Origin of the sequence: Salinimicrobium maris (assembly GCF_049680855.1) — a bacterium.
In the GTDB taxonomy this organism is placed as follows: Bacteria; Bacteroidota; Bacteroidia; order Flavobacteriales; family Flavobacteriaceae; genus Salinimicrobium.
Genome location: NZ_JBMPGS010000002.1, coordinates 1,033,958 through 1,075,692 on the forward strand (window position 1 = coordinate 1,033,958; position 41,735 = coordinate 1,075,692).

Below are 41,735 nucleotides of genomic sequence, written 5' to 3' on the forward strand. Positions count from 1 at the left end.
GATTTTGGAAACTTTTGTCTTAAACGTGAAGGCGGCGAACGATGGGAAGCAGAGTGTGTTGAAGAATATCCAAAATATCAGGGAGTTGAAGAAATGATGGAATATGCAAAAGCCGTAAGCGCAAAGTCTTATGATTTTAATGAAGCCGGGGACGAAACCACGATTGACTTTAAAAGAATGCTTGAAATCGTAAAAGATGCAGGCTACAGCGGGTACATTGGAATAGAATACGAAGGACCACGTCTTTCACCCGAAGAAGGAATCCTTGCTACAAAAAACCTGTTAGTCAAAGCCGGACAGGAATTATCAAATCAATAGAATAACCAGCCAGCAATGAAATACTCAGTTCGATTTCAACTATCCTCCATGATGTTTTTAGAATTCTTCATCTGGGGTGGATGGTTTGTAACACTTGGAACTTATTTAAGTTATAATCTGGAAGCTACCGGTACCCAAACCGCAATGGCTTTCTCCACACAATCGTGGGGAGCAATTATCGCTCCCTTTATTATAGGGCTCATAGCCGATAGATTTTTTAATGCAGAGCGTATTTTGGGCTTCCTGCACCTGGTAGGTGCAGTGCTCTTATATATGATGTACGCTTCAGAAGATTTTAGTGCATTTTATCCGTATGTACTGGGCTATATGATCATTTATATGCCTACCCTTGCTCTGGTAAACTCTATATCTTTTTACCAGATGAAAGATCCCGAAAAAGAATTCTCCGGAATTAGGGTATTTGGAACCATTGGATGGATTATTTCTGGATTAGTGATAAGCCTGGTATTTGGCTGGGATGCACCCGAAGCACGCCAGGAAGGAATGCTGAAGTACACCTTTTTGATGGTTTCAATCGCTTCGGCATTACTGGGAATTTTGAGTTTTACTTTACCCAAAACACCTCCAAGCAGCAAAGGAGAAAAAGTAACTTTATCTGATATATTAGGACTGGAAGCACTTGCTTTATTAAAAGGAAGAAACTTCCTCATGTTCTTTATCTCTTCTATTCTAATTTGTATTCCGCTGGCGTTTTATTACCAGAATGCAAACCCATTTTTATCGGAAGTAGGTATGGAAGACCCAACGGCCATGATGACCATTGGACAAATTTCAGAAGCACTTTTCCTTCTGTTGCTTCCGTTCTTCTTCAAAAAATTCGGCTTCAAAATGACACTTTTGGCAGGTATGCTGGCGTGGGTGTTACGTTACCTTTTATTCGCCTATGGAAATGCCGGAGAACTGGTTTACATGTTGATCATAGGAATCGCACTCCACGGAATTTGCTACGACTTCTTCTTTGTTTCAGGACAAATCTATACCGATTCTAAAGCAGGACCGAAGATTAAAAGTGCCGCGCAGGGCTTGATTACACTGGCAACCTATGGTGTAGGAATGTTGGTGGGATTCTGGGTTGCCGGACAAATCAGCGATATGTATGTAAATGCCGATGGCGCACATGACTGGGAACAAATTTGGATAGTTCCTGCAGGTTTTGCCTTTGCGGTTATGATCATTTTTTCTATTTTCTTTAAAAATGAGAAGCTTGATAAAAAAGCAATAGACAAGATCTAATCAAATAAAATAAAGCATAATACATGAGTTCAAAAATTAAACTAGGTATTCTGGGTGGCGGTGGAGATTCTTTAATTGGAATCTTACACCGCGTGGCTTCTACAATGTACGATCGCTATGAAGTTGTTGGAGGAGTTTTTAATCCGGAATATGATGAGAGTATAAAATTTGCTGAAGAAATTGGCATTCCCACCAACAGGATCTACAAAGATCTCGATCAACTTATTTCAGAAGAGAACGCCCTCCCGGAAGAAGAGAGAATGCAGGTAATTTCAATTCTTACTCCTAACTTTCTCCATTTTCCAATGGCAAAACAGCTGCTGGAGAATGGTTTTAATGTCATTTGCGAAAAGCCGATGACCACTACCTATGAGGAGGCTAAAATTCTGGAAAAAACACTCGAACAGTCAAAAACCATCTTCGCTGTTACCTACACTTATACAGGTTACCCAATGATTCGGCAGATGAAGGAGATGATCGCTGCAGGAGAAATTGGCAAGGTTCAAAAAGTAGATGTACAATATTATCAGGGATGGATAAATCCTATTATTCACGATTCTGAAAAAAGAGCAAATACCTGGCGACTTGACCCAGAAAAATCTGGAATAAGCTGTTGCGTTGGGGATATTGGAACCCACGCCTATGACATGATCGAATATGTGACGGGACTTGAAGTAAAGGAAATTCTGGCAGACCTAAATTATCTTTACGAAGATAATGTTATGGACATTGACGGCACCGTTTTACTTCGTTTTTCAGAACACGTAAAAGGGGTGTTAAGATCTAGCCAGATCGCTACCGGAGAGGAAAATAATTTTGCTGTAAAGATCTACGGTGAAAAAGCAGGATTAAAATGGGAACAGGAAAATCCTAACTACCTCTACCTCCTGCAGGATGGAGAGCCAATGCGAGTTTTAAAGCCAGGGCATCCCTACAACAGCGCTCTGTCTCTTGACGGCACCAAACTTCCTCCGGGACATCCCGAAGGAATTTTCGATTCCATGGGCAATATTTATAAAGGTGTTGCAAAAGCCATTAATAAAGAAGATTATCATCCTGCTGAGTTTCCGACGATGAGAGACGGAATTCGAGGAATGAACTTTATTGAAAAAGCCGTGGAATCTCATAAAAATGGAAATGTTTGGGTGTCCATCACTGAATAATGTAATGTAACTAACAAAACAAATTTCAATGAAAACTATAAAAGGACCTGCGGTATATTTAGCTCAGTTCATGGACGACAAACCACCGTTCAATTCACTGGACGGGTTATGTAAATGGGCAGCCGATTTAGGTTATAAAGGAATCCAGATCCCAACCTGGGAATCTGCTTTAATTGATCTTAAAAAAGCCGGGGAAAGTAAAACCTACTGCGATGAATTAAAAGGCAAGATCGAATCCTACGGATTAGAAGTTACCGAGCTGTGTACGCATTTACAGGGACAACTTGTAGCCGTACATCCTGCCTATGACATCATGTTCGACAATTTCGCGCCTGATGAATTTAAGAACAATCCTAAGAAAAGAACCGAATGGGCTGTAGAACAGCTAAAAAGTGCGGCCAAAGCCAGCCGGAATTTTGGGTTGGATGTACACGGTACGTTTAGCGGCTCCTTATTATGGCACACGGCCCATCCATGGCCGCAGCGCCCGGAAGGTTTAGTGGAAATGGGCTTTAAAGAACTGGCAGATCGCTGGCTCCCTATTCTGAATGAATTTGACGCCCAGGGAGTAGACGTTTGTTATGAAGTTCATCCGGGAGAAGATTTGCACGACGGTGTCACTTTTGAACGCTTCCTGGAGGCAACCGGAAATCATAAAAGAGTAAATCTACTTTATGATCCAAGCCATTTTGTGCTTCAGCAACTGGATTACATCACCTACATTGATCACTATCACGAGTTCATAAAAATGTTCCACGTCAAAGACGCCGAATTTAACCCTACCGGAAAGAAAGGAACTTTTGGAGGTTATGAAGATTGGATAGACAGGGCTGGGCGTTACAGGCACCCGGGAGACGGGCAGGTAGATTTTAAAACCATCTTTTCGAAACTCACACGTTATGGTTGTGACGTGTGGGCCGTGATGGAATGGGAATGTTGTATAAAATCTCCGGAACAGGGAGCACGCGAAGGCGCAGGTTTTATTCAAAGCCATATCATTGAAGCTACAGAAAAGAAATTTGATGACTTTGCAGGAACCGAAATTGACGAACAAAAACTGAAACGAATATTAGGAACCAACTAAACCACACACCAATGAAAAAAGTAAATGTACTCCTTTTGGCTTTAGCCGTTACTGCTGCCGGATGCCAGGATAACAAGAACCGGAACGAAGAAAGTGAAGTAGTAACAGAGACAGAAACTCAGGAAATGGAAAACTCACAAGACCAGAATGAATGGCAGGTTCTTTTTGATGGAGAAAACCTCGACCATTGGAAAGCCTTCAACAGCGATTCCATTACCCAGTGGCAAATAGAAGATAAAGCCCTTGTTTTTACTCCTTCCCAGGGCGAACGCAATGGTTCAGAAAACATCATTACAAAAAACACCTACACTAATTTCGAACTTTCTCTGGAATGGAAGATTTCAGAAAATGGGAATAGCGGAATCATGTGGGCAGTACAGGAAGGCGAAGAATACAATGAGCCTTACATCACCGGTCCTGAAATCCAGGTTCTGGATAACCAGGGGCATCCAGATGCCAAAAACGGTCCTATTCGCCAGGCAGGAGCTCTTTATGATCTTTCTGAACCTACAGAAGATGTTACAAACCCTGCTGAAGAATGGAATGAAATGACCATCACCATCAATTACGAAGAAAATCGTGGATTGGTGACTTTGAACGGACAGCAAATCAATGAATTTCCTTTAAAGGGAGAAGAATGGGATCAACTTGTTGGAAAGTCCAAGTTTAGTGACTGGGAAGATTTTGGTCAGCACAAAAATGGCCATATTGCTTTACAGGATCACGGAGATAAAGTTTCATACAGGAACATTAAAATTCGGGAACTAGAATAAAAAATGCCCTTTTTGACTAACTTAAAAGCTGCATAAGTATATGCAGCTTTTTTTATTCCGTTTTTGTATTCACTAAATTCAATTAACTTATTTCAGAAAAATAATTGCACATGAATATCTCTAAACATAGGTTTAAGAACAAGGAAGGTGTAGAACTTTCGGCGGTTTTGGAACTACCTTTCAATCAGGAGTCACACAATTTTGTTCTGTTTGCTCATTGCTTCACCTGCAATAAAAATTTTCTTGCAGTAAAAAATATCGCCCGGGCACTTACTGCCAATGGTTTTGGAGTTTTGCGATTTGATTTTACGGGACTGGGAGAAAGCGAAGGGGAATTTGCAGATACCAATTTCTCTGGAAATGTAGATGACCTTCTGGCCGCAGCAGATTTCCTCAAAAAGGAATATAAAGCTCCAAGCCTTTTGGTAGGACATTCCCTGGGTGGTGCAGCGGTTCTTTTTGCAGCACAGCAATCTTCATCGATAAAGGCCGTTGCTACGATTGCAGCGCCATCCTCACCTCAGCATGTAAAACACCTGCTAAAATCAAACCTTGAAGAAATTGAGAAAAACGGCTATTCCAAAGTGAATTTGGGAGGTCGTGATTTTACCATAAAAGCACAATTTCTTCAGGATCTTGACACCAAAAAGCTTAAAGATGTCGTCCGGGAGATGGAAAAATCTATTTTGGTAATGCATTCTCCTCAAGACACAATTGTAGGCATTAAAAATGCCGAAGAAATTTATCTTGCAGCCCGACATCCCAAAAGTTTCATTTCGCTGGACGGGGCAGATCATTTGCTCACCAACAAAAGTGATTCCAAATACGCCGGAGAAGTCATAGCAGCATGGGCTTTACGTTATTTAAATGTTCCGGAGAAAGAAAAATTATCTTCCAAACACCAGGTGATGGCAAACCTGGGGAATGAAGGATTTACTACTCAGATAAAAGCCGGAGATCATTTTTTAACATCAGATGAGCCGGAGAGCATTGGCGGTAGTAATTTTGGCCCAACACCTTATGAATTATTATCTGCCTCCCTGGCGGCATGCACTTCCATGACTATTCAAATGTACGCGCGCAGGAAGAAATGGCCTTTGAAAGATGTAGAGACCCACGTGAACCACGACAAGGAACACGCCGAAGACTGTAATAATTGCGAAAGAAATTCCTCAAAAATTGACATTTTCAAGAGGGAAATAGTACTTGAAGGCGATTTAGATTCCAAACAGCAGGAGAAACTGCTTGAAATTGCGAATAAATGTCCGGTGCATCGCACGTTGCATAATGATATCAAGATCACGACCAGACTTTTAACCTCCTAACTGGTTTATCTTCGTCTTAAATAACATCTAATGCATTTTCTAAAGTGAGAACAGGTTTCAAAATGGATTTAAAAATGACATTTTTGAGAATCTTTTAATCTTTTTCACTTATTAAAAAACTGAATAAACCTCAAACTTTTAATAGATTGTCGGCTATTATATCCCTGTAAATTAGTTAATTACCAACAAACTTCATTCTACCAGTGTTAAGCTCTCCTTAAATAATTTGTCTAACGGGACATTTCTGCATAATTTAGATGCTCAATTAATTAAACCAGATATTATGAAACGTATTAGCTTAGGTCTATTGTTTTCTGCAGCCATCATCTTTACCGGCTGCCGGAATGAAAACCAAACTGCTGAAGATAGAGTAGAAGAGAATGTAGATATGACTCAGGAAAACGAAGAAATGCAAGCCGAGTCAACAGATGGTGAAGAGATTCGGGTGGATATTGAATCTAAAAGTGACAGCAATGTAACCGGAACAGCTGTTTTTATGCAAGAAAATGGGGAAGTTTCCATGACTGTTGAATTAACCGGTCTAACAGAAGGTACTCATGCCATACACCTTCATGAAAAGGCAGATTGTTCTGCTGAAGACGGAAGTTCAGCCGGTGGACACTGGAACCCAACTTTCGAAGACCATGGAGAATGGGGCGACGAGGACGGATACCACAAAGGTGACATTGGAAATTTTGAAGCCGATGCCGACGGAAATGCTACCATTAAATTTTCAACAGACGAATGGTGTATAGGATGTGATGATGATTCCAAAAATATTGTAGGTACCGCAGTTGTGGTTCACGCAGGAGCAGATGATTATGTTTCTCAACCAAGCGGGGACTCCGGAAACAGAATTGCCTGTGGCGAAGTAACGATGGAGTAAAAACTCACTTATTTTTATAAAGTATCAAAAAAGCAGCTTTTAAGCTGCTTTTTTTTATGCCTTTCAATCTGCTCTATTCTAGCCACTCTTTAAAAGCCTTTACTCTTTCCCTGCTCACAATGATTTGCTGCTCTTTAAAATTTCCTAATTTTACTTCAAGTCGCTGATTTGAATAGGTTAGAATATCTAATATATCTTTTATTCTGATAATAAATTTACGATTGACCCTAAAGAAGATATCTGGATCCAGTTCTTCTTCGAGCTTATCCAGACTGCAATCCATAAGATAGCTTCTCCTGGCAGTAGAATGGAGATAAGTACCTTTATTTTCAGAATAAAAACAACAAATATCCTCCACATCAAAGATCCTTAGGTGTTGCCCTACCTGAATGGTAAACCTCTTTTTGTATTCAGAAGAAGAAAGGTTTAAAAGAGATTTCAGGTTTTTTATGTCTAAACTGCTCCTGTCTGAAAATTTTGTGCTGCGGAACTTTTTTAGAGCTGCCTCCAGTTCTTCATCATCTATAGGTTTTAAAAGATAATCCACACTATTCAGCTTAAAAGCTTTCAGTGCGTATTCGTCATAAGCCGTAGTAAAAATAATAGAACTCTTCACTTCCACGTTCTCAAAGATCTCGAATGAAAGTCCGTCGCTCAATTGTATATCTAAAAATATAAGTTCAGGGTGATCATTCTGGAGAAACCATTCGGTAGCTTCATCTACAGCGTGCAAGGTGGTAACCACATTCACATCCAATTTATTTAACATGCGCTGCAGGCGCCGTGCAGAAGGTTTTTCGTCTTCAATTATTAAAGCTTCTATCATAACATTTATAGAAAATTATTCCCAGGTTCTTTTCTTTTCTTTATCCATTAATTCCTTGATCTTACGCTCTTCCCAATCTCTTCCGAATAATTTATTAGGTCCAAATACGGTCACCCAATGAGCAAATAGCCCAATTCCCCAAAAGAAAGCTGTTGAATAGGTCCATATATTGTCTAAACTGTTCCAGTTACCATCTTGATAGGCTGCAACTGCAATGATTGCAGCATTTATGAATAGGTAAACCAGTAGGTGAACGTAAAAACCTTTGATCTCTTTCACCTTCTTTTTTGCAGCCCTGTACTTCAGGTTTTCTTTATAATTCGTTTTCATTATTTCCAGGAATTATTTTGTTGCTGTTCCTTTTCCATGATTTCCTTGATTTTGCGTTCCTCCCAGGCCGCACCGTATCCAAATACCGAAAAACCATGAATTGTTAGACCTAGCCCCCACCCAAACATTGGGAACCAAAACCACTGGAAATCCCAATATGTCCAGTAATTAATAAAGATCAGGAATGGGATCACTACGCAATAGGAAATAAGATTCCCATAAAATTCTTTCATTTCCTTCACTCGCTGTTGAGCTTTGAAATAGGCATCATCTTCTTCTATTCTGTTCGTTTCCATGATTGAAATTTGTTTAGTTAGTATAGGCAGTTTCACTGCAAAAATTTGTTCGTTCTGTTCAATAAATACTTTCCTTTGGGTCACCAGGTTGTAACGGTCTACAATATTCTGAAGCCCTACTCCTTTTCGTTTATGAAGAACTTCTTTTTTCTGAAAATTATTCTCAATAATAAGGTAACCATCAGCTTCATACAGTCTTATTTTTAAAGGCCTGTTTGCACTCACTACATTATGCTTAATCGTATTTTCCAGCAATAGCTGGAGGGATAGAGGCACCACCTTTGCATCTGGCGTGGAAAGTTCCTCTGGCACCTCGTAAAAAATGCTGTTTTCAAAGCGCATTTTTAAGAGTTTCATATAGGTAACGGCGAAAGCCAGTTCTTCTTCCAGGCTCACCAGTTCCTTATCTTTTTGCTCCAGCACATACCTGTATATCTTAGACAATGAGGTAGTAAATTTTTGTGCCTGTTCCGGATTTTCTTCTATTAGCGAGGTAAGCACATTCAGGCTATTAAAAAGAAAATGCGGATCTATCTGATTTTTAAGGCTTTCAAATTTTGCCGAAGCTGTTCCCGCAATGATCTTTTGTTCTGTAACCTTTTTCTCCTGAAGCGCCCTATAAAAATAAACAAGATGAAAAAACAGGGAGACAAGCGCCGTCAACAACAGCGGAAAAAGATAGTAACCCAGTTTTTCATTGTTCAGGAACTCTACGACCGTCCCTCCCTTAAAAATGGTACTATCTACCATTCTGCAGAGAAAATAAGTGATGAGCGTTACTACTATTGACCCAGTAGTAGCAAAGAACACCCTCTTAAGAGAAGCGTTCTCCCAACCTATTTTCCTGGCAAAAAAATCAAAGTACAGCGCATTCACAACTGTGAGTGCAAAAGAATAAAAGAAGAACAAACCCAAATTTGTAGGATCCAACAATTCCTCCATCTCCAAACCCCCAAAAATGAGGTTCAACACTATCACAATGAGACTAATCGATATAGAAATTTTTAATATTTGGGGAAATAATTTCATCTCGTTTTATGTTGATAAAGCTAATTTCTTCTTTTTCATCTTAAAAGAATATTATACTTCAGGTTTTTTTGAAAAATATTAAAAAATGTATTTATTCTTTCTTTTTGTCTCCACAAGTGCGCGCAATCAACATTTCTGCACGGTCTTTTCCCCACGATGGTTCGAATGGTACTGTGGGTTTATCTTCCTCAAACAACCTGAGGCTTCGTTTCAAATCATCGCAATATTTCGCAGGATCTTCTCCAAAAAATTGCGCACTTCCCATGTCCCATTCTGCTTTTGATAATACTACGCGAGGATTATAAGGTGCTTCTTGCAACGCCTGTGTGTAAATATCATTGATCACCGGACTAAGTTTCATTCCATAGAAAGAAGGATCCAGAGTAAGATAAGCAGTGTGCAGCATGGCTTGTAAGATATCAACTTCCACATTTTCTTTACCGGCATATGTCATCGCCTGGTTCAAAAGGTCCTGGGCCCCTTTTAACTGTTGCTCCTTCTTACTTTTATCTGTCATAGAAAAGCTTTCAATAATCTTTATCTGCGCCGCATAATAATAAGGCAGCCACGCTTCTTCCTCTGCATTTGCAATACGTTCAAACAAATTAGCCGCTTCCACTGGTTTCTGCGCTTGCCAAAGCTTAAAAGCCTGTGTCATTCCAGATTCATATTGATCTTGTGCGTGGGTTGTAAATGCGGCCATTAACCCAATTAAACATGTGTATAGAAATTCTTTCATAACTAAAGTTTTAAATAGTTGGTTTTACATCATTATTATTTTCTGAACAGCTTTCTCCCCGTTCTTAAGTTCAAACTTTGCATCCTCCCATTTTGGCGGTCCAAATTTGGCCGGTGCATTGTTGGAAGTGGCATAATCTTCCATGGGATAGAACCCAAGGAACATATCAAGTTTCTGGTCACTGTCTTCATCATGAAATGCTGAAACAGCGTAAGTTCCGTCCGGTACATCTTCAAAAATGACAGTTACCTGTCCATTTTTTATTACAACCGACTTTGATTTCCAGGCGTTCTCTAAGAAACTTTCTTCAGAATTATAAAGTCCCACAAGAGCATTCCCTTTTTCATTCTCAAAATTGGTAATGATCACCTCAACCTGGTTTTGAGCAATTCCACTGCAGACAAAGCCTAAAGCGAACATCGTAGTTAGAATTAAATTTTTCATAATAGCTGGTTTAGAATTAATACTGATTCAAAAATGCCATTTTTGACACCTCTTTGGAATTTTTACTTTCTCAATTGTAGAAAATGAAGGATGAACTGTCATTTCTGAAGATTTACAGGTTGTCCAGTTGATTGCTTTTCTTATCTGCACTTATGGTCCAGAAGAATCCCACGAAAAAGAACCTGTCTGCGGCCTGCGTGATTGCTCTCCTCTCAAAAATGCCACTTGATGAAGGGTTTTCTGCATATTCATATCCAAAAATATTCTTCGCACCGGTAATATTTGAAACAGAAAAGTACAGTATCTTTTGCCGGCTCAGCAAGTAAGCCCAGTTGAAGCTTAAACTATTATAATTGCCGGTTTGCTCGTTCAAAAAGCCTTCAGAATTTGGATTTTCATAAGGTCTTCCCGATGAAAAATTATAAGTGAAACCCACCTGACTTCGCAGCTCATTGATCCAGTATTTAGTAACAAGGCTCGCAGAATGCGTTGCAATAAAGTTGGGCGTTGCCTGCTTCGGAAAATTCCGGAACTTCCTTTCAGAATCAATAAAGCTGTAAGAAGCCCAGTATTCCAGGTTTTTGAAAGTTTTATTATCCCGGAAGAAAAGATCCAGTCCGCCGGCATAACCCAGGCCTTCATTTTGAAATTCTGAAGCATACAATGCTTCTTCAGAATCAAAGGTCACCAGGTCATCATATTTCTTGTAGAAGGCTTCGGCCCTAAAAGTATAACCGGGTTTCGTCCATTGGTAATTGAGAATGTAATGTGTTGCATTTTCCGACTGCAAAGCAGCATCATACTTCAGGTAATTGATTTGCGGCTGCTGAAAAAATTCACCGTAAGCAAAGGAAACCTGGCCGTGCCTGTTCAATTTGTAAGCAAGGGAAAGCCTGGGAGAAATTTGAAGCTCATTGTTCATTTGCAGGAATGATCCCCTAATCCCGACTTTTGCTGCAAATCGTTTTGTGAACACGAGATCGGCTTCAGTAAAGGCAGCAGAAATAACAGGATTTACCTCAAGATGATAATTCTCTCCTGTGGTTTCCCGGTAGCTTTCAGAAAAATTCTGAACGAGATGTTCGGCTCCAAAATTCAGTTTAAAGCGATTGTCAAACCTCTTTCCTACTTTCAATTTAAAATGAGCTGCATTTTCGGTATTTTCTACTTTATCAAGATTGATTTTCACATCATTGCTACTCCCGGAAAGGCTAAGACCGGGATGAATGCTCCAGCCATTCCCTAAACTCCCCGCATAGCTTAAATTTGAATATAAGTTTCGGTTCTTAAGATTAAACCGAACGGGTTGGTCATTATTTATATCTGGTTGTAGCACTTCAAATTCTGTTTGATCGTACGCTGCATAGGCTTTAAAAAGGCCATTTTGGAACTGCTTTCTAAAGACCGATTCACCGCTAAAGGTTTGAAAAGGTTCAGTGAATTCAGCAGTTTCATTATTGGAAACCAGTTCAAGATAGGGCGCGAGGTTGATATAATTAGCGCTAAAGGAAAGGGATGATTTTTCCCATTTTTGAGTATGTCCCAGCCCCGCACCTACCGTCATAATGGAAACATCGGTTTTGCTTTGGTCGGGTTCATTAATGGTGTTGAGAAGAAGGACGCTGGAAAGGGCCTGTCCATATTCCGCGGAATAACCGCCTGTGGAAAAGGTAATGCCATCAAACAGGAAGGGCGAATATCTTCCCCTGGATGGCAGGTTGTTGGGCGAAGCCGTGTAAGGCTGGAAAACTCTAAGACCGTCAATATAGATCTGGGTTTCTTCGGCAGTTCCACCTCGTACGAACAGCCGGCCGTCCTCCCCTACCGTTTGGGTTCCCGGAAGGGTTTGCAGAGCTGCGATAAAATCTCCGGCCACACCCGCGGTGGTGACCACATCAAGCGGCTTTAAAACAGAAACTTTAGAATTATCTCCAGCAGAAAATGTACCTGCACTCAGCACCACCGCATCGAGCGCCTGCACGTCTTCCCGAAGGCTTATTTCTAGATCCTTCATTTGTGAGATCTCCATTTGCCTGCGGAAAGGAACATAAGAAACATAAGAAATTATCAGCGTTTTTTGCCCTTTTTGAGATGTTTCGAAACTAAAAGTTCCATCGGCTGTGCTGGTAGTTCCTTCGTAAGTGCCTTCAATGTAAATATTGGCACCGGCAATAGGCACATTATGCCTGTCTGTGATTTTTCCGTTGATAATTTGCTGTGCAGAAAGGCTTCCGAAGGCAAAAAGGAAAATGTATAGGAATAACTTCATCTTGATTGGTTTTAAGACAAAGTTGTTACTGAAATGCCTTTTTTGAAACTTTTAACTACTGAAGTGTCAAAATTGAACGATGAACCGCAGTCTATAGATATTCAGGAGAGACTAAAAAATGAAGAAAACTTTTTTATACCTTTTTTTGATCTACTTCAAGATTGCGCTTATTGCTTTTAAAAGGCCTAATGATAAGCCTGGAGGCTTTATCAAAGTTAACATAGTTGTACACCCAGTTAAAGAACGTGACAATCCTGTTCCTAAACCCTACCAAAAAATAAAGGTGGATAAACATCCAGATGAACCAGGCGAAGAATCCGCCAAACTGGAATTTCCCAAGATCCACCACTGCTTTATTCCTTCCAACAGTAGCCATGGTTCCTTTATCATTGTAGGAGAAAGGTGCCAATTCTTCCTTTTTAAGTAAACGCTTTATATTTTTCGCCAGGTGCTTTCCCTGCTGAATTGCCGGCTGGGCAACCATTGGGTGACCTTTGGGATATTTTTCATTCCTCATGAGGGCGATATCTCCAATGGCAAAAATATTCTCGTATCCTTCTACCTGGTTAAAGACATTTACCTCATAACGATCTGCCTTTTCCACAATCGCAGAGGCATTTAAACCTGCCACCGGCGCCCCTGAAACTCCGGCCGCCCAAATAAATGTAGAAGTTTTAAAAGTAAGGCCTTCCTGATTGGTAGTCACCTCTTCACCGTTATACTCATTCACCATTGTATTAAGGTGAATTTTCACCCCAAGCTCTTCCAGAAATTTTCGCGCTGCCTTTGAAGCTTTTTCACTCATAGGGGGCAGCACCCTATTGAGCCCTTCCACAAGGTGTATTTTAATCTCGTTGGGGTCAAGATCTCTGAAATCGCGGGGAACAATATGGTTTCGCACTTCGGCAATAGCACCGCATAATTCTACTCCTGTTGGGCCGGCGCCCGCAATAACAAAATTTAAAAGAGCCTTTCTCTTTTCAGCATCTGGAGTGATCACCGCCTGCTCCAGGTTTTCGAGGATAAGGCTTCTAATGTTCAATGCCTGCGGAATGGTTTTCATCCACATCGCGTTTTCCTCAATACTTTTATTTCCGAAGAAATTTGTTCTGGAACCGGTAGCAATTACCAGATAATCGTACACCAGATCTCCTATGTTGGAATGAAGCGTATTTATTTCAGGAGAAATAGATTCCACTTCGGCAAGTCTGAAGTAACCTTCTTTACTGTGCCTTGTAATCTTTCGAAGAGGATATGCAATAGAATCTGGCTCCAGGCCTGAAGTTGAAACCTGGTACAGCAATGGCTGAAAGGTATGATAGTTATGCCTGTCTAACAATACGACCTGGAGATCTTCCTTTAAAAGATTTTTAGCCAAAGACATGCCGGCAAAACCACCACCTATGATTACTACTCTCGGCTTTTCAGAAATAGGAATATTCATACTAAATAGATAATTTCCCTTAAAGTTATTGTTTCCCTTTGAAACAGCGGCAAGAGATCAAATTTTTAGGCATTTTGTAACATTCGGCCGTGAATGCATACATATATATTGATTAAGTATCATCTGTGGATAAAGAACTTGAACATCGTTTTGTAACCAATCTGGAACAGCACCAGAACATTGTACATAAGATTTGTCGCATTTATACCAATGATCAGGAATCCCACAACGACTTATTTCAGGAAATTACTATACAGCTTTGGAAAGCATATCCCAAATTTAGAGGAGATTCCAAGTTTAGTACCTGGATGTATCGTGTGGCACTAAACACAGCCATAACGCTCTATAGAAAGTCCAAACGAGATATTAAAACGCAGGATATAGATACTGTAAGTTTTAGGATAAAAGCCGACGAGTATGATGACCAGACAGAGCAACAGTTAAAATTAATGTACACCGCAGTAAAACAATTAAATGATATAGATAAAGCATTGGTTTTCCTATACCTGGAAGACCAATCTTACAAGGAAATATCTGATACCCTTGGGATCACCGAGGTAAATGCAAGAGTGAAAATGAACCGAGTGAAAACAAAATTAAAGAGCATTTTAAATCCGTAGAAAATAATGGATGAACTGGATATTTTAAAACAAGACTGGAAAAAGCAGGAAGCAGGACTTCCACGGCTTTCCTTTGATGAAATATATAAAATGCTTTGGAAAAGATCTTCTTCTATTGTGAAATGGATCTTTATCATTAGTATCCTTGAATTGTTCCTGTCTACCTTTCTCAGCATTGTTTTTGCCGATAAGGCTTATTGGGATGAAATGGAACGACTTCACCTGGTTAATTTCACCTATGTCTATTACGTCGTTAGCTACTGCATTACATTTTTCTTTATTTACCGGTTTTACCAGAATTACAGGAAAATTTCAACTACAGATGATGCGGCAACACTCATGAAAAATATTCTCAAGACCCGCAAAACAGTCAAAATTTATATTGGATATGTTCTTGCCTCTACAGCATTTTCTGCAATAGTAATCTCATATTTCACCATAAAAAATCACCGTGCCGCAGAAGCCGTGGAGGAAAGCCAAAAATACAGCTTTGAAACTATGGATTGGATCAAATTTATCCTGATTGGGCTCATTGCGCTGGCAATTTGCCTTGCTATCGTATGGCTTTTTTACCGGTTAATTTATGGAATTTTACTGCGTAAGTTGAAAAGGAATTACAAGGAACTTAGTAAGCTCGAAATGTAGCGTTTTATAGCAATTGCAACATCTTCTATACGATACGATGAAAATAACACTTCCTGAAAATACCATTTTTAAAACCGGTGAGAAACCAGCTGAAGCATATAAAAAGTTACAGAAGCTTATTCATTCTTTAAATGAACGCGCACTTCCGGAAGAGGTAATTGTGGCTATAAATACAGAACTCGAGCAGCTTGAAAAAGCCACAGGAACCAAAAAACAACTGCTCGTTCTCCTTCACAATACGCAACAAAGCATTCTTGAGCTGGTACGGAAAAAAACGGGGCTGGTGCCGGAGAATTATTATACTTATTTATGGCTCCCGGTAGGAATGGCTGCCTTTGGCCTGCCCATAGGCTCTATTATTTCTTCCTTGACAGGAAATACGGTCTTTCTCGCCATAGGTTTACCAATTGGTATGAGCCTGGGCCTTTTGTTAGGAAAACATCTTGATGAAAGGGCAAAGAAGGAAAACAAGGTAATTTAAAAATTCATTCAAAAGTGCCATTTTTGAGGTGCTTTCTTCCTAATATTCCCACTGCCGTTTTTTATTAAGCTCTTCTATGGCCTCCAGTTCTTCCCGCGGAATCACTTTTAAAAAGGAAGAGTGCTGTTCTATAGCGTATTCCAGCTTTTCCACGATCTCCTCTATGCTTTCATTTTCATAATCAAACACGAGCGGTTCCTTGATCTGGAAAGATTGAAGAATTCCCCTTTTTTTGATCCTGATGCCTTTTTTATCAAAAGACCTTCTAAATCCGTCGATTACAATAGGAATAACGATGGGTTTGTGTTGTTTTATGATGTGAGCAGTCCCTTTTCTTATTGGTTTGAAGGGTTTTGTAGTTCCCTGGGGGAAAGTGATCACCCACCCGTCCTTTAAAGCGGTTCCGATATTTTCAGTATCATTCAAATTAACTTCCCGCTGCACTTCTTTTCCTTTTTCCCGCCAGGTGCGCTCCACAGTAATTGCGCCTGCATAAGCCATAATTCTGGTTAAAAGCCCTGCATTCATGGTTTCCTTTGCGGCTACGTAGTAAATATTCAGCTTGGGTTGCCACAAGTAGCCTACGTTCTTTATTGAATCTACCCGCCCGCTAAGACTGGCGTTGAACACATGGAACATCGCGGTTACATCGGCAAAATAGGTTTGGTGATTAGAAACGAACAGCACATTATTACCTGGCAGGTTTTTGATAATTTCAGAGCCTTCTATTTTAAGTTCATTAAAACCTCTATACCGCCGGTGAGACAACACCCCAAAAATGCGGATAAGCCATTTCTTAAGGAATAAAATATGTCCAAAAGGATTCTTTTTTAACAATCCCATACGTTCAATTTCTTTTTTAAAGCGGTACAAAGATACTAATTCACAGGTTACAGCACCTGTCTTAACACCTCCTTCATTTCACTTAACATCATTGCTGTTGCACCCCAAACGATGTGTCCGCTAAGCATAAATGCGGGCACCTCAATGTTTTTTGCATAAGAAGTACTCAACTTTTGACGAGTAAGTGCAGAATCGTTCATAAAATCTTCCAACGCGATTTCCAGCACCGATTCTACTTCAGACTCCTGCGGAATCAACACGGGTGTCTTTTCCATGAGTCCCATGAAGGGCTGCACCCAGAAATTGCTTGGTGGAATATAAATTTTTGTCATTTGCTTTAGAACCTTGATTTCCTTCTGCGGAATCCCAACTTCTTCTTCCGTTTCCCTTAATGCAGTTTGTTCAAGATCTTTGTCTCCCTCTTCCATACGACCGCCGGGAAACCCAACCTGATTTGAATGCACGCCGCGGTAAGTTTTCCGAAGAATGAGTACAAAATGTGTTTTTTCAGACTTATCGGGATAAAAAACAGCCAGCACTCCGGCTTTATTGGCATCCCTGATTTCAATTTCCTTTTGCTCCAACTCCTTCAGTCTTAAAAGTGGTGCCAATTTGTAATGCGCTTCCTCGCCGGGAAGCTTAATTTTTTTTAAATTCGGACTTTTACTTTTAAACTCCTGGAAATCCATGTTTCGACACCTTTCAATGTTATTTTGCTTCGTTCTGGTTTTTGCAAGTTGTGAAGATAACAAAACTTCAAAACAAACTGCAGGTTCTACTTCGGAGGAAATACAAACGTCTTCAGAAAATTCTCTAGAGGAAGAACCCGAAGCGGAAGAAAATCCTGAAGAAGAACAGGAAAAGCCGCAAGGCCCATTGATCGTACAGGAGGAGTTTATACCTTTTATGACAGAATATGGAAAAGAAAATCCTGAGGACGAAATAAGGATCAAAACCAGGTTTGGGAACATTGATGTAGAGCTTTTTCATGACACTCCGCTGCACAGGGCAAACTTTATCTTCCTTGTCAAAAATGACTATTTTGAAGATACTTATTTTCACCGCGTGGCTGAAGGTTTTGTGATACAGGGTGGAAATTCAGACAATGCTTCGACTAATAAAAAGAGACATTACATTGGAGATTATCTCATCCCCAGTGAATTTGAAGCCGGGCACCCGCACAGTAGAGGTGCATTTTCGGCAGCAAAATACAGCGAACAGAATGTAGCCAAAGCTTCTTCCCCATTCGAATTTTTTATTGTTCAAAGTGAAGGTGGTGCGCATCACCTGGACAATGATCACACCGTGTTTGGAAGAGTGACCGACGGCATGAAGGTAGTTGACACTATCAACAAAGTGAAAGTTGATAGCGGTGAATGGCCGCTAAACAACATTTATATGGATATTGAGATTCTTGACTAACTACTGCTGCGTAAAGTAATTGTAATCTTTAATAACTGTTTTGAGGAAGTCTGTCGGTTTTTCTTCAGGATCGACTTCTAAAATTTCAGAAACTTTGGCAGAAAGCGAACGAATGACATTATAATTACCGTTCCTGATAGAATCCTGGTAAAGATTCTTAATATTTTGAACATCGACATCGCTTAAAACGGTCACCTGCGGATATTTTGGTGTATAAGATTCGGGAATGTCCACCTGCAGGGTTTGCTGGAAATTTGTCTGCGGTTTTTCAGAAATTACCGTTGTTCCTGCGGCAAGATCTCCCAGACGTTGCCCTTTTCCATTGAATAGTATCGTTACCACTGCTACACTTCCACTGGTTAAGGTGATATCAATTACCCTTAAAAGCCATCTCACCAGAAAATTTGAAAAAGCAGGTTTTGCACCGTCTAACTTTACGACTCTCAATTTTAGAACAGCTTTCCCTGGAGTTTGCCCATTCCACAATGTTTCCCAAACCAAAAAGTACAGAAAGATTGGCAAACCTACGGCGAGTATAAAAACCCATTCCCCCCCTGCAGAAAGTTCTAGACTGCCCAGAAAAAACGCAAGAATAATAGCATACGCCAGCATAATAAGGCCATCTATGAGAAAGGCCAAAATGCGCTCACCAATGCCCGCAACATTTTGAGTAATAGTGATATTTTGCGCAGTTTCAATTTGAAAATTATCCATTTAATACGTTTCTTTGAGACAAATAAAAAAAGTACATGCGCGAGGCTGCTTTTGTGAAGCAAAATAAGGATAAATGGTTAAGATTTGAAAATGCCCTTCAAAATAACACGTTTATTTCTCCCGATGAACTTTCTGCATTATATCTGGAAGTCACAGATCATTTGAGCTATGCCCAGACTTTTTATCCTCGCAGCAATACCTTACAGTACCTCAACACACTGGCCTCAAGGGCTCACCAAAAAATTTACAAAACCAAGAGAGAGTCCCGAAGCCGCTTTTTAAGCTTTTTCCTGGAGGAATTTCCAAGGGAATTTTATTTCTATCAGAAACAACTTCTTTTAGCATTTCTAATATTCGTCCTGTTTACCGCGGTAGGAGCATTTTCAGCAGCGAGTGACGGAGCTTTTGTAAGATCCATCTTAGGAGATGCTTATGTAAACATGACGCTGGAAAATATTGCCAACGAAGATCCTATGGCTGTTTATAAAAAAATGGAGGAGGTAGACATGTTCCTGGGAATCACCATTAATAACATTAGAGTGGCTTTGTATGCCTTTGTCTTCGGAATTTTTCTGGGGCTGGGAACCGTCTTTCTTGTAATGCAGAATGCAGTAATGCTGGGCTCTTTTCAATATTTCTTCTATGAGCAGGGACTTTTATGGGAATCGGTCCGAACGATCTGGATCCATGGCGCAATTGAAATTTCTGTTATTATTGTGGCTGCCTGCGCCGGGCTTGTAGTAGGAAAAGGTATACTTTTTCCAGGTACTTATACCCGGTTAACATCTTTTGTAAGAAGTGTAAAGGCCGGTTTAAAGATAGTGGTTAGTACCATTCCATTCTTTATTATTGCAGGATTCCTGGAAGGATTTGTGACGCGACATACGGAAATGCCCGACTGGCTGGCCATTTTGGTCATTGCCACTTCATTTATTCTTATCCTATTTTATTACGTATTTTATCCAATTCTACTCAACAAACAACCTCAACATGACAGAAAATTACATTCGGTTTAAAAAGCAAAGAGATCTTGGAGATATCATTACCGATACCTTCAAATTCCTTCGAGAAAATTTTAAGCCCCTCTTTAAACTGATCTTCCAAATTGCAGGTCCGGCATTTTTGGTGCTTTTGGTGGCTTTGTCATACAGTTCTTATCTTAGCATGGACACTTTTGGGAATTCCATTTTTGACTTGGCCGATGGCCTGGATGTAGGAACATTTATCATATCTGGAGTGGTAATGGCTTTATCCTTAATGGCCTTTTATGTCTTGCTGTATGGAACGGTTTTACATTATATTTATTCTTACATAAGACATGATGGAGCCGTAGTAGAAGAAGAGGTAAAAGCCGGAGCAAAAAGTGATTTTGGTGGGCTGCTAGGACTTATCTTACTTACCGGGATAATGATGATCTTTGGTATTGCCTTGTGTGTATTACCAGGTATTTACCTTTGGGTACCACTTTCAGTGGCACCGGCGATTTTAATTTTTGGAAGAACCTCAGTTTCAGATGCTATTTCTGAATCTTTCAATCTTATAAAAGATAACTGGTGGATGACATTTTTCACCCTCCTGGTGATGACCATTCTAATGTACATCATCAGTTTAATTTTCCAGATCCCAATGTTCCTTTATTACTTCGTTAAAACCTTTACCATGGTTCAGGAAGGTTCCGCAGCAGATCCTTCCTCGCTCTTTGACTGGGTTTATGTGGTAGTAAATGTCATTTCTTCCCTGTTTCAATACTTGCTTACGGTAATAATGATCGTCACAGCGGCTTTCATATACTACGATCTTAATGAGAAGAAGAATTTCACCGGTACTTATGAAACGATTTCACAACTAGGTACTTCAGAAAACCAATAAATGCGAATCCTGTTCATTCTTCTGTGTTTAAGTATTACCTGCTATGGTTATAGCGGTAATATGCTCCAAACTTCGGAAAATGGGCAACAGGAAATCATTTCTGAAACAGAGGCAGCACCTGCTCCGCTGGAATTTGATCGTGAAGAGATCAACGCCCTGAAGCAAGACCCAGAGTTCGACTATACCGATGAAAAAGTACAGGAAAACTGGTGGACGAGATTTAAACGTTATTTGCGTTTACAATGGCAAAAGTTTTTAAACTGGCTGAGCGGAGATCATAACATCAATGAATTTGTGTTGTTCCTGTTCGAGTCACTTCCTTACCTGCTCATAGCGGCAATCCTGCTTTTTGCAGTCTGGCTTTTCACTAAATTAAATCCGGCGGGTTCTTACCTTAAAGATCCAAAAGCGGCAAGTGTATTTATTAATGAAGAGGAAGAGATCGTGCAATCCAGGAATATCCAAAAGTTAATAGAAGAAGCCGTGGCCGCGGGTAATTACCGGCTGGCAGTAAGGTTTCATTATCTTCTGGTCCTTCAGAAACTTAGCGAAAAAGGATTCATTGATTACCAATATTCCAAGACTGATGAGGATTATTTAATAGAAATACAAAAAGAAGAACTCGGCCGGCAATTTTCACAAATAACCAGGATCTACGATTTTATCTGGTATGGAAATTTTACGGTAAGTGCCGGGAATTATCCCCGGGCAAAGAAGGAATTTGAAATAATGCAGGAACAAATAAATAAAGGAAATGAGCAAAACCTATAAAATAGCTTTAGCACTTTTCCTGCTGCTTGTGTTGCTCCTCACCTACTTAGAAGTCAGTGAGCCACAGCCGGTAAACTGGAACGAGAGCTTTTCGGGAGCTGATAAAATTCCCCTTGGCTCATATGTCCTTTATGAAAATCTACAGGATTCATTTGTAGACTTTGAAAACATCAGCATTCCTCCATATGAATTCCTAAACAGCAACTCGCCCACTGGCACCTATTTCTTCCTGAACGATGGACTCTATTTCGATGATGACGAACTTGATAACCTCTTAGAATGGGTTTCTAAGGGAAACACACTTTTTCTCTCTGCTGAGAATTTTAGTTCCAATATTCTGGACACACTTAAAGTTTCGACCGAGGCAGTCATCCCGGAAGACGATCTTTCTTTTAAACCTTTAGTTGAACTAGCTCATCCAAAATTTATAGAGAAAGAAGCTTATCTTTTTGATCATGAATCTTACCTGCCCATCTTCAAAATCTCTGATTCAGCCACGTATAAAATTCTCGGAAATGCCAATTTTTACCAGAATTCTCTAAAGATAAAAGCTCCAAAACCAAATTACCTTCATTTCAACTTCGGAAAAGGAAAAATCCTTCTGCATTCCACACCCAAAGCTTTTAGTAATTTTTTCCTGCTGACCAAAGATAATGTGGAATATGCTGAAAAGGCCCTGGCTTACCTTCCGGAAGGGAAAAAGATTTACTGGGACCAATATTATAAAACAGGAAAGTCATTTCATACTTCTCCGCTTTACATTCTTCTGAATAACAAACCGCTCAAATGGGCCTACTATTTTGCCCTTTTTGGATGTTTGTTATTTATACTGTTTGAAGGAAAACGAAAACAACGCAGCATCCCGGTTGTAAAACCACTGGAGAACCAGACGGTGCATTTTACCCGTACCATTTCCGGACTTTACCTGGATAGAAAAGATTATAAAAAGATCGCTTCCAAAAAGATTACATTATTTTTGGAATTTGTGCGTACCACCTTAAGAATATCCACAAGTGAAATCAATGCAGAATTCTATCAGAAAGTAGCCTCGCGCAGCGGAAATTCAGAAGAAGAAGTGAAAAAGCTTTTTGCTCAAATACGGGAAACCGAAGGCAAAAATACCATTGACAAAAATGAACTGCTTAAGCTCAATTCGGCGATAGAAGACTTTAAAAACAACAAATAATGGAAAACGAAGAAATAAGAGAAGAAGAACTGCAATTTGACAACAGGATTCCTCTGGAAGATCTAAAACAATCTGTAGAAAACTTAAAATCTCAGCTTTCCGGCCTCATCATCGGGCAGCAGGAATTTATAGAACTTTTAATCGTAAGCTTAATGGCCAATGGCCATGTTCTTATTGAAGGTGTCCCCGGAGTCGCGAAGACCATTACAGCAAAACTTTTCGCTCGTACTTTAGAAACAGATTTCAGCAGGGTACAGTTTACTCCAGATCTTATGCCGAGTGACGTGCTGGGTACCTCTGTATTCAATGCCAAAAATTCCACTTTTGAGTTTAAAAAAGGCCCCATTTTTTCCAATATTGTTTTAATTGATGAGATTAATCGAGCCCCGGCAAAAACCCAGGCTGCACTCTTTGAAGTAATGGAAGAACGCCAGATCACCATTGACGGACACGAATATAAAATGCCGCCGCCGTTCATGGTTGTTGCCACTCAAAATCCCGTGGAACAGGAAGGAACCTATGCCCTTCCCGAGGCGCAATTAGATCGTTTCCTATTCAAAATATCTGTAAAATATCCATCTCTTGAAGATGAGGTGAAAATATTACAAACGCATCATGACAGAAAGGGAATTGCACCACAAACCCAGATAAAAGCAGTGCTGACTCCGGAAAAACTTGAAAAGCTACGCGAGCAAATACAGGAGATAAGAGTGGAAGAAAAATTATTGCAGTACATCGCTGAAATCGTCACAAAAACCAGAAATCATCCTCACTTGTTCCTGGGAGGATCGCCCCGAGCTTCTTTGGCCATCATGAACTCCTCTAAAGCCTATGCCGCAATAAAAGGACGGGATTTTGTCATTCCTGAAGATATTAAAATGGTGTTGGTTCCCGTGTTGGGGCACCGTATCATTCTTTCTCCTGAAAGAGAAATGGAAGGCATGAGCCCGGCGAATGTCATAGAAATGATCGCACAATCCATAGAAATTCCGCGTTAAGGTGATCAAATTCATAAAATCGCTCTACCTGCACAAAAGGTTCTTTGTGGCCATTTTTGCTTTGGCCGTAGGATTTCTTATTTCTTACTGGTTCCCGCCATTGTACCCGGTTTTATGGATGATCTCCGTGCTTTTCCTACTGTTGTTTTTATTTGACTGCATTGCGCTCTTTAAAACACAAGCGGTTACTGCCGAAAGGATACTTCCGGAAAAATTTAGTAACAGTGATGAAAACCTGGTTTTGGTAAAGCTCAGAAATAAATTGGCTTTTAATATTTATGCCGAAGTCATAGATGAAATTCCTGTACAGTTCCAAAAAAGGGATTTTTTAAGACACATTAAAATTCCTGCAAAAAAGGACATTTCCTTTAAATATTTTTTACGTCCTGTAGAGCGCGGAGAATATATCTTCGGAAAACTGAACGTTTACAGCAGCACAATAATTAAGCTGGCGAAAAAACGAGAATCTTTCCAGCAGGAGCAAATGGTGAAGGTTTATCCTTCTTTTATCCAAATGAAAAAATATGATTTTCTCTCCATAGACAATCGTGTTTCGCTCTTCGGAATGAAAAAGATCAGGAAGATTGGTCACACCATGGAGTTTGAGCAAATTAAAGATTATGTGTTGGGAGATGACGTGCGCAGTATCAACTGGAAAGCTACTGCAAAAAGGGGGGATTTGATGGTGAACCAGTTTCAGGATGAAAAATCGCAACCGGTTTATTCAGTTATTGACAGCAGCCGAGCAATGAAAATGCCTTTTGAGGGTCTGAAACTACTCGATTACGCCATAAATAGCACACTGGCATTTTCCAACATCGCACTTAAGAAAAAAGACAAAGTGGGCATGCTCTCGTTTTCCAATAAAATTGGGAATCTTCTCCCCGCCACCTCGAAGAACTCACAGCTCAACAGCATTCAGGAGAGTTTATACAATATCAACACCGAGTTTCGTGATGCCGATTTTGGTCTGCTATACGCTCATGCAAGAAGAAAGATAACGCATCGCAGCCTTTTGATGCTTTATACCAATTTTGAACATATTAGCAGCCTGCAACGTCAAATACCCTATTTATTGGCTTTAAATCGCAATCACCTGCTCGTAGTGATATTTTTCGAGAATTCTGAGCTGGAGACGATAATAAATTCAGAAGCTACAACTATTCCCGGAGTTTTTGACAAAACTATTGCTGAACAATTCGCTTATGATAAACGGCTTATGACTCGTGAGCTTCATAAATATGGAATACAAACCGTGCTTACAAAGCCAGAAGATCTTACCGTGAACACCATCAATAAATATCTTGAAATTAAAAAACGCGGCCTTCTATAGCTCCTGAAGTGCAGTTTTGTACGTCTCCAGGGCTCGTTGGCGTGCGAATTTATGCTCCACGACCGGCAGAAGATAATCGGCGGTAAAATTGGGGATCCATTTTTTTACATATTTAAGCTCTGGATCAAACTTTTTAAGTTGTTCTGAAGGGTTAAAAATGCGAAAATAAGGCGCAGCGTCACAACCTGTACCCGCCGCCCACTGCCAGTTCCCGTTATTGCTGGCCAATTCATAATCGAGCAGTTTTTGAGCGAAATATGCTTCTCCCCATCGCCAGTCAATAAGCAAATGTTTTGTAAGAAATCCAGCCACCACCATGCGCACCCGGTTGTGCATCCATCCCGTTTTAATAAGCTGCCTCATACCGGCATCTACCATAGGGTAACCGGTTTCTCCTTTGCACCACAATTCAAATTCCTGCTCATTATTCCGCCACTGGATCTTGTCATACTTCTTTTTGAAATTGCTGTGTTCCACTTCAGGAAAATGATACAGGATCATCATAAAAAATTCTCGCCAAATCAACTCATTGAGCCAGGTTTCACTTACTTCTGAAGCCATTTTTACCAGTTGACGCACACTTACAGTTCCAAATCTCAGATAAATTCCGGCGTAAGAAGTCCCTTGAATCGCCGGCAGATTACGGGTTTCGGCATATTTGGAAATAATTCCTTCAGAAGTATTTAATGCGGGTACTTCCAAATTCACCTCCTGAAACCCCATTTTTGAAAGTTCAGTAAATGGAAAGTCTGCCTCATACATTGATGCGAGGTGATCTTCACTGGGAAAATGCTGTGCTTCTGCCTTTTTGTAATTGTATTTCCATTGCTTTGAATAAGGTGTAAAAATCTTGTAGGGAGTACCGTCAGGTTTTGTGACTTCCTCTTTCTCCCAAATCACCTGGTCTTTAAAACTACGGAAGTTTATGCCCTTTTTGGATAGGTAATCTTTTACAGTTGTATCACGTTTTATGGCATAAGGCTCGTAATCATGATTTGTAAAGACTTCGGAAATATTAAATTTTTCAGACAGCTCTTGAAAAGCAGCTAAAGGCGTATCATATAATATTACCATTGTAGAATGCTGCTTTTTCAACTCCTCATTCAGCTCTTTCAGGGTATTGTATATAAAATTCACTCTTTTATCGGCAGGGTCCTCCAGTGTCTTCAGAATCTCTTTATCAAACACGAAAACAGGTAAAACCGGTTTACCGCTTTGAAGCGCCTTGAAAAGCCCATGATTATCAAACAACCGAAGATCTCTCCTAAACCAGAATATATTTATTTCGTCTTTCTTACTTTCTTTTCCTGAAAGGTGCATACTCTCTGTTTTTATACCCGTGATAACTGCTGCTGATAAATAAAATAGAGGCGACGATCACAGCCCACCATTGCACTACAGGAGCTTCATTCCAATTCGCAACCGCTATGCCCACAAGTCCCCAAACACCAACCAGTGCAAATTCCCGCATATTTCTCGTCCAGGTAATCATGAGATTTAAGATTCCCGCAATTCCTATCATAATGATCGTCCAGGTTACAGATGAGATCCCAAAGCCATCCCAATCGATTTTAGTGAGAAATGCAGCCACGTTGGCAATGAGCGCCAGCGTGATCCACCCGGAATACAGCGAAAAAGGCCACCACAGGAAAGCAATGCTGGGTAGCGGAAGGTCATCGAGTTCCATTCTTGTATTCAGAATAATTTTTATGAGGGAAAATAAAAGAACGATCATAATCACAACCGAAATTCCGGTGTAATTATACAACCAGGTGACAATCCAGGCGCAATTTGCAATGCAGGAAATAACAAACCACCACCCTATTTGATCTACAACTTCATCTGATTCTTTAGCTCCAGAAAACAGGCTTCTTCCCTGGTAAACGATAAAACCCGCTAGGCCAATGTAGATCAATCCCCAAATGGAAAAAGCATAGCCGGCCGGCGTAAAAAGATTCTCATACTGCGCCGATACGCTCCCCATGGTATCGCCGTTAAAAATTCCTGTGTTGGCGAGATAATTCATTACCACGACCACAAGAAAAGCAATTGCGTTTGAAACCTGAAGTAACTTTTTCATGATCTTTCTTTCTTTATTTACAGAAAATTCCCTGTTTAAATGTCAAGCTATGCAAAAATTTTTCTTTTACTTAAGATGTACTTGTAAATCAATAGGTTGAGCAGGATAAGTTCCATTCCGTAGAAAGTGTCTTCAACAGGAATTGTCCCAATCCTGAAGTTCATAAATTCGTTGCTATTGTACCATACCACTTCTTCCTCAATCCCCGTTCCCGTAAGCACCCCATTTACCAGGAAAAACGGAATAAGCAAAACAGCATAAATCACATAGAATTTCCCCAACCATTTCACCCGAAGAACCCATTTTGCAACAGCAAGCAGCGCCGCAAAGCTCAAAAATGTGGTTACAGTATATAATTTATTAAAGTACAGCATTCCGAAGCCCAAAAGGAGAATGATCAAAGTAAGCGTGACAAATTTTTCTGTTTTTCCCCACAGCATGTCTCCCATAAAGATGTCAAGGCAATGATATGTAAAAACGCAGGCGTAAGGAATGCAGAAGAAAAAAAGAATTTCCTCAATGGGAAGGTTAAAAATTTCCACTCCAACCAGGTACCGCGGATTAAATCCCCAAATACCCAGATGGGTAAAATAAATATCCCAGGCTATGAAAATAATTCCTGAAATAAATACAGCCGGGAAAAAAGCACCCCAGGTTTTATGGAAATTAAGCTTGGGGTGAAATGAGAAAAGAAAGGGAATAATAATAGTCAGGAAATTGACCAGCAGATAGGTGAAATTCATTTTCCTGTTTTTTGTCCCTGAAAATATTTCACCGGTACCCAAAGCATTCCAAAACACTCTCCGTCTTCCTTACCAATATGCTTATGGTGCATTTTATGGGCTCTTCTTATCCCTTTGAAATACGGGTTATCTGCTTTGCGAAGTAATTTGAATCTTTGATGAATAAAAATGTCGTGAACTACAAAATAAGCTATTCCATATAGCGTAATTCCCAGCCCAATCCAGAACAGGTAATTATACCCATTTTCCATTCCGAAATAAAGACATAGAATTCCCGGAATTGCAAAAATTAAAAAAAAGAAGTCGTTGTGTTCAAAAAAACCTGAAGATTCTTTTTTGTGATGATCTTTATGCAGAGTCCAAAGCAGGCCATGCATAATATACTTATGTGTAAACCAGGCAATACCTTCCATTGCCAGAAAAGCTGCCAGAACTATGAGTATATCAAAAAAAACTGCCATAAGTTTAATTTACTAAAATCTGATTTATTTCTCAATTTTTTATCATTTCTTTCTCTCTGGTTGAGAGAGCGTCATTCTCCATAAGAAAGTCAAGAACAGCATTTTTTAGGCTAAGATCCTCCATATTAGAAAGCCTATTGATCAAGAACTGTTGATCTTCTTCCACATCGTCTTTATAACTTAAAAATGAAGGTGCCTGGGTTTGGGCCGAATATCTCAAAAACCTCAATTCCACATTATCCCGGTCCATTTCAATTGCATCATTCAATATTCCTTTTCCTTCTTTAAAAAGTGACATTTTCTTAAACGGACTAAAAACATGCTTTGCCATGATCATAGTTGCCACTCCTTTGTACCCCAGCCAAAGAGGCTCTTTTTCAAAAGGTTCTAAAATGCTGATCATTTTCTCACAAGCTTGCTCATTTCCAGGTGCCTGCTTATACAGAGCTCTTATCTCATCAAGATCTGGATCTGCCGAACCTGAATGAAGACTAAATAAGAAGATTAACATCAAAAACTTCATACGATTCTCATCTTACATTCTACCAGGCTGTTTAGCATTAGCTGCATTTTTTTCCCATTATTAATACGTATCCTTTCCTGCATGATGCGTTGTGCAGGTAATTTTTTGATCTTATTAAATAATGCGCGATAGTAAACATAGGCCAGGTAAACTCCCCCTTTAGAAGAAGCCGGCAACTTTCTTATTCCACAGAGTGCAATGACGAAATCTTCTTCAATCTCCTCCTCTATTTTTTGTTTTTCCACTTTCGAAAAATTGGAAAGGTCAACATCGGGAAAATAGCTTCTTCCAAGGGATTGATAATCTTCTTTTAAATCCCTTAGAAAGTTCACTTTTTGAAAAGCAGCACCAAGTTTCATGGCATAATCCTCCAGCTCATGGTACTGCTTCATATTTCCTTCGGTAAAGACATGAAGACACATAAGCCCCACCACTTCTGCAGAACCAAGAATGTATTCCTTGTACTTCTCCGGCGTATAATCAACCTTTTTCAGGTCCATTTCCATGCTATTCAAAAATTTTTCGATGAGCTCCACATTAATATTATAGTCATGTACCGCCTGCTGAAAAGAATTCAGAATTGGATTTACAGAAATTTTATGCTCTAAAGCCTCATAAGTATCTATTTTTAACTGGGACAGCATATACTCCTGGTCATATCCCTCAAAGCTATCTACGATTTCATCAGCTAGGCGCACAAAACCATAAATGGCATAAATAGCACCTCTTAACCGGCTGTGCAAAAAGTAGATGCCGAGTGAAAAACTGGTGCTATAGGTTTGGGTAGTACATTTGCTGACCTGCGCCGACAAATTATCATACAGTGACTTCATTCTTCTGATTTTTGAGGTATTTCATTAATTGTTCTGCGGCTATTTTACCGGAAATAAGGGATGGCGGTACGCCTGGTCCTGGCACTGTTAACTGCCCCGCATAAAATAAGTTCCTGACCTTCTTATTTCTGATCTTTGGCTTGAGTACAGCTGTTTGGCGTAGGGTATTTGCCAGTCCGTAGGCGTTTCCTTTGTACGAATGATAATCTGCAATAAAATCACTCACACAATAACTTCTCTTGTAATCTACAAATTGTTCAATTTCTTCCCCCACCTGATCTTCCAGGCGCTGCATCATGATCTTATAATATTTCTCCCGCAACTCTTCACCATCTTCCAGCCCCGGTGCAAGGGGCATAAGTAAAAATAGGTTTTCGTGGCCTTCGGGCGCAACGCTGTTATCGTTTTGAGAAGGACAACAGACATAAAATAAAGGCTTCTCAGGCCATTTTGGATGCTTGTAAATTTCTTCTGAATGCTGAAAAAGTTCCTCTTCAAAAAAGAGGGTGTGATGCCTGATATTTTTCAGCTTTTTGGAAAGACCTAAATAATAAATCAGGCACGAGGGAGCCAACGTCCTGGAATCCCAGTAAGATTCACTGTAATTCCGGAGAGAAGCCGGTAATAACTCCTTTTCCACGTGATGATAATCTGCAGCAGCGACCACAGCATCAAATTTTAATTCAGTGCCATTCACTTTAATTCCGCTTGCTTTTCTGTTCTGAACAAGAATCTCTTCAACGGCAGCGTTAAAGTGGAATTGCACACCTTTCTCTTTTCCCACCTTCATCATTGCTTCTATAACTTTACCAAAGCCACCCATGGGGTACCAGGTTCCAAGGGTCAATCCTGCATAATTCATGAGGCTGTAAAGCGCCGGAGTGTCTTGTGGCATCGCCCCCAGAAACAACACCGGAAATTCCATTAATGCAATCAACTTCGGGTTTGAAAAGTATTTTCGAATATGTTTACTAAAGGAAGAAAAAACCTGAAGCCTAAAAGCACCTTTTATGAAATCTACATCGGCAAATTCGGTTAAAGAAAGCCCCGGCATATAAACCAGGTCTTTCATGCCTTTGTCATACTTGAATTTTGCTTCTTTCATAAAGGCCATCAATTTCTTTGAGCTGCCTTCTTCTATAGAGTCAAAAAGTTCACAGAGTTTAGAAAAGTCGTCTGGTACCGGAAGCGTTTCTTTCTTATCAAAAATGATTTCAAACGCAGGATCCAGCAACTTTAGATCATATAGATCCTTTACAGAATACCCGAAATCTCCAAAGAACTTTTCAAATACATCGGGCATCCAATACCAGCTGGGGCCCATATCAAAAGTATAACCATTTGAAGTTTCAAACTGCCGGGCACGGCCGCCACCACTGGAATTTTTCTCATAGATATGTACCTCATGACCTTCAGAAGAAAGATATGCCGCCGCACTTAATCCTGAAAAACCCGAACCAATTACTGCTATTTTAGCCATTTTTTAATCTTTTTTAGCTTTGACCGGCTTGTTTAATTCCTTTTCAAGGCTGGCTACAGAATTTAAAAATTTTGTTTGAGATCTGGTTTTAAGTTGACCTAAAAGCTTCTTGTTACCCGATAGATATATCTCCTGCCCGGGTAATTTATTTTCCATGGAGGAAATATATTCCTGTGCGTCTTCCGGCAAATCAAAATGAACAAGGAAAAACAGAATTTTATCAGGTAAAGTATCCTGTGCTGCTTCTATCATAGAATCAAATGGAAGATTAGCTCCCAGGTAATTTACTTTTTTTCCTGCAGATTTTATAAGATAACTGGCAAGTAACAATCCTATTTCATGAAATTCGTTTTCCGGAAGGAATAACAACCAGGATTCACTTGCAGGTTCTGCAGGTGGTAACGCATCAATTGCGGTGAACATTTTTTGCCGAAGTAAATTACTAATAAAATGTTCACGTGCTGGCGGCACCGTATTCCCCGCCCACATGAGCCCAAGGCGATTTAGCATAGGATAAATTACCTCAAGATAGGCATCTCTAACTCCATACCTCAAAAGGCAATGGGAAAACATCTTTTCGAAGTGAGGCTCATCAAAATCCATCCCGGCAGCTATAAGCTGGGAAATAAAAAATTCATTGATTTCATTGCCCCGATGTTTTTCTTCATATTCACGAATAAGAGAGAAAATCTTTTCATCGGGCATAGAGCCAATCTGTGATATTTTATATCCAGATTGCGTAAGAGTTACGATGTTAAGCAACCTTCGCAACTGTGAATTATCATAATACCTTGTATTTCCGGTAGAGCGATTTGGCTCCAGTGCCTTGTACCGCTGCTCCCATACTCTTATGGTATGTGCTTTAATGCCTGAAAATTTCGAAAGCTGCGAAATTGAAAATTGATCCATTTGTTTAGCTTGTTACAAACAAATTTAAACAAGAAAACGGGATCATAACCTCAATTAAGATAAAATTAGCAGATGATTCTATTGAAAATCATACACTAACTTAGCAAAATTTCTTTTACATCCTATTACAACTAAAAAAAGTGTTTAAAATAAAGCGCTTTTTGCTGCTCCTGAAATGTGATCTTAATAACTCTTCAAAAATGTGCTTTTCAGGGATAATTCTTAAATTTGCCTTTTCTTATGGAAGATAGAAAACATACAAATAAAGAGGTATTAAGCAAAGGCATTAAGTTGATGGCAGCCTCCTTACCTCTTGCATTCATTGGTCCTGTAGTACTTTTTAGCAGTTTTAAGAATCAGGATCATCCTTATTTTATTCCTGTACTCATTCTTGCACTACTGGCAATGAGCGGGGCCATCCTATTGATGTTCCTGGGGATAAAAAAGATCATGAAATCACTTTTTGACTAATTTTTTGAAGTTTTTTGGCTTTACGAAGCGAAAATGGAGAAATGAAGAGCAAATTTTCTAATACCATTGTTTAATCACAGCACATCTTGGAAAATGCTATCTTTGACAAAAAATTTCACTTGAAAACCACATTTTTAGCTCTCTTTCTGGTTCTTACTTCTTTCCTAAATGCACAGGAGAATTATAATATTAAAGGCGTTGTAAAAGATGCTGCTAATAACGAAAAGCTTTCGGGCGTTAATATTCTTTTTCCCGATCTAGGCACAGGAACCACCACAAATGATTATGGATTTTACTCTATAAAAGTTCCGGAAGGAACCCACACTGTTACTGTGACTTACTTAGGTTATACCTCAATTTCGCGGGAAATTTTAGTTTCAGAAAACACGACATTCGATTTTGATCTTGAGGAAACTTCCGAAAACCTGGAAGAAGTGATCATCACCGAAAATGTAGAGCGGCTTAACATTAAGAGCCCCGAAATGAGTGTCAATAAACTGGAAATTAGCACCATACAGAAGTTACCGGTAGTCTTTGGGGAAGTGGACATCGTAAAATCCTTGTTGCTGTTACCCGGCGTTTCCAATGCCGGTGAAGGTTCTTCGGGCTTCAACGTGCGTGGCGGTGCGGCAGATCAAAACCTGATACTGCTGGACGAAGCGACAATTTATAATGCTTCACACCTGTTCGGACTTTTTTCTGTCTTTAATCCCGATGCAATTAAAAATCTGAAGCTCTATAAAGGGGGAATTCCGGCAGAATTTGGTGGAAGAGTTTCTTCAGTGCTTGACATTTATCAAAAAGACGGGAACAGCAAAAAGTTTGAAGCAAGAGGGGGAATTGGCCTTATTTCGAGTCGGCTGTTGGCTGAAGGTCCGCTGGTAAAAGACAAAGGTTCTTTTCTTATTGGGGGCCGAAGTTCTTATGCTCATTTATTTCTGAAACTTACAGATAACGACAACTCAGCTTATTTCTACGATCTGAATACGAAACTGAGCTACCGTCTTGATGATGAAAACACCTTCCTTTTCTCTGGTTATTTTGGAAGGGATGTATTCAATATTTCTGATAGCTTTAATAACCTCTACGGCAATGCGGTGTTCAATTTGCGTTGGAATCATGTAATGACAGATAATGTTTTCACGAATTTAAGCATGATCTACAGTGATTACTACTATGGATTAACTCTGGATTTTGTAGGTTTCAACTGGAATAGCGGAATTAAAAACTTTAATCTGAAGTACGATATTGATCATTATCTCAACGAAAATCTAGAATTAAATTATGGCATTCAAAATACCTATTATGAATTTAATCCCGGAGAAATAGAACCAAATTCCGAAAGTTCAGGAATTAATTACCAGGAACTCATAAAGAAATATGCTTTTGAAAGTGCAGCTTACCTCTCATTTCAGCATACTTTTTCTGATAATTTTTCGGCAGAATATGGTTTAAGATATAGTACGTTTTTTCGACTGGGACAGGAAGAATTAAACCTGTACGAAAATGATCGTGCGGTGAGCTATAATCCTACTTTTGGCATATATGAATCTGTTGAACCCATAGATACCAAATCGCTTTCCAGGGGTAAAACAGAAAAATTCTTCGGAAACCTGGAACCGCGATTATCCATGTCTTATAGCTTTAATGATAACCAGTCGGTAAAAATGAGCTACAACAGGATGACGCAGTATTTGCATTTGATCACAAATACAAGTTCCCCCACCCCTCTTGATGTATGGGCTCCCAGCGGAAAATATATCGATCCGCAGCGACTCGACCAGTATGCTGTTGGTTATTTTCAGAATTTAAAAAATGAATTATTTTCGGTGGAAATAGAAGCGTTTTATAAAAAATTACAAAACCGCCTGGATTATATAGACGGCGCAAATTTAGTGGCAAATGATGCCATTGAGCAGGTTTTACTGGAAGGAGAAGCACGGGCTTACGGTCTTGAACTCCTGCTTAGGAAGAACAGAGGTGGTTTTTCCGGATGGCTGGCTTACACCCTCTCTCGATCAGAACAACGCACTCCTGGTAGAACTCCAAACGAACCAGGAATTAATAAGGGCGTATGGTACAATACTTCGTACGACAAAACGCATGACCTTTCTCTAACCACAACTTATGAACTAAGCCAAAAATGGCAGTTAAGCTCTAACTTTATTTTTCAAACCGGCTTGCCCACCACTTATCCAACAGCCCAATATAAATTCGAGAATCTCAATATTCCGGTTTATTCTGCTCGAAACAGCAACAGGTTACCTGCATATCACCGCCTTGATATTTCTGCCACCTATACGCCTAATCCTTCCAAAAGGAAAGGTTACCAGTCTTCCTGGAACTTTGGAATTTATAACCTTTACAATAGAAGGAATGCAGTTTCGCTGAGTTTTAGAGAGAATGAAGATACGAGAGTCAATGAAGCCGTTCGGCTTTCGCTTTTTGGAATCATTCCTTCAGTTACTTATAATTTTAAATTCTAAAATATGAAGAGTTTCAAAAATGGCATTTTAGCATTCCTTTTATTACTATCTGCCGCAAGTTGTGAAGAGGTGGTAGAGGTAGATCTGGAAGAATCTGAACCAAGACTGGTCATTGAAGCTTCACTGGTGTGGAATGAAGTAGACCTTCAAACACCTCTATATGTTAAACTAAGCACAACCGCTCCTTATTTTGATGAAGAAATTCCACCCGTGGAAAATGCGGTGGTTAGCATACATGACGGCTTTGGAAATAAATACTTTTTTTCTGAAATAGAACCAGGACTTTATAGGAATGACGGTTTCCTTCCAAATACCGATGCAACTTACGAGCTAGAGGTTGCTTACAATGAAGAAGTTTACTTTGCAACTGCGTCTTTTATAACTTCTCCTGAAATAGAAGAAATTGAACAGGACAACAACGGCGGATTTACAGGAGATGAAATAGAAATACGAGCCTATTTTACAGATCCTGTTGGGAAAGGCGACCATTACTTATTTCGATTTTACAACGAAGACCTGTCTTTTCAAATATATGATGACGAACTCATTGATGGAAACCGCAGCTTTGCATTTTTCAGTAATGAGGATCTTGAATCGGGAGACGAAGTAATTCTTGAGCTCCAGGGTATTTCTAAACAATTCTACGAATATCTATTTCTGCTACGTTCACAGGCAGGAACAGGCGGCGGTCCATTTCAAACACAGCCTACGCTTGTGAGAGGAAATATAATTAACCTTACCAACCCTGATAATTTTCCCTTCGGATTTTTTCGGATGTCAGAAAAGGATGTTTTAAACTATCAGGTGCAGTAAGGTTTAAAAAGAGCATTTTTGACAAATTTTCTGCGGAAAGCAAATTCTTCAGAAAGCGCTTCAAAAATGCCTTTTTTGGATGTTTTTGCAGCAAGATTTCTGTATTATTTTCCTGACAAATTTTCTACCTTCTCAAAATATTCTCTTTGCAACTGAAGCGTTGTTGTATCCTGTTTCACAGCACGAAGCCCTTCCACGATAGACCGCACATTGTCATCTGTTATCATTTTCCCGAGTTCGGCAGTTGCGACACCACCATCACCAGCATAATGCAGCGGATATGAACCATGCCACCAGATTGCAGTATAAACATTGGGAAGATCTGCCAGCCTTCCCTGGTTTGCGCCAGATTCGGTTTTTGCACGGTCAAGATGAACAAGCTCCGGCCGCATGTGCAGTAAAATCGAAGTTTCATTTTCACCTCCATGCAGATCGTTAGAGGCGTTCGATTTCCTCATTTTTGACACTTTCTCCCTCACAGCCTCCTCCATTTCAGGTTCATGAAAGAAAACGGCATAATCTCTATTCTTCTCCAATTGGGTTTGAATAAAATATCTCAACAACTGCGGATTTCCGCCGTGACCATTTATAATAAATATTTTTTCAAAACCATTTCGGGCAATCTCGTCACAAGTAGCCTGCAGCATGTCCAGAGTCAACTCTGTAGGCAGGGAAAAAGTACCTTGAATATGTTTGGCTTCATTTACCTGTCCATAAAAATAGTCTGGAAAAATTACAGCATACTCCTGTTCCGCAGCCATCTTTGCCAGCTGTCTTATACGTATCAGGTCAGATCCAATTGGAGCGTGAGGACCATGTTTTTCCAAGATTCCTATTGGAAGTATTATTGTCTTGTTAGATTTTTCGAGTGCTAGCGACCAGTCACTGGCAGTAAGCTCATCCCATCTCGCCGGAATTTCCTGAGCTGATAGATTAAAAGAAAGGCAAAGAAGCAATAGCACAACAAATGGTTTCATAGTTGGTTGGTTTTTATAGTGAATCCTACTAATTTATTATAAAATGAGCTAAAAACCCAAAATTGATCCTACTAGGACTAAGAAAATTAAAAAAGGTGGAAAAAGATTCAAGCTATTTCACAATTTTCCAGGTTCCGCAAATGAGGAAAATCTTTATATTTATTGCCTGCCGCAAACCTGCAATAAGTTGAGCAGCTAATTCAAGATGATTAGTCCCTCACTCCCTTCCAGAGTTGCTCACGAATGAAAGATATTTACTATCAGGTGACCAGGAAGGAACATTGATGGTTCCCTGTCCACCATATAGGTAAGCGATTACTTTGGGCGCGCCACCAGATGTTGGCATGAGGTTAAGGGTAACCCTTTTAAAAGAAGGATGGGCATTCACAGGGATTTTGGCAGGAAAGGATATATATGCAATCCATTTTCCGTCGGGCGAAATATGCGGGAACCAATCATTGCGTGCATCGAATGTCAATTGTTCCTTAGCCGAACCATCTGGCTTCATTCGCCATATTTGCATTGTTCCGGAAGCGCTGCTATTGTAATAAACAAATTTTCCGTCAGGGGAATATTCACAGCCATCTACATGTTCCCCTTCCCCCGTAGAAGTTAACTGTACTTCTTTACCTTCATATATTGATTTCCTGTATATATCGTAAGTAGAATTGCCCTCCCTTGTAGCTACGTAAACTACTTCATCATTGCTGGGGGCCCAGCCATGCCAGTAAGAAGGTGCCTGAGGAGTGACAAGACGTGGCGTTCCTCCCTCTAAAGGAAGAACATAAACCTTAGAACCTTCACCATCGGCATGATGACTTATAGCAAGCATTTTACCGTCAAAGGAAATCCCATGATCATTGTTAAGATTATCGGCAAAACCGGTATTCAATTTTTCAGGTTTCCCTCCTGCTACCGGAATGATATATAAAGAACCCTCCATATTAAAGAGGAGTTCTTCTCCACCAGGCATCCAGTTTGGTGCTTCAAAGCGATCATCCTTTTGATAAATGACCTTTCGCATTCCACTCTCTACATCTAAAGTTTCAAGGCGGCAGCCTAACCAACCTTTCTTTCCGGGATCATAATCATCTAATACTGGCTTATCTATCCTAACGTTCCAGAATTTGGCGGGTTGAACCTGCTTGCCCTCCTCAGACATATTAAACAATCCAACCAGCACCTCCCCTTCCAGCGCTTTTATTTTTCTCTGACTAATTTTCTGTAAAGGTTCTCCAAAATGGGCTGCTCTCATAATAATGTCCTCACCTTTACGCTCCAACTGAAGAATGTCGTAACTGGTTTTTGGTGAAGATATTTGTCTTTGGGAATCTCTACTCGTATCTTCTACTTCCCGCCATTCAAAAAATGTAGTTCCGTTTCCCGTCAGACTTGCACTGGCATGTGCCTCATCTTCTTCTATAGTCTTCCTTATCATCAATCCTGCCTTATGTCCGCTAGCATTGGCTATATAATCAATATGAGCGGTAAATATGAAATCCCCTTGCAGTTTGTTGTACACATACATATTCCCGCTACTTCGCATTGCTGGACTCGTGCTGTCATGATTTAAGGTGTAGATTTGAGTTGAAGGATTATAGGTGACATTTCTAAAATTTTCCGTAGCCCCAATGTTCCGGTTATGGGAGAAGATACCAACGGAATTTTCCTGGGCAGGCAATGTAATTATTGTAAAAAAGAAAAGAATTGATAAGTAAGACTTCATTTTATAAGATTTTTCCGGCAATTTCGCACCATTGTAGATGATGCTCATAACATTCAAATACCAGTAATTCCTTACCAGATTAGAACAGTTTTACCTTTGTTGAAATTACTTAAATATAGCTCATCTTACAATAAGTAACAAAAGCATTGAAAAGGGGAGGCTGTTTTTTTATTTACCATGCAGTTCTCTCTAGGTATTTCTCTTCTTTTTGTTTCACTTTACTCCATAAAAAAACCCTTCATCAAATTCATGATGAAGGGTTTAAAAAAAAGGCGGCGACATACTCTCCCACGAGATGCAGTACCATCTGCGCTAACGGGCTTAACTTCTCTGTTCGGAATGGGAAGAGGTGAGCCCCGTTGCTATAACCACCTTAAGTCTTTAGTGTGCAGTCCTAAGTCTTCAGTAAACAGTAAAAAAGGTACTGTTAACTGTGACTAAATAACTGCCAACTCTAATATTGTTGACATAATTGAAGAATAAAAATGAAGAAAACATGTGTTAAGCAAAGTGTTTAAAGCTTTAGGTTGTTCCTCCGGCCCTCTTGTTCCCCTTTGGGGGCTAGGGGGCCGGAAGTGCACTAAGCTGTACGGATTATTAGTATCACTCGGCTATGACATTGCTGCCTTTACACCTGTGACCTATCAACGTGGTGGTCTCCCACGATCCTTTAAAGAAATCTCATCTTGTGGTGGGTTTCGCGCTTATATGCTTTCAGCGCTTATCCCTTCCCAACGTAGCTACCCAGCAGTGCTCCTGGCGGAACAACTGGTACACCAGAGGTTAGTCCAACTCGGTCCTCTCGTACTAGAGNTGTGGTGGGTTTCGCGCTTATATGCTTTCAGCGCTTATCCCTTCCCAACGTAGCTACCCAGCAGTGCTCCTGGCGGAACAACTGGTACACCAGAGGTTAGTCCAACTCGGTCCTCTCGTACTAGAGTCAGATCCACTCAAATTTCTAACGCCCACTGTAGATAGAGACCGAACTGTCTCACGACGTTCTGAACCCAGCTCGCGTGCCACTTTAATGGGCGAACAGCCCAACCCTTGGGACCTTCTCCAGCCCCAGGATGTGACGAGCCGACATCGAGGTGCCAAACCCCCCCGTCGATGTGAGCTCTTGGGGGAGATCAGCCTGTTATCCCCGGAGTACCTTTTATCCTTTGAGCGATGGCCCTTCCATGCGGAACCACCGGATCACTATGCTCTACTTTCGTACCTGATCGACCTGTATGTCTCTCAGTCAAGCTCCCTTATGCCATTGCACTCTACGCACGGTTACCAAGCGTGCTGAGGGAACCTTTAGAAGCCTCCGTTACTCTTTTGGAGGCGACCACCCCAGTCAAACTACCCACCAAGCACTGTCCTTCAAGTACATGAAGTTAGGCTTCGAACAAGTAAAGGGTGGTATTTCAACAATGACTCCACACCGCCTGGCGACGGCGCTTCAAAGTCTCCCACCTATCCTACACATCACTTGTCCAAAGTCAATACTAAGCTATAGTAAAGGTTCACGGGGTCTTTTCGTCCCACAGCGGGTAATCGGCATCTTCACCGATACTACAATTTCACCGAGCTCATGGCTGAGACAGTGTCCAGATCGTTGCACCATTCGTGCAGGTCGGAACTTACCCGACAAGGAATTTCGCTACCTTAGGACCGTTATAGTTACGGCCGCCGTTTACTGGGGCTTCAATTCAATGCTTCGCTAATGCTAACATCTCCTCTTAACCTTCCAGCACCGGGCAGGTGTCAGGCCCTATACATCATCTTTCGATTTAGCAGAGCCCTGTGTTTTTGATAAACAGTCGCCTGGACCTCTTCACTGCGGCCCATCCGAAGATGGGCGACCTTTCTCCCGAAGTTACAGGTCTATTTTGCCTAGTTCCTTAGCCATGAATCTCTCGAGCACCTTAGAATTCTCATCCCAACTACCTGTGTCGGTTTGCGGTACGGGCTGCTTTAATCGCTTTTCTTGGAAGTCGATCCTCAGGATTATCACCGCCGCCGTAGCTTTGGTGTACTATCGGAGTGTTACCACTTCCTTCAACGCACTATTCCGTCAGTGCGCACCTAATTCTCGCCTCCGTCACTTTTAACGTAAAGCAGGTACCAGAATATTAACTGGTTGTCCATCGACTACCCCTTTCGGGTTCGCCTTAGGCCCCGACTAACCCTCAGCTGATTAGCATAGCTGAGGAAACCTTAGTCTTTCGGTGTGCGGGTTTCTCGCCCGCATTATCGTTACTTATGCCTACATTTTCTTTTGTAACCAATCCAGCATACCTCGCAGTACACCTTCTACTTTGTTACAATGCTCCCCTACCACTTACAACTTATGTTGCAAATCCATAGCTTCGGTAATATGTTTATGCCCGATTATTATCCATGCCGAACCGCTCGACTAGTGAGCTGTTACGCACTCTTTAAATGAATGGCTGCTTCCAAGCCAACATCCTAGCTGTCTAAGCAGTTCAACCGCGTTTATTCAACTTAACATATATTTGGGGACCTTAGCTGATGGTCTGGGTTCTTTCCCTCTCGGACATGGACCTTAGCACCCATGCCCTCACTGATTAAAAACATTTTATAGCATTCGGAGTTTGTCAGGAATTGGTAGGCGGTGAAGCCCCCGCATCCAATCAGTAGCTCTACCTCTATAAAACTATTTAATCGCTGCACCTAAATGCATTTCGGGGAGTACGAGCTATTTCCGAGTTTGATTGGCCTTTCACCCCTACCCTCAGGTCATCCCAAGACTTTTCAACGTCAACGGGTTCGGTCCTCCACTATGTGTTACCACAGCTTCAACCTGCCCAAGGGTAGATCACACGGTTTCGCGTCTAACACTACCAACTACAGCGCCCTATTCAGACTCGCTTTCGCTACGGCTCCAGGTCTTAAACCCTTAACCTTGCTGGCAACGTTAACTCGTAGGCTCATTATGCAAAAGGCACGCCGTCACCCCAAAGGGCTCCGACCGCTTGTAAGCGTATGGTTTCAGGATCTATTTCACTCCCTTGTTCAGGGTTCTTTTCACCTTTCCCTCACGGTACTGGTTCACTATCGGTCTCTCAGGAGTATTTAGCCTTAGCGGATGGTCCCGCCAAATTCATACAGGGTTTCTCGTGCCCCGCACTACTCAGGATACCACTATGGTTTATGATCTTT

General features: G+C 40.5%; 40 protein-coding genes and 2 rRNA genes (1 of these 42 cut by a window edge). 20 read left to right on the top strand and 22 right to left on the bottom strand.

The window, feature by feature from the left end; translation table 11 throughout:
* The 7 genes from ACOV1Q_RS10165 to ACOV1Q_RS10195 form a co-directional block, all read left to right on the top strand.
* A protein-coding gene (locus ACOV1Q_RS10165; protein WP_424494270.1) for a sugar phosphate isomerase/epimerase family protein crosses the window boundary here: on the top strand, positions 1 to 318 show its final stretch. 696 nt of this gene lie to the left of the window's left edge; the window shows 318 of its 1,014 coding nt (coding positions 697-1,014); its start codon lies beyond the left edge, outside the window; it ends in the stop codon at positions 316 to 318.
* 15 nt (positions 319 to 333) lie between these two features.
* Entirely contained in the window at positions 334 to 1,572 is a 1,239-nt protein-coding gene (locus ACOV1Q_RS10170) for a nucleoside permease (RefSeq protein ID WP_424494271.1), read from the top strand.
* Between the two features lie 23 nt (positions 1,573 to 1,595).
* Positions 1,596 to 2,735: a Gfo/Idh/MocA family protein gene (locus tag ACOV1Q_RS10175; protein WP_424494272.1), complete on the top strand. Its 1,140-nt coding sequence runs from the start codon at positions 1,596 to 1,598 to the stop codon at positions 2,733 to 2,735.
* 28 nt (positions 2,736 to 2,763) lie between these two features.
* Positions 2,764 to 3,819, top strand: a complete 1,056-nt coding sequence (locus ACOV1Q_RS10180) for a sugar phosphate isomerase/epimerase family protein (protein ID WP_424494273.1) — start codon at positions 2,764 to 2,766, stop codon at positions 3,817 to 3,819.
* An 11-nt stretch (positions 3,820 to 3,830) separates the two neighbouring features.
* On the top strand, positions 3,831 to 4,592 hold the full coding sequence (locus tag ACOV1Q_RS10185; RefSeq protein ID WP_424494274.1) for a 3-keto-disaccharide hydrolase: 762 nt from the start codon (positions 3,831 to 3,833) through the stop codon (positions 4,590 to 4,592).
* A 110-nt stretch (positions 4,593 to 4,702) separates the two neighbouring features.
* On the top strand, positions 4,703 to 5,917 hold the full coding sequence (locus ACOV1Q_RS10190) for a bifunctional alpha/beta hydrolase/OsmC family protein (protein WP_424494275.1): 1,215 nt from the start codon (positions 4,703 to 4,705) through the stop codon (positions 5,915 to 5,917).
* A gap of 283 nt (positions 5,918 to 6,200) precedes the next feature.
* On the top strand, positions 6,201 to 6,803 hold the full coding sequence (locus ACOV1Q_RS10195; RefSeq protein WP_424494276.1) for a superoxide dismutase family protein: 603 nt from the start codon (positions 6,201 to 6,203) through the stop codon (positions 6,801 to 6,803).
* Positions 6,804 to 6,876: 73 nt separating this feature from the next.
* Here the strand turns inward: ACOV1Q_RS10195 and ACOV1Q_RS10200 are convergent, their stop codons facing one another.
* From ACOV1Q_RS10200 to ACOV1Q_RS10230, 7 genes are all read right to left on the bottom strand, one after another.
* A complete protein-coding gene (locus ACOV1Q_RS10200) occupies positions 6,877 to 7,626 on the bottom strand; it encodes a LytR/AlgR family response regulator transcription factor (protein WP_424494321.1) in 750 nt (249 codons plus the stop codon).
* Positions 7,627 to 7,644: 18 nt separating this feature from the next.
* Positions 7,645 to 7,959, bottom strand: a complete 315-nt coding sequence (locus ACOV1Q_RS10205; RefSeq protein WP_424494277.1) for a 2TM domain-containing protein — start codon at positions 7,957 to 7,959, stop codon at positions 7,645 to 7,647.
* Entirely contained in the window at positions 7,959 to 9,284 is a 1,326-nt protein-coding gene (locus tag ACOV1Q_RS10210; RefSeq protein WP_424494278.1) for a 2TM domain-containing protein, read from the bottom strand. The genes ACOV1Q_RS10205 and ACOV1Q_RS10210 overlap by 1 nt, the downstream gene beginning before the upstream one ends.
* Before the next feature lie 91 nt (positions 9,285 to 9,375).
* Positions 9,376 to 10,023 (bottom strand): hypothetical protein, encoded by a 648-nt coding sequence (locus tag ACOV1Q_RS10215; RefSeq protein WP_424494279.1) that lies wholly within the window; start codon positions 10,021 to 10,023, stop codon positions 9,376 to 9,378.
* A 24-nt stretch (positions 10,024 to 10,047) separates the two neighbouring features.
* Positions 10,048 to 10,467 (bottom strand): DUF2141 domain-containing protein, encoded by a 420-nt coding sequence (locus tag ACOV1Q_RS10220; RefSeq protein ID WP_424494280.1) that lies wholly within the window; start codon positions 10,465 to 10,467, stop codon positions 10,048 to 10,050.
* 112 nt (positions 10,468 to 10,579) lie between these two features.
* Positions 10,580 to 12,736 carry a TonB-dependent receptor gene (locus ACOV1Q_RS10225; RefSeq protein WP_424494281.1) on the bottom strand — a complete coding sequence of 719 codons (2,157 nt, stop codon included), beginning with the start codon at positions 12,734 to 12,736 and terminating at the stop codon, positions 10,580 to 10,582.
* 133 nt (positions 12,737 to 12,869) lie between these two features.
* A complete protein-coding gene (locus ACOV1Q_RS10230) occupies positions 12,870 to 14,180 on the bottom strand; it encodes an NAD(P)/FAD-dependent oxidoreductase (RefSeq protein WP_424494282.1) in 1,311 nt (436 codons plus the stop codon).
* A 125-nt stretch (positions 14,181 to 14,305) separates the two neighbouring features.
* Here ACOV1Q_RS10230 and ACOV1Q_RS10235 point away from each other — a divergent pair, with 125 nt between their 5' ends.
* From ACOV1Q_RS10235 to ACOV1Q_RS10245, 3 genes are read left to right on the top strand one after another with little or no spacing between them, the layout of a single operon-like run.
* Positions 14,306 to 14,800: an RNA polymerase sigma factor gene (locus ACOV1Q_RS10235; RefSeq protein WP_424494283.1), complete on the top strand. Its 495-nt coding sequence runs from the start codon at positions 14,306 to 14,308 to the stop codon at positions 14,798 to 14,800.
* A gap of 6 nt (positions 14,801 to 14,806) precedes the next feature.
* Positions 14,807 to 15,445, top strand: coding sequence for a DUF8845 family protein (locus ACOV1Q_RS10240; protein WP_424494284.1), 639 nt, complete (start codon positions 14,807 to 14,809; stop codon positions 15,443 to 15,445).
* A gap of 37 nt (positions 15,446 to 15,482) precedes the next feature.
* Entirely contained in the window at positions 15,483 to 15,926 is a 444-nt protein-coding gene (locus ACOV1Q_RS10245; RefSeq protein ID WP_424494285.1) for a hypothetical protein, read from the top strand.
* A gap of 39 nt (positions 15,927 to 15,965) precedes the next feature.
* Here ACOV1Q_RS10245 and ACOV1Q_RS10250 read toward each other — a convergent pair whose 3' ends face one another.
* Positions 15,966 to 16,769: a lysophospholipid acyltransferase family protein gene (locus tag ACOV1Q_RS10250; protein ID WP_424494286.1), complete on the bottom strand. Its 804-nt coding sequence runs from the start codon at positions 16,767 to 16,769 to the stop codon at positions 15,966 to 15,968.
* 47 nt (positions 16,770 to 16,816) lie between these two features.
* Positions 16,817 to 17,458 carry an NUDIX hydrolase gene (locus ACOV1Q_RS10255; protein WP_424494287.1) on the bottom strand — a complete coding sequence of 214 codons (642 nt, stop codon included), beginning with the start codon at positions 17,456 to 17,458 and terminating at the stop codon, positions 16,817 to 16,819.
* Here ACOV1Q_RS10255 and ACOV1Q_RS10260 point away from each other — a divergent pair.
* Positions 17,457 to 18,191, top strand: a complete 735-nt coding sequence (locus ACOV1Q_RS10260) for a peptidylprolyl isomerase (RefSeq protein ID WP_424494288.1) — start codon at positions 17,457 to 17,459, stop codon at positions 18,189 to 18,191. The two genes, ACOV1Q_RS10255 and ACOV1Q_RS10260, sit on opposite strands and share 2 nt — an antisense overlap.
* Here ACOV1Q_RS10260 and ACOV1Q_RS10265 read toward each other — a convergent pair whose 3' ends face one another.
* Positions 18,192 to 18,905, bottom strand: a complete 714-nt coding sequence (locus tag ACOV1Q_RS10265; RefSeq protein WP_424494289.1) for an RDD family protein — start codon at positions 18,903 to 18,905, stop codon at positions 18,192 to 18,194. It abuts the gene before it with no gap.
* A gap of 35 nt (positions 18,906 to 18,940) precedes the next feature.
* Here ACOV1Q_RS10265 and ACOV1Q_RS10270 point away from each other — a divergent pair, with 35 nt between their 5' ends.
* Genes ACOV1Q_RS10270 through ACOV1Q_RS10295 form a run of 6 tightly spaced genes read left to right on the top strand, consistent with a single transcriptional unit; the run spans position 18,941 to position 25,062 of the window.
* The gene (locus tag ACOV1Q_RS10270; protein WP_424494290.1) at positions 18,941 to 19,921 is read left to right on the top strand and encodes a stage II sporulation protein M; all 981 of its coding nucleotides are present in this window, start codon (positions 18,941 to 18,943) and stop codon (positions 19,919 to 19,921) included.
* Positions 19,896 to 20,774 (top strand): hypothetical protein, encoded by an 879-nt coding sequence (locus tag ACOV1Q_RS10275; protein WP_424494291.1) that lies wholly within the window; start codon positions 19,896 to 19,898, stop codon positions 20,772 to 20,774. The genes ACOV1Q_RS10270 and ACOV1Q_RS10275 overlap by 26 nt, the downstream gene beginning before the upstream one ends.
* Positions 20,775 to 21,545 carry a DUF4129 domain-containing protein gene (locus ACOV1Q_RS10280; protein ID WP_424494292.1) on the top strand — a complete coding sequence of 257 codons (771 nt, stop codon included), beginning with the start codon at positions 20,775 to 20,777 and terminating at the stop codon, positions 21,543 to 21,545. It begins immediately after the preceding gene.
* Entirely contained in the window at positions 21,529 to 22,731 is a 1,203-nt protein-coding gene (locus ACOV1Q_RS10285) for a DUF4350 domain-containing protein (protein ID WP_424494293.1), read from the top strand. Before ACOV1Q_RS10280 ends, ACOV1Q_RS10285 begins: the two co-directional genes overlap by 17 nt.
* Positions 22,731 to 23,729 carry an AAA family ATPase gene (locus ACOV1Q_RS10290; protein ID WP_424494294.1) on the top strand — a complete coding sequence of 333 codons (999 nt, stop codon included), beginning with the start codon at positions 22,731 to 22,733 and terminating at the stop codon, positions 23,727 to 23,729. The genes ACOV1Q_RS10285 and ACOV1Q_RS10290 overlap by 1 nt, the downstream gene beginning before the upstream one ends.
* Positions 23,730 to 23,733: 4 nt before the next feature.
* Positions 23,734 to 25,062, top strand: a complete 1,329-nt coding sequence (locus ACOV1Q_RS10295; protein WP_424494322.1) for a DUF58 domain-containing protein — start codon at positions 23,734 to 23,736, stop codon at positions 25,060 to 25,062.
* Here ACOV1Q_RS10295 and ACOV1Q_RS10300 read toward each other — a convergent pair.
* From ACOV1Q_RS10300 to ACOV1Q_RS10335, 8 genes are read right to left on the bottom strand one after another with little or no spacing between them, the layout of a single operon-like run.
* Complete coding sequence (locus tag ACOV1Q_RS10300) at positions 25,057 to 26,382, bottom strand: cryptochrome/photolyase family protein (RefSeq protein WP_424494295.1); 1,326 nt, start codon at positions 26,380 to 26,382, stop codon at positions 25,057 to 25,059. The two genes, ACOV1Q_RS10295 and ACOV1Q_RS10300, sit on opposite strands and share 6 nt — an antisense overlap.
* Entirely contained in the window at positions 26,357 to 27,142 is a 786-nt protein-coding gene (locus ACOV1Q_RS10305; protein ID WP_424494324.1) for a tryptophan-rich sensory protein, read from the bottom strand. The genes ACOV1Q_RS10300 and ACOV1Q_RS10305 overlap by 26 nt, the downstream gene beginning before the upstream one ends.
* A 47-nt stretch (positions 27,143 to 27,189) precedes the next feature.
* Positions 27,190 to 27,885, bottom strand: coding sequence for a lycopene cyclase domain-containing protein (locus ACOV1Q_RS10310; protein WP_424494296.1), 696 nt, complete (start codon positions 27,883 to 27,885; stop codon positions 27,190 to 27,192).
* Positions 27,882 to 28,346, bottom strand: a complete 465-nt coding sequence (locus tag ACOV1Q_RS10315) for a sterol desaturase family protein (RefSeq protein WP_424494297.1) — start codon at positions 28,344 to 28,346, stop codon at positions 27,882 to 27,884. The genes ACOV1Q_RS10310 and ACOV1Q_RS10315 overlap by 4 nt, the downstream gene beginning before the upstream one ends.
* A gap of 31 nt (positions 28,347 to 28,377) precedes the next feature.
* Positions 28,378 to 28,869, bottom strand: a complete 492-nt coding sequence (locus tag ACOV1Q_RS10320; RefSeq protein WP_424494298.1) for a hypothetical protein — start codon at positions 28,867 to 28,869, stop codon at positions 28,378 to 28,380.
* Positions 28,866 to 29,702, bottom strand: a complete 837-nt coding sequence (locus ACOV1Q_RS10325; protein WP_424494299.1) for a phytoene/squalene synthase family protein — start codon at positions 29,700 to 29,702, stop codon at positions 28,866 to 28,868. Before ACOV1Q_RS10325 ends, ACOV1Q_RS10320 begins: the two co-directional genes overlap by 4 nt.
* The gene (locus tag ACOV1Q_RS10330; RefSeq protein WP_424494300.1) at positions 29,686 to 31,182 is read right to left on the bottom strand and encodes a phytoene desaturase family protein; all 1,497 of its coding nucleotides are present in this window, start codon (positions 31,180 to 31,182) and stop codon (positions 29,686 to 29,688) included. Before ACOV1Q_RS10330 ends, ACOV1Q_RS10325 begins: the two co-directional genes overlap by 17 nt.
* A 3-nt stretch (positions 31,183 to 31,185) precedes the next feature.
* A complete protein-coding gene (locus ACOV1Q_RS10335; RefSeq protein WP_424494301.1) occupies positions 31,186 to 32,091 on the bottom strand; it encodes a MerR family transcriptional regulator in 906 nt (301 codons plus the stop codon).
* Positions 32,092 to 32,331: 240 nt separating this feature from the next.
* Here ACOV1Q_RS10335 and ACOV1Q_RS10340 point away from each other — a divergent pair, with 240 nt between their 5' ends.
* The 3 genes from ACOV1Q_RS10340 (at position 32,332) to ACOV1Q_RS10350 (ending at position 35,861) form a co-directional block, all read left to right on the top strand.
* Entirely contained in the window at positions 32,332 to 32,562 is a 231-nt protein-coding gene (locus ACOV1Q_RS10340; protein ID WP_424494302.1) for a DUF6095 family protein, read from the top strand.
* A 119-nt stretch (positions 32,563 to 32,681) separates the two neighbouring features.
* Complete coding sequence (locus ACOV1Q_RS10345) at positions 32,682 to 35,048, top strand: TonB-dependent receptor (RefSeq protein ID WP_424494303.1); 2,367 nt, start codon at positions 32,682 to 32,684, stop codon at positions 35,046 to 35,048.
* A 3-nt stretch (positions 35,049 to 35,051) separates the two neighbouring features.
* Positions 35,052 to 35,861 (top strand): DUF4249 domain-containing protein, encoded by an 810-nt coding sequence (locus tag ACOV1Q_RS10350; RefSeq protein WP_424494304.1) that lies wholly within the window; start codon positions 35,052 to 35,054, stop codon positions 35,859 to 35,861.
* Positions 35,862 to 35,965: 104 nt separating this feature from the next.
* Here ACOV1Q_RS10350 and ACOV1Q_RS10355 read toward each other — a convergent pair whose 3' ends face one another.
* The 4 genes from ACOV1Q_RS10355 to ACOV1Q_RS10370 form a co-directional block, all read right to left on the bottom strand.
* Complete coding sequence (locus ACOV1Q_RS10355; protein ID WP_424494305.1) at positions 35,966 to 36,838, bottom strand: creatininase family protein; 873 nt, start codon at positions 36,836 to 36,838, stop codon at positions 35,966 to 35,968.
* A 217-nt stretch (positions 36,839 to 37,055) separates the two neighbouring features.
* The gene (locus ACOV1Q_RS10360; RefSeq protein ID WP_424494306.1) at positions 37,056 to 38,564 is read right to left on the bottom strand and encodes a TolB family protein; all 1,509 of its coding nucleotides are present in this window, start codon (positions 38,562 to 38,564) and stop codon (positions 37,056 to 37,058) included.
* 267 nt (positions 38,565 to 38,831) lie between these two features.
* Positions 38,832 to 38,940 (bottom strand): 5S ribosomal RNA (gene rrf, locus ACOV1Q_RS10365).
* A gap of 200 nt (positions 38,941 to 39,140) precedes the next feature.
* Positions 39,141 to 41,735: ribosomal RNA gene (locus tag ACOV1Q_RS10370) — 23S ribosomal RNA — on the bottom strand; the annotation flags it as partial.

What these genes read in the sequence shown, in the direction of transcription:
- ACOV1Q_RS10170 (WP_424494271.1), top strand. Translation starts at nt 334, where the DNA reads ATGAAATACTCAGTTCGATTTCAACTATCCTCCATGATGTTTTTAGAA.
- ACOV1Q_RS10175 (WP_424494272.1), top strand. Translation starts at nt 1,596, where the DNA reads ATGAGTTCAAAAATTAAACTAGGTATTCTGGGTGGCGGTGGAGATTCT.
- ACOV1Q_RS10180 (WP_424494273.1), top strand. Translation starts at nt 2,764, where the DNA reads ATGAAAACTATAAAAGGACCTGCGGTATATTTAGCTCAGTTCATGGAC.
- ACOV1Q_RS10185 (WP_424494274.1), top strand. Translation starts at nt 3,831, where the DNA reads ATGAAAAAAGTAAATGTACTCCTTTTGGCTTTAGCCGTTACTGCTGCC.
- ACOV1Q_RS10190 (WP_424494275.1), top strand. Translation starts at nt 4,703, where the DNA reads ATGAATATCTCTAAACATAGGTTTAAGAACAAGGAAGGTGTAGAACTT.
- ACOV1Q_RS10195 (WP_424494276.1), top strand. Translation starts at nt 6,201, where the DNA reads ATGAAACGTATTAGCTTAGGTCTATTGTTTTCTGCAGCCATCATCTTT.
- ACOV1Q_RS10205 (WP_424494277.1), bottom strand. Translation starts at nt 7,959, where the DNA reads ATGAAAACGAATTATAAAGAAAACCTGAAGTACAGGGCTGCAAAAAAG.
- ACOV1Q_RS10210 (WP_424494278.1), bottom strand. Translation starts at nt 9,284, where the DNA reads ATGAAATTATTTCCCCAAATATTAAAAATTTCTATATCGATTAGTCTC.
- ACOV1Q_RS10215 (WP_424494279.1), bottom strand. Translation starts at nt 10,023, where the DNA reads ATGAAAGAATTTCTATACACATGTTTAATTGGGTTAATGGCCGCATTT.
- ACOV1Q_RS10220 (WP_424494280.1), bottom strand. Translation starts at nt 10,467, where the DNA reads ATGAAAAATTTAATTCTAACTACGATGTTCGCTTTAGGCTTTGTCTGC.
- ACOV1Q_RS10225 (WP_424494281.1), bottom strand. Translation starts at nt 12,736, where the DNA reads ATGAAGTTATTCCTATACATTTTCCTTTTTGCCTTCGGAAGCCTTTCT.
- ACOV1Q_RS10230 (WP_424494282.1), bottom strand. Translation starts at nt 14,180, where the DNA reads ATGAATATTCCTATTTCTGAAAAGCCGAGAGTAGTAATCATAGGTGGT.
- ACOV1Q_RS10240 (WP_424494284.1), top strand. Translation starts at nt 14,807, where the DNA reads ATGGATGAACTGGATATTTTAAAACAAGACTGGAAAAAGCAGGAAGCA.
- ACOV1Q_RS10245 (WP_424494285.1), top strand. Translation starts at nt 15,483, where the DNA reads ATGAAAATAACACTTCCTGAAAATACCATTTTTAAAACCGGTGAGAAA.
- ACOV1Q_RS10250 (WP_424494286.1), bottom strand. Translation starts at nt 16,769, where the DNA reads ATGGGATTGTTAAAAAAGAATCCTTTTGGACATATTTTATTCCTTAAG.
- ACOV1Q_RS10260 (WP_424494288.1), top strand. Translation starts at nt 17,457, where the DNA reads ATGTTTCGACACCTTTCAATGTTATTTTGCTTCGTTCTGGTTTTTGCA.
- ACOV1Q_RS10255 (WP_424494287.1), bottom strand. Translation starts at nt 17,458, where the DNA reads ATGGATTTCCAGGAGTTTAAAAGTAAAAGTCCGAATTTAAAAAAAATT.
- ACOV1Q_RS10265 (WP_424494289.1), bottom strand. Translation starts at nt 18,905, where the DNA reads ATGGATAATTTTCAAATTGAAACTGCGCAAAATATCACTATTACTCAA.
- ACOV1Q_RS10270 (WP_424494290.1), top strand. Translation starts at nt 18,941, where the DNA reads ATGCGCGAGGCTGCTTTTGTGAAGCAAAATAAGGATAAATGGTTAAGA.
- ACOV1Q_RS10275 (WP_424494291.1), top strand. Translation starts at nt 19,896, where the DNA reads ATGACAGAAAATTACATTCGGTTTAAAAAGCAAAGAGATCTTGGAGAT.
- ACOV1Q_RS10280 (WP_424494292.1), top strand. Translation starts at nt 20,775, where the DNA reads ATGCGAATCCTGTTCATTCTTCTGTGTTTAAGTATTACCTGCTATGGT.
- ACOV1Q_RS10285 (WP_424494293.1), top strand. Translation starts at nt 21,529, where the DNA reads ATGAGCAAAACCTATAAAATAGCTTTAGCACTTTTCCTGCTGCTTGTG.
- ACOV1Q_RS10290 (WP_424494294.1), top strand. Translation starts at nt 22,731, where the DNA reads ATGGAAAACGAAGAAATAAGAGAAGAAGAACTGCAATTTGACAACAGG.
- ACOV1Q_RS10300 (WP_424494295.1), bottom strand. Translation starts at nt 26,382, where the DNA reads ATGCACCTTTCAGGAAAAGAAAGTAAGAAAGACGAAATAAATATATTC.
- ACOV1Q_RS10305 (WP_424494324.1), bottom strand. Translation starts at nt 27,142, where the DNA reads ATGAAAAAGTTACTTCAGGTTTCAAACGCAATTGCTTTTCTTGTGGTC.
- ACOV1Q_RS10310 (WP_424494296.1), bottom strand. Translation starts at nt 27,885, where the DNA reads ATGAATTTCACCTATCTGCTGGTCAATTTCCTGACTATTATTATTCCC.
- ACOV1Q_RS10315 (WP_424494297.1), bottom strand. Translation starts at nt 28,346, where the DNA reads ATGGCAGTTTTTTTTGATATACTCATAGTTCTGGCAGCTTTTCTGGCA.
- ACOV1Q_RS10320 (WP_424494298.1), bottom strand. Translation starts at nt 28,869, where the DNA reads ATGAAGTTTTTGATGTTAATCTTCTTATTTAGTCTTCATTCAGGTTCG.
- ACOV1Q_RS10325 (WP_424494299.1), bottom strand. Translation starts at nt 29,702, where the DNA reads ATGAAGTCACTGTATGATAATTTGTCGGCGCAGGTCAGCAAATGTACT.
- ACOV1Q_RS10330 (WP_424494300.1), bottom strand. Translation starts at nt 31,182, where the DNA reads ATGGCTAAAATAGCAGTAATTGGTTCGGGTTTTTCAGGATTAAGTGCG.
- ACOV1Q_RS10335 (WP_424494301.1), bottom strand. Translation starts at nt 32,091, where the DNA reads ATGGATCAATTTTCAATTTCGCAGCTTTCGAAATTTTCAGGCATTAAA.
- ACOV1Q_RS10340 (WP_424494302.1), top strand. Translation starts at nt 32,332, where the DNA reads ATGGAAGATAGAAAACATACAAATAAAGAGGTATTAAGCAAAGGCATT.
- ACOV1Q_RS10350 (WP_424494304.1), top strand. Translation starts at nt 35,052, where the DNA reads ATGAAGAGTTTCAAAAATGGCATTTTAGCATTCCTTTTATTACTATCT.
- ACOV1Q_RS10355 (WP_424494305.1), bottom strand. Translation starts at nt 36,838, where the DNA reads ATGAAACCATTTGTTGTGCTATTGCTTCTTTGCCTTTCTTTTAATCTA.
- ACOV1Q_RS10360 (WP_424494306.1), bottom strand. Translation starts at nt 38,564, where the DNA reads ATGAAGTCTTACTTATCAATTCTTTTCTTTTTTACAATAATTACATTG.